This window comes from Nocardioides ungokensis, from assembly GCF_013466985.1.
GTDB lineage: Bacteria > Actinomycetota > Actinomycetes > Propionibacteriales > Nocardioidaceae > Nocardioides > Nocardioides ungokensis.
This window is the reverse complement of the sequence record NZ_CP059164.1, coordinates 1,827,506-1,885,176: the sequence shown is the minus strand read 5'-3', so window position 1 is coordinate 1,885,176 and position 57,671 is coordinate 1,827,506. Positions and strand designations below refer to the sequence as shown.

At 72.1% G+C, this 57,671-nt stretch carries 48 protein-coding genes, 1 tRNA gene and 7 pseudogenes (2 of these 56 running past the window's edge); 20 read left to right on the top strand and 36 right to left on the bottom strand.

Annotated features, from left to right (window positions below; translation table 11 throughout):
- On the top strand, positions 1-548 hold the 3' portion of the coding sequence (locus H0S67_RS09260) for a MerR family transcriptional regulator (RefSeq protein WP_180936348.1). The gene continues 295 nt to the left of window position 1, outside the view; 548 of the gene's 843 nt are visible here — the last part of the coding sequence; the start codon falls outside the window, past its left edge; it ends in the stop codon at positions 546-548.
- A 10-nt stretch (positions 549-558) separates the two neighbouring features.
- Positions 559-1,605, top strand: coding sequence for a winged helix DNA-binding domain-containing protein (locus H0S67_RS09255; protein WP_180936347.1), 1,047 nt, complete (start codon positions 559-561; stop codon positions 1,603-1,605).
- A 223-nt stretch (positions 1,606-1,828) separates the two neighbouring features.
- Here H0S67_RS09255 and H0S67_RS09250 read toward each other — a convergent pair whose 3' ends face one another.
- The 4 genes from H0S67_RS09250 to hrcA form a co-directional block, all read right to left on the bottom strand.
- The gene (locus H0S67_RS09250; protein WP_180936346.1) at positions 1,829-2,293 is read right to left on the bottom strand and encodes a hypothetical protein; all 465 of its coding nucleotides are present in this window, start codon (positions 2,291-2,293) and stop codon (positions 1,829-1,831) included.
- A gap of 304 nt (positions 2,294-2,597) precedes the next feature.
- Positions 2,598-3,338: a 16S rRNA (uracil(1498)-N(3))-methyltransferase gene (locus H0S67_RS09245; RefSeq protein ID WP_180936345.1), complete on the bottom strand. Its 741-nt coding sequence runs from the start codon at positions 3,336-3,338 to the stop codon at positions 2,598-2,600.
- Positions 3,338-4,510, bottom strand: a complete 1,173-nt coding sequence (gene dnaJ / locus H0S67_RS09240) for a molecular chaperone DnaJ (protein ID WP_180936344.1) — start codon at positions 4,508-4,510, stop codon at positions 3,338-3,340. The genes H0S67_RS09245 and dnaJ overlap by 1 nt, the downstream gene beginning before the upstream one ends.
- Before the next feature lie 48 nt (positions 4,511-4,558).
- Entirely contained in the window at positions 4,559-5,572 is a 1,014-nt protein-coding gene (gene hrcA, locus H0S67_RS09235; RefSeq protein WP_180936343.1) for a heat-inducible transcriptional repressor HrcA, read from the bottom strand.
- A gap of 84 nt (positions 5,573-5,656) precedes the next feature.
- On the opposite strand from hrcA, the gene H0S67_RS24840 reads away from it, so the two are divergent.
- The 5 genes from H0S67_RS24840 (at position 5,657) to H0S67_RS09215 (ending at position 8,312) form a co-directional block, all read left to right on the top strand.
- The gene (locus H0S67_RS24840) at positions 5,657-6,094 is read left to right on the top strand and encodes an MBL fold metallo-hydrolase (protein ID WP_246355245.1); all 438 of its coding nucleotides are present in this window, start codon (positions 5,657-5,659) and stop codon (positions 6,092-6,094) included.
- A complete protein-coding gene (locus H0S67_RS09230) occupies positions 6,078-6,521 on the top strand; it encodes an MBL fold metallo-hydrolase (RefSeq protein ID WP_246355244.1) in 444 nt (147 codons plus the stop codon). Before H0S67_RS24840 ends, H0S67_RS09230 begins: the two co-directional genes overlap by 17 nt.
- A gap of 76 nt (positions 6,522-6,597) precedes the next feature.
- A complete protein-coding gene (locus H0S67_RS09225; protein ID WP_180936341.1) occupies positions 6,598-6,795 on the top strand; it encodes a hypothetical protein in 198 nt (65 codons plus the stop codon).
- 70 nt (positions 6,796-6,865) lie between these two features.
- On the top strand, positions 6,866-7,714 hold the full coding sequence (locus H0S67_RS09220; RefSeq protein ID WP_180936340.1) for a DUF3097 domain-containing protein: 849 nt from the start codon (positions 6,866-6,868) through the stop codon (positions 7,712-7,714).
- An 88-nt stretch (positions 7,715-7,802) separates the two neighbouring features.
- Positions 7,803-8,312, top strand: coding sequence for a DUF4870 domain-containing protein (locus H0S67_RS09215; RefSeq protein WP_246355243.1), 510 nt, complete (start codon positions 7,803-7,805; stop codon positions 8,310-8,312).
- Between the two features lie 12 nt (positions 8,313-8,324).
- Here the strand turns inward: H0S67_RS09215 and hemW are convergent, their stop codons facing one another.
- From hemW to H0S67_RS24835, 10 genes and pseudogenes are all read right to left on the bottom strand, one after another.
- Complete coding sequence (hemW, locus tag H0S67_RS09210; protein ID WP_180936339.1) at positions 8,325-9,578, bottom strand: radical SAM family heme chaperone HemW; 1,254 nt, start codon at positions 9,576-9,578, stop codon at positions 8,325-8,327.
- Positions 9,579-9,639: 61 nt separating this feature from the next.
- Positions 9,640-10,404 (bottom strand): AMP-dependent synthetase/ligase, encoded by a 765-nt coding sequence (locus tag H0S67_RS27285; protein ID WP_343050423.1) that lies wholly within the window; start codon positions 10,402-10,404, stop codon positions 9,640-9,642.
- 230 nt (positions 10,405-10,634) lie between these two features.
- A pseudogene (locus H0S67_RS27280) lies at positions 10,635-11,459 on the bottom strand (AMP-binding protein); the annotation flags it as partial.
- Positions 11,460-11,623: 164 nt separating this feature from the next.
- Positions 11,624-12,286 (bottom strand): MOSC domain-containing protein, encoded by a 663-nt coding sequence (locus tag H0S67_RS09200; RefSeq protein ID WP_180936338.1) that lies wholly within the window; start codon positions 12,284-12,286, stop codon positions 11,624-11,626.
- Positions 12,287-12,341: 55 nt separating this feature from the next.
- Positions 12,342-13,265, bottom strand: a complete 924-nt coding sequence (locus H0S67_RS09195; RefSeq protein WP_180936337.1) for an aminoglycoside phosphotransferase family protein — start codon at positions 13,263-13,265, stop codon at positions 12,342-12,344.
- Positions 13,262-13,756 (bottom strand): GNAT family N-acetyltransferase, encoded by a 495-nt coding sequence (locus H0S67_RS09190; protein WP_180936336.1) that lies wholly within the window; start codon positions 13,754-13,756, stop codon positions 13,262-13,264. The genes H0S67_RS09195 and H0S67_RS09190 overlap by 4 nt, the downstream gene beginning before the upstream one ends.
- Complete coding sequence (lepA, locus tag H0S67_RS09185) at positions 13,753-15,678, bottom strand: translation elongation factor 4 (protein ID WP_180936335.1); 1,926 nt, start codon at positions 15,676-15,678, stop codon at positions 13,753-13,755. Before lepA ends, H0S67_RS09190 begins: the two co-directional genes overlap by 4 nt.
- Positions 15,679-15,707: 29 nt before the next feature.
- Positions 15,708-17,744, bottom strand: a complete 2,037-nt coding sequence (locus H0S67_RS09180) for an acyltransferase family protein (RefSeq protein ID WP_180936334.1) — start codon at positions 17,742-17,744, stop codon at positions 15,708-15,710.
- 84 nt (positions 17,745-17,828) lie between these two features.
- Positions 17,829-19,553 (bottom strand): thiamine pyrophosphate-dependent enzyme, encoded by a 1,725-nt coding sequence (locus H0S67_RS09175; protein ID WP_180936333.1) that lies wholly within the window; start codon positions 19,551-19,553, stop codon positions 17,829-17,831.
- 10 nt (positions 19,554-19,563) lie between these two features.
- Positions 19,564-20,708: pseudogene (locus tag H0S67_RS24835) on the bottom strand (glutamate synthase-related protein).
- Positions 20,709-21,429: 721 nt separating this feature from the next.
- Here H0S67_RS24835 and H0S67_RS09165 point away from each other — a divergent pair.
- From H0S67_RS09165 to rpsT, 3 genes are all read left to right on the top strand, one after another.
- The gene (locus tag H0S67_RS09165; protein WP_246355348.1) at positions 21,430-22,080 is read left to right on the top strand and encodes a phosphotransferase; all 651 of its coding nucleotides are present in this window, start codon (positions 21,430-21,432) and stop codon (positions 22,078-22,080) included.
- Complete coding sequence (locus H0S67_RS24830) at positions 22,065-22,208, top strand: hypothetical protein (protein WP_246355242.1); 144 nt, start codon at positions 22,065-22,067, stop codon at positions 22,206-22,208. Before H0S67_RS09165 ends, H0S67_RS24830 begins: the two co-directional genes overlap by 16 nt.
- A 183-nt stretch (positions 22,209-22,391) precedes the next feature.
- On the top strand, positions 22,392-22,652 hold the full coding sequence (gene rpsT / locus H0S67_RS09160) for a 30S ribosomal protein S20 (RefSeq protein ID WP_180936332.1): 261 nt from the start codon (positions 22,392-22,394) through the stop codon (positions 22,650-22,652).
- Between the two features lie 74 nt (positions 22,653-22,726).
- Here the strand turns inward: rpsT and holA are convergent, their stop codons facing one another.
- The 5 genes and pseudogenes from holA to H0S67_RS09140 form a co-directional block, all read right to left on the bottom strand.
- A complete protein-coding gene (gene holA / locus H0S67_RS09155; RefSeq protein WP_180936331.1) occupies positions 22,727-23,719 on the bottom strand; it encodes a DNA polymerase III subunit delta in 993 nt (330 codons plus the stop codon).
- Positions 23,720-23,768: 49 nt separating this feature from the next.
- Positions 23,769-25,655: a ComEC/Rec2 family competence protein gene (locus H0S67_RS09150; protein ID WP_246355241.1), complete on the bottom strand. Its 1,887-nt coding sequence runs from the start codon at positions 25,653-25,655 to the stop codon at positions 23,769-23,771.
- Positions 25,652-26,086, bottom strand: a complete 435-nt coding sequence (locus tag H0S67_RS24825; RefSeq protein WP_246355240.1) for a hypothetical protein — start codon at positions 26,084-26,086, stop codon at positions 25,652-25,654. Before H0S67_RS24825 ends, H0S67_RS09150 begins: the two co-directional genes overlap by 4 nt.
- Before the next feature lies 1 nt (position 26,087).
- Complete coding sequence (locus tag H0S67_RS26590) at positions 26,088-27,008, bottom strand: ComEA family DNA-binding protein (RefSeq protein WP_180936330.1); 921 nt, start codon at positions 27,006-27,008, stop codon at positions 26,088-26,090.
- A 127-nt stretch (positions 27,009-27,135) separates the two neighbouring features.
- A pseudogene (locus H0S67_RS09140) lies at positions 27,136-27,956 on the bottom strand (DegV family protein).
- A 122-nt stretch (positions 27,957-28,078) separates the two neighbouring features.
- Between H0S67_RS09140 and H0S67_RS09135 the strand changes: the two are divergent.
- A complete protein-coding gene (locus tag H0S67_RS09135; protein WP_180936329.1) occupies positions 28,079-29,542 on the top strand; it encodes an AAA family ATPase in 1,464 nt (487 codons plus the stop codon).
- 6 nt (positions 29,543-29,548) lie between these two features.
- Here the strand turns inward: H0S67_RS09135 and leuS are convergent.
- Positions 29,549-32,025, bottom strand: a pseudogene (leuS, locus tag H0S67_RS09130) (leucine--tRNA ligase).
- Between the two features lie 232 nt (positions 32,026-32,257).
- Between leuS and H0S67_RS24810 the strand changes: the two are divergent.
- Together H0S67_RS24810 and H0S67_RS28030 are read left to right on the top strand one after the other, a co-directional pair.
- Positions 32,258-32,964, top strand: a pseudogene (locus tag H0S67_RS24810) (SDR family NAD(P)-dependent oxidoreductase); the annotation flags it as partial.
- Between the two features lie 50 nt (positions 32,965-33,014).
- Positions 33,015-33,578, top strand: a pseudogene (locus tag H0S67_RS28030) (flavin-containing monooxygenase); the annotation flags it as partial.
- Positions 33,579-34,478: 900 nt separating this feature from the next.
- On the opposite strand, the gene H0S67_RS28025 reads toward H0S67_RS28030, so the two are convergent.
- The 6 genes from H0S67_RS28025 to H0S67_RS09090 all read right to left on the bottom strand — a co-directional run bounded on the left by H0S67_RS28025 (position 34,479) and on the right by H0S67_RS09090 (position 38,217).
- The gene (locus H0S67_RS28025; RefSeq protein ID WP_425489929.1) at positions 34,479-34,739 is read right to left on the bottom strand and encodes a metallopeptidase family protein; all 261 of its coding nucleotides are present in this window, start codon (positions 34,737-34,739) and stop codon (positions 34,479-34,481) included.
- Between the two features lie 202 nt (positions 34,740-34,941).
- Positions 34,942-35,014 (bottom strand) — tRNA-Ala (locus tag H0S67_RS09110).
- A gap of 46 nt (positions 35,015-35,060) precedes the next feature.
- The gene (locus H0S67_RS09105) at positions 35,061-35,750 is read right to left on the bottom strand and encodes a histidine phosphatase family protein (protein ID WP_180936327.1); all 690 of its coding nucleotides are present in this window, start codon (positions 35,748-35,750) and stop codon (positions 35,061-35,063) included.
- Between the two features lie 16 nt (positions 35,751-35,766).
- The gene (gene rsfS / locus H0S67_RS09100) at positions 35,767-36,153 is read right to left on the bottom strand and encodes a ribosome silencing factor (RefSeq protein ID WP_180936326.1); all 387 of its coding nucleotides are present in this window, start codon (positions 36,151-36,153) and stop codon (positions 35,767-35,769) included.
- Positions 36,150-36,776, bottom strand: a complete 627-nt coding sequence (nadD, locus tag H0S67_RS09095; RefSeq protein WP_281368987.1) for a nicotinate-nucleotide adenylyltransferase — start codon at positions 36,774-36,776, stop codon at positions 36,150-36,152. The genes rsfS and nadD overlap by 4 nt, the downstream gene beginning before the upstream one ends.
- A 175-nt stretch (positions 36,777-36,951) precedes the next feature.
- The gene (locus H0S67_RS09090) at positions 36,952-38,217 is read right to left on the bottom strand and encodes a glutamate-5-semialdehyde dehydrogenase (RefSeq protein ID WP_180936324.1); all 1,266 of its coding nucleotides are present in this window, start codon (positions 38,215-38,217) and stop codon (positions 36,952-36,954) included.
- 1,147 nt (positions 38,218-39,364) lie between these two features.
- Between H0S67_RS09090 and H0S67_RS28020 the strand changes: the two genes are divergently transcribed.
- Positions 39,365-39,841, top strand: a complete 477-nt coding sequence (locus H0S67_RS28020; RefSeq protein WP_425489928.1) for a lysyl oxidase family protein — start codon at positions 39,365-39,367, stop codon at positions 39,839-39,841.
- 385 nt (positions 39,842-40,226) lie between these two features.
- Here the strand turns inward: H0S67_RS28020 and H0S67_RS09080 are convergent, their stop codons facing one another.
- Entirely contained in the window at positions 40,227-40,430 is a 204-nt protein-coding gene (locus H0S67_RS09080) for a hypothetical protein (protein WP_180936322.1), read from the bottom strand.
- Positions 40,431-40,617: 187 nt separating this feature from the next.
- On the opposite strand from H0S67_RS09080, the gene H0S67_RS09075 reads away from it, so the two are divergent.
- Positions 40,618-41,574 carry an HNH endonuclease signature motif containing protein gene (locus H0S67_RS09075; protein ID WP_180936321.1) on the top strand — a complete coding sequence of 319 codons (957 nt, stop codon included), beginning with the start codon at positions 40,618-40,620 and terminating at the stop codon, positions 41,572-41,574.
- 70 nt (positions 41,575-41,644) lie between these two features.
- Here the strand turns inward: H0S67_RS09075 and H0S67_RS09070 are convergent, their stop codons facing one another.
- From H0S67_RS09070 to H0S67_RS09045, 6 genes are all read right to left on the bottom strand, one after another.
- Positions 41,645-42,511, bottom strand: a complete 867-nt coding sequence (locus H0S67_RS09070) for a DUF3626 domain-containing protein (protein WP_246355238.1) — start codon at positions 42,509-42,511, stop codon at positions 41,645-41,647.
- A complete protein-coding gene (locus H0S67_RS09065) occupies positions 42,508-42,732 on the bottom strand; it encodes a hypothetical protein (RefSeq protein WP_180936320.1) in 225 nt (74 codons plus the stop codon). Before H0S67_RS09065 ends, H0S67_RS09070 begins: the two co-directional genes overlap by 4 nt.
- A 130-nt stretch (positions 42,733-42,862) precedes the next feature.
- Positions 42,863-43,816 (bottom strand): electron transfer flavoprotein subunit alpha/FixB family protein, encoded by a 954-nt coding sequence (locus tag H0S67_RS09060; protein WP_180936319.1) that lies wholly within the window; start codon positions 43,814-43,816, stop codon positions 42,863-42,865.
- A 14-nt stretch (positions 43,817-43,830) separates the two neighbouring features.
- Entirely contained in the window at positions 43,831-44,601 is a 771-nt protein-coding gene (locus tag H0S67_RS09055; protein ID WP_246355237.1) for an electron transfer flavoprotein subunit beta/FixA family protein, read from the bottom strand.
- 147 nt (positions 44,602-44,748) lie between these two features.
- Positions 44,749-45,108 carry a hypothetical protein gene (locus H0S67_RS09050; protein WP_246355236.1) on the bottom strand — a complete coding sequence of 120 codons (360 nt, stop codon included), beginning with the start codon at positions 45,106-45,108 and terminating at the stop codon, positions 44,749-44,751.
- Positions 45,108-45,887: an enoyl-CoA hydratase/isomerase family protein gene (locus H0S67_RS09045; RefSeq protein WP_180936317.1), complete on the bottom strand. Its 780-nt coding sequence runs from the start codon at positions 45,885-45,887 to the stop codon at positions 45,108-45,110. The genes H0S67_RS09050 and H0S67_RS09045 overlap by 1 nt, the downstream gene beginning before the upstream one ends.
- Positions 45,888-46,011: 124 nt before the next feature.
- On the opposite strand from H0S67_RS09045, the gene glgX reads away from it, so the two are divergent.
- Positions 46,012-48,177: a glycogen debranching protein GlgX gene (gene glgX, locus H0S67_RS09040; protein ID WP_180936316.1), complete on the top strand. Its 2,166-nt coding sequence runs from the start codon at positions 46,012-46,014 to the stop codon at positions 48,175-48,177.
- Between the two features lie 11 nt (positions 48,178-48,188).
- Here glgX and H0S67_RS09035 read toward each other — a convergent pair whose 3' ends face one another.
- Entirely contained in the window at positions 48,189-48,866 is a 678-nt protein-coding gene (locus tag H0S67_RS09035) for a response regulator (RefSeq protein WP_219635588.1), read from the bottom strand.
- Positions 48,863-50,488 carry an ATP-binding protein gene (locus tag H0S67_RS09030; RefSeq protein WP_180936315.1) on the bottom strand — a complete coding sequence of 542 codons (1,626 nt, stop codon included), beginning with the start codon at positions 50,486-50,488 and terminating at the stop codon, positions 48,863-48,865. The genes H0S67_RS09035 and H0S67_RS09030 overlap by 4 nt, the downstream gene beginning before the upstream one ends.
- Before the next feature lie 123 nt (positions 50,489-50,611).
- Between H0S67_RS09030 and H0S67_RS09025 the strand changes: the two genes are divergently transcribed.
- From H0S67_RS09025 to H0S67_RS09015, 3 genes are read left to right on the top strand one after another with little or no spacing between them, the layout of a single operon-like run.
- Complete coding sequence (locus H0S67_RS09025; RefSeq protein WP_180936314.1) at positions 50,612-51,439, top strand: ABC transporter ATP-binding protein; 828 nt, start codon at positions 50,612-50,614, stop codon at positions 51,437-51,439.
- A complete protein-coding gene (locus H0S67_RS09020; protein WP_219635587.1) occupies positions 51,429-52,304 on the top strand; it encodes an ABC transporter permease in 876 nt (291 codons plus the stop codon). Before H0S67_RS09025 ends, H0S67_RS09020 begins: the two co-directional genes overlap by 11 nt.
- A gap of 55 nt (positions 52,305-52,359) precedes the next feature.
- Entirely contained in the window at positions 52,360-53,421 is a 1,062-nt protein-coding gene (locus H0S67_RS09015) for an ABC transporter substrate-binding protein (protein WP_180936313.1), read from the top strand.
- Between the two features lie 131 nt (positions 53,422-53,552).
- On the opposite strand, the pseudogene glgP reads toward H0S67_RS09015, so the two are convergent.
- Positions 53,553-56,143: pseudogene (gene glgP, locus H0S67_RS09010) on the bottom strand (alpha-glucan family phosphorylase).
- 31 nt (positions 56,144-56,174) lie between these two features.
- On the opposite strand from glgP, the gene H0S67_RS26585 reads away from it, so the two are divergent.
- Positions 56,175-57,671 carry the beginning of a maltotransferase domain-containing protein gene (locus H0S67_RS26585; RefSeq protein ID WP_281368986.1) on the top strand. The gene runs 2,271 nt beyond the window's last position, so 1,497 of the gene's 3,768 nt are visible here — the first part of the coding sequence; it begins with the start codon at positions 56,175-56,177; the stop codon falls past the right edge of the window.

Genomic DNA, 57,671 nt, shown 5'->3' with positions numbered 1-57,671 from the left:
GGATCGCCCGGCTGGCCGACGGCGACTCCCTCGCGGTCCCGGACGAGGTGGTCCAGTACCTCGACAAGCTGCGCGCCAGCGGCGCGTCGCAGGCCATGGTCGAGGGCGAGCGCGACGGCTGGATCCTCATGGCCGCCCGCTGGCCGGAGAAGATCCCCGAGCTCATGGCCGACAAGACGGCTCGGCTGGACGATCCGCGGACGGTGCGGCTCTACCGCCTGATCGACGAGCTGCTCGAGGTCGGCATGGACGAGGACCGGCTGGTCGCCCTGGCCGACCTGCTGGTCGAGATGGCCGAGGAGTCGGCCGAGCTCGGGGAGCTGGACCGGCAGAGCGAGGACCTCGGGGACGACGCGTTCGTCGCGCTCCTGGACTCGTTCGCGTCCGGCGCCCATCCCATGGTCGAGCGTCTCCAGGAGCTGATGGCCGCGCGCGGGTGGACGGGTTGGATCCGCATGGAGAGGGCTGCCGCCCCTCCGTCGCACGCCGAGCAGGTCCCGGGACGGGCACGGTCCAGTGACGCCGAGTCGGCGCTCGTCGACGGCTAGGGTCGCGCCCGTGCTGCTCTCCCGCCGCCGGCTGAACCGGACGCTGCTGCAGCGCCAGCACCTGCTGGCGCGGGTGGACGCCCCGGTCGCCACGATGGTGCGGCACCTGGTCGGCCTGCAGGCGCAGGAGCCGCTTCCGCCCTACCTCTCCCTGCACGCCCGCCTGACCTCCTTCGACCCGTACGACGTCAGCCGCGGGCTCGACGAGCGCAGCCTGGTGCGGCTGCTGACGATGCGCGGCACCATCCACCTGCTCACGCCCGAGGACGCGCTGGCGCTGCGGCCCTGGCTGCAGCCGCGGATGGAGAAGGAGATCCGCACCAACACGGCGGTGCGACCGGTGGCCGGCCTCGACCGGACGTCGTTCGCACGCGCGGTGGCGGGGGTGCTCGCCGACGGTCCGCTGCCGCAGAAGCAGCTGGCGGCCGCACTGGGGCAACGGTTCCCGGACCTGCCCGCGACCGCTCTCGGCCAGCTCGCGCGGGTCGCCGTCCCGCTGGCCCAGCTCCCGCCCCGCGGCAAGTGGCGGGAGCCCGGCGGGGTCGTCTACGACCATGTCGAGCGCTGGCTCTCGGCACCCTCGTCGGAGGCCGACCCCGCGGAGGTGGTGCGTCGCTACCTGCGCGCCTTCGGGCCGGCGACCGCCGCGGACGTCACCGCCTGGTCCGGCGTCACGGGGCTGACCGGCGTGGTGCGCAGCATGACCGACCTGGTGCGGCACGAGGACGAGACCGGGCGCGACCTGTACGACGTACCCGACGGCGAGCTCGCCGACGAGGAGACGCCGGCGCCGGTGCGCCTGCTCGGGACCTACGACAACCTGTGGCTCTCCCACGCCGGGCGCGACCGGGTCACCACGCCCGGGAACCGCCGCCGGTGGATGGGCAGCAACGGCGGCGCCGGACACACGGTCTTCGTGGACGGGATGCTCGAGGGCCTGTGGCGCGTGACGGACGGCCGCGTCGAGGTCATCGAGCTGTTCCGCGACCTCTCCCCGGCCGAGCGCCACGAGCTCGACGCCGAGAAGGCCGGGATCGAGGCGCTGCTAGCGCGCTGACCCGAACGCCACCGCCAATGTCGAGTTGGGTCGGAATCAGCGTCCAGTTGTGAGCCCGGCAAACAGTTGGGATGGCTGTGCCTGTTCCAGGCCGCGAGCGTGGCCGCTGAGACCAGCGTGGCAGCGCGGTAGCTGGAGCGCGGGGCATGGCGGCCTCTGGCGGATCGGCCGCGCGTCCTGACGGGGATCGGACGAAGTGACCAGTGCGGTTGCCCCGAGCCGATCAGGCGCGCGACTCATCCAACGGTGGAAGGTTCGACGGATGATCCCGGCCCGTGGGCGGCTGCGGGCCGGCCCAGTAGGAGGTGCCCTGGTCCCAGGCCGGGCGAACCACCACCGCGTCGGTACGGTCGCGGGCCCACGTGAGCGCGTCGCGGAGACTGGTGGTGTACGGCCCGTCTTCAACCCAGCTGTACCCGGGATCATTGGACTGCCAGGACACCGAGTAGCCAGGCTCCAGCCTGTCCTCGCCTCTGGCGTCCTCGTCGTCGAAGTCATCCCAGACCTTCCAGGAGATCCAGACGGTGCCGACGCGGCCGTCGCGGCTGCCTGGGTCGACGCTTGGGTCGGAAGGAGGCAGGGCGGCGGCGTGCGCGGCCCGCTCGCGGAGCCACGGTTCGACGCGGTCGGTGGTCGCGATCTTGAGCAGCAGGTCGTCGATGACGGCCCGGAGCGCGGCGTCGGTCACGATGTCTTGCCGTGGCACGACCTGCAGGAGGGCGGCGGCCAGGTCGTGGTAGCCCTGGTCGTCCAGGCGTAGCCCACGCCGAGGGCGGCTGCCTCGAAGGGACGGTGTTCCGCCATGCCAGGACGGTAGGGCATCAGGAGACATCGGTCGATGCCCTCGCCCTGACCACGTACGAGCAGAGCCGGAGAGCCGAAATGGGCACAGTAAATCCCAACTGTTTGCCGAACCCGTCCAGTTGCGCCGAAATCGCCAAATGAAGCCCATCTCGGCACCGAACGAGGCCCAACTCAACGAGCCACGGGGGTCAGGACCAGCGGCGGGTGCGGGCGAGGAGGGCCGAGGCGGCGGCAAGGCCGGCGGTGGAGGTGCGCAGCACCTCGGCGCCGAGACGGACGGAGGTCGCCCCGGCGGCCACGAAGGTCGCGACCTCCTCGTCGGTGAGGCCGCCCTCGGGCCCGACGACGACCACGACCGGGCCGCTGGTGGGCACCTCGAGGCCGGCGAGCGGCACCGACGCGTCCTCGTGCAGCACCACGCCCAGCGCCGCCGCGCCGAGCAGCGCCGCGACGTCCGCGGTGGTCGCGAGGTCGGTGACCTCCGGGAACCAGGACCGGCGGGCCTGCTTGGCAGCCTCGCGCGCGGTGGACCGCCAGCGGGCCAGCGACTTCACGGCCCGCTCGCCCTTCCACACCGCGACGCTGCGGGCGGCGGCCCACGGCACGATCCGCGCCGTACCGATCTCGGTGAGCACCTCCACGGCCAGCTCGCCGCGGTCGCCCTTCGGCAGCGCCTGGACCACCACGAGCTCGGGCTGGGGTCGCTCGGCGTCGTCGACCGAGGCGACGGTGACCGTGAACACCCGCTTGCCGGTGCTGGCGACCTCTCCCGTCACCGCACGGCCCGCGCCGTCGGTGAGCACGACCGGCTCCCCCACCCGCAGGCGGCGTACGGCGACGGCGTGGTGCGCCTCGTCGCCGGTCACCTCGACCGCGGAGCCGACCGCCACCCCCACCAGCGAGGGGACGACGTGGACCGGCAGCGACATCAGTGCTGGTTGAACGCGTCGCGCAGCCGGCCGAAGACCGACTTCGACCCCGGGCGCACGTGGCCCGACGGCTGCTCCTCACCACGGAGGGCGGCGAGCTCGCGCAGCAGCTCCTCCTGGCGCTCGTCGAGCCGCGTCGGCGTCTCCACCACCACGGTCACGACCAGGTCGCCCCGACCGCCACGCAGCCCGGGGACGCCCCGGCCGCGCAGCACCTGCTCGCTGCCGGACTGCGTGCCCGGCTTGATGTCGAGGTCGAACGCCGTCTCGACCCCGGAGTCGGCGCCCTGCTCGACGTCGGCCTCCAGGGTCGGCAGCGAGAGCGTCGTCCCGAGCGCCGCCGCCGACATCGGCAGGGTGACCGTGCAGTGCAGGTCGTTGCCGTGCCGGGTGAAGGTGTCATGCTTGGCGATCTGGATCTCGACGTAGAGGTCTCCGGGCGGGCCACCACCCGGGCCGACCTCGCCCTGCTCGGTGAGCTGGACGCGGGTTCCGTTGTCGACGCCCGCGGGGATCTTGACGGTGATCGTGCGGCGCGAGCGGACGCGGCCGTCGCCGGAGCACTCGCGGCACGGCTCCGGGATGATCGAGCCGAACCCGCGGCACGCCGCGCACGGGCGCAGGGTCCGGATCTCGCCGAGGAACGAGCGCTGCACGTGCGCCACCTCGCCCGCACCGCGACACGTCTCGCACGGGATCGGGTGGGTGCCCGGCGACGTGCCCTCGCCGTGGCAGGTGGCACACAGCACCGCGGTGTCCACGGTCAGGTCACGGGTCACGCCGAACGCCGCCTCGGCGAGCTCGACGTCGAGGCGGATCAGCGCGTCCTGGCCGCGGCGCGTGCGCGGGCGCGGGCCACGGCCGGCCGCCGCACCGCCACCTGCCCCGCCGAAGAAGGCGTCCATGATGTCGGTGAACGAGAACCCGGCGCCCTGCCCGAAGCCGGCGGCCCCGCCGCCGAACGGGTCGCCGCCCCTGTCGTACCCCGCCCGCTTCTGCGGGTCGGAGAGGACCTCGTAGGCGCGGGAGACCTCCTTGAACTTCTCCTGCGTCTCGGGGTCCGGGTTGACGTCGGGGTGCAGCTGCCGGGCCAAGCGCCGGTAGGCCTTCTTGATGGCGTCGGCGTCCGCGTCGCGGTCGACACCGAGGAGGTCGTACAGGTCCTGACTCAAGTCGGTTCCTTCGGGTGATCGGGGGTGGATCTGACGTGCGGTGGAGCGCTAGCCCTCGTCGAGGAAGCGCGAGACGTAGCGGGCGACCGCCCGCACCGCCGCCATCGTGCCGGGATAGTCCATGCGGGTGGGGCCGACGATGCCCAGCGTCGCAAGCGCCTCGTCCCGGGGGCCGTAGCCCGTCGCGACGACGCTGGTCGACGCCAGCTCCTGGTAGGGCCCCTCGTGACCGATGCGCACGGTGACCGCGCCGCCGGTGCTGGCCTCGCCGAGCAGCTTGAGCAGGATCACGTGCTCCTCGAGCGCCTCGAGCAGCGGGCGGACGGCGGAGTCGAAGCTGTCGCCGTACCTCGCCAGGTTGGCCGCGCCGCCCACCGCGACGCGCTCGTCGGACCGGTGGTCGGACATCGCCTCGACGAGCGAGTCGACGACCGCCGCGACGGCGTGGCCGTCGACGGGGGGCACCGCCTCGCGGAGCGCCGTGACGGCCGTGGCGATGATCTCGCCGGTGGCGGCCCGGTTGACCAGCTGCCGGAGGTCGGCCAGCTCGTCGTCGGTCAGCGCGGTCTCCAGCTCGACCAGCCGCTGCTCGACCCGGCCGGTGCTGAGGATGAGCACGACGAGCAGCTTGCTCGGGGTGAGCGCGACGAGCTCGACGTGGCGGACGGTGGAACGAGTGAGCGTGGGGTACTGCACGACGGCGACCTGGCGGGTCAGCTGCGAGAGCAGCCGCACCGACCGGCCGACGACGTCGTCGAGGTCGACTGCCCCGTCGAGGAACGTCGCGATCGCGCGCCGCTCGGCCGCGCTCATCGGCTTGACGGTGGTCAGGCGGTCGACGAAGAGGCGGTAGCCCTTGTCGGTCGGCACCCGGCCGGCGCTGGTGTGGGGCTGGGTGATGAAACCCTCCTCCTCCAGCACCGCCATGTCGTTGCGCACCGTGGCCGGCGAGACGCCGAGACCGTGCCGCTCGACCAGTGCCTTGGAGCCGACCGGCTCCTCGGTGGAGACGTAGTCCTCCACGATCGCGCGGAGCACGGCGAGCCTGCGCTCCTCCTGCATCCCGCCTCCTCTGGGCTGGTCTCCGGGCTGGTCCGGGCTTGGCACTCGAAAGTCCTGAGTGCCAAGACTACTAGGCTCGGCGTCATGACGGGATTCACGGGAGCCGGGTTCAGGGAGGTCGCCGACCGGGTGTGGGTCGCCCGGTACGAGTGGTTCGACGTCAACATCACCCTGATCGGCGGCGACCGGGGGCTGCTCGTCGTCGACACGCACGGTGCCGCGAGCGCGGCCCGCGAGGTGATCGACGACGTGCGTCGCCTCGGTGCCGGCGAGGTCACCGGCATCGTCAACACCCACTGGCACTTCGACCACACCTTCGGCAACCACACCTTCCGCGAGGAGTACGGCGCCCTGCCGATCCACGCGCACGAGAACGCCCGTGACGAGCTGGAGAAGTGGGGCGAGGAGGTCAAGCAGCGGTACGCCGACTCCCCGACGACCCCCGGCGCGAGGACGTCATGGCGACCCGGATCGTGCTCCCGGACCAGACGTTCTCCTCGGCGCGGTGCTCGACCTCGGTGACCGCGCGGTCGAGCTCGTGCACCCCGGCCGCGGGCACAGCTCCGGCGACCTCGTGGTGCGCGTGCCCGACGCCGACGTGGTGCTGGCCGGCGACCTGGTCGAGGAGTCGTCACCGCCGTACTTCAACGACGACTCGTGGCCGATGGAGTGGCCGCTCAGCCTCGACATCGTGCTGGGCCTGCTGACCCCCTCGAGCCTCGTCGTCCCCGGGCACGGCTCGCCCGTCGACCGGGAGTTCGTCGAGGAGCAGCGCAACACCGTCGGCATCGTGGCCGAGACGATCCGCGACCTCGCGTCGCGAGGAGTGCCGGTCGACCAGGCGCTCGAGACCGGCGAGTGGCCCTGGCCCCGGGAGCACCTCGCCACGGCCGTGCGACGCGGCTACGAGCACCTCCCCCGCAGCCAGAAGCGGCTGCCCCTGATCTGAGCCCGGCTCCGCTGTCGGGGGCTGTCGGGGGCTGTCGGGGGCGGTTGAGGGGTCGGCGCGTGGGTACGGTCGCCGCATGACGAACTCCAGCGACCCCACGACCGAGCAGTCGTCCGAGCCGGGCATCAGCGACGACCAGCTCCCCGAGGACCTGCAGCCGGGCGAGGACAACCCGCTCGCCGAGCCGCTCGACGACGAGGTGGACCCCGGCGACCTCGACATGGACGGCGGCAAGGGCGCCTCGGAGTGGGACGACGAGCAGCTCGAGGACTGACGCCCCGCTGTCTAAGCGCGGGCGGCGCGTCGTCCGGCGCCGGCAGGGGCCGCGCCCCTAGCGTTGTCCGGTGACTTCCCGCGACCGCTACGGATCCGACGTCCTCAACACCGACTGGCGCGCCCCGAAGCGCGGCCGCGCCGTCGAGGCCCCCGCGGAGCTGGGCTCCGTGGTCGAGGAGGTCACGACCGACTGGTGCGGCGAGGTCGTCGCGGTCGATCGCGACCTCCACACCGTGACCCTGGAGGACCGCCGCGGCAAGCGGCGCACGTTCCCGCTGGGGCCGGGCTTCCTGCTCGAGGGCAAGCCGGTCATCCTGACCGCCCCGGTGCGCACCCCGGCTCCGGCCAAGCCGACCCGCACGGCCTCGGGGTCGGTCGCCGTCCACGGCGCGAAGGCTCGGGTCGCTCGCGCCAGCCGGATCTTCGTCGAGGGCCGGCACGACGCCGAGCTGGTCGAGAAGGTCTGGGGTGACGACCTGCGGATCGAGGGCGTGGTCGTGGAGTACCTCGGCGGCGTCGACGACCTCGCCGACCACCTGCGCGACTTCAAGCCGGGCCCGCAGCGCCGCGTCGGGGTGCTCGTCGACCACCTGGTCCGCGGCTCCAAGGAGAGCCGCATCGCCGCCAACATCGCGAGGTCGCCGATCGGCAAGGACGTGCTGATCGTCGGCCACCCGTTCATCGACATCTGGCAGGCGGTCAAGCCGCAGCGGCTCGGCTTCGAGCGCTGGCCCGACGTGCCCCGCAACATCGACTGGAAGACCGGCACCTGCCAGCAGCTGGGCTGGCCGCACCGCAACCAGGCCGACATCGCCCGCGCGTGGAAGCACATCCTCGGTGGGGTGCGCTCCTTCGCCGACCTCGACCCGGCGCTGCTCGGCCGGGTCGAGGAGCTGATCGACTTCGTGACGGCCTGATGCCCGCCGGACTACCGTGGAGCCGAGCGATCGACTCCGCCACCCACCACCCAGCCGCGACCACAGCATCGACCACAGGGAGCACGCGATGAGCGATCCGACCCAGCCGCAGCCGACCGAGGGGCCCGCGGACCCGCCCCCTGGCACGCAGCCCTACGGCCAGCCCCCGTCGTACGGCCAGCAGCCGGGATGGGGGCAGCAGCCCGGCGGCCAGCCCCCGGCGTACGGCGGGCCCCCGCAGCCGCCGATGCACCCCAGCGGCCACACCTCGGAGGAGATCACCTGGGGCTGCGCCGCGCACTGGAGCGCCCTGGTGGCCTCGGTCGTCGCGCTGGCGTTCCTCGGCCCGCTGATCGTGATGCTCACCAAGGGCCACGAGTCGCCCTACGTGCGCCGGCAGGCGGTCGAGTCGCTGAACTTCCAGCTCTCGATCCTGATCTACGCGGTCGTGTCGTTCATCCTGGTCTTCGTGCTCGTCGGCCTGCTCCTGCTGCCGATCGTCGGCCTGATGTGGCTGATCTTCACGATCATCGGATCGGTCCGCGCGTCCCGGGGCGAGGAGTACCGCTACCCCGTCACGATCCGGCTGGTCAGCTGAGGCAGTCGAGGCTCAGGGCAGCAGGTCGCGCACGACGGCGTCGGCGAGCAGCCGCCCGGTGCGGGTGAGCACCAGCCGCTCCCCCGCGGTCGCGAGCAGCCCTCGCGCGACCAGGTCGGGGACCGCGGCGCGCCCGGCCGCGTCGAGCACCCCGGCCTCGAGCCCCTGGCGCAACCGCAGCTCGAGCAGCACCCGCTCGACCCGACGGCTCTCCGGGTCGAGCACCTCCCTCGCGTGCGCGGGGCTGAGGCCCGCGGCCAGCCGGTCGGCGTACGCCGCGGGGTGCTTGACGTTCCACCACCGCACCCCACCCACGTGCGAGTGCGCGCCCGGACCCACTCCCCACCAGTCGGCGCCGGTCCAGTAGAGCAGGTTGTGGCGGCAGCGCGTCGCGTCGTCGCGCGCCCAGTTGGACACCTCGTACCACCCCAGGCCCGCAGCCACGAGCCGCTCGTCGGCCAGCACGTACTTGTCCGCGAGGTCGTCGTCGTCGGGCATCGGCAGCTCGCCGCGCCGCACCTGGCGGGCCAGGGCGGTGCCGTCCTCGACGATCAGGGAGTACGCCGAGACGTGGTCGGGCTCGCAGGCCAGCGCTGTGTCGAGCGAGGTCTCCCAGTCGGCGAGCGACTCCCCCGGCGTCCCGTAGATGAGGTCCAGGCTGATGCTGCCGCCCCCGGCACGGTCGAAGCCGGCCGTCCGCGCCCAGGCGACCGCCGCCGGGACCCGGAGCGGGTCGTGGGTGCGGTCCAGGGTCCGCAGCACGTGCGGGACCGCGGACTGCATGCCGAAGGAGATGCGGTTGATCCCGCCGGCGCGCAGCGTCGCCAGGTCCGCCTCGGAGACGCTGTCAGGGTTGGACTCGGTGGTCACCTCCGCCCCGGCGACCAGCCCGAACTCCTCCTCGATCGCGGCCACCACGGCGACCAGGTCGGCCGCGGGCAGCAGGGTGGGGGTGCCCCCACCGAAGAAGACCGTCGACACCGGGACGTCGCGGTCGCCGAGCAGCGCCCGGGCCCGGCGTACCTCCGCGATCGCGGCCTCGGCGTACGTCGCGCGCGAGGCACCCCGGGCCGCGGAGGCCCCGCCCAGCTCCTCGGCGGTGTAGGTGTTGAAGTCGCAGTAGCCGCACCGCACCGAGCAGAAGGGCACGTGGACGTAGAGGCCGAACGGTCTCTCGCCCACCCCGGCGAGGGCCTCTGCCGGGAGCGAGCCGTCCTCGGGGACGGGGTCACCGGGCGGCAGGGAGGAGGGAGGCACGTGCTCCATCCTCTCAACCCGCCCGGTCCGCCCGACGACGGGCCGGAGCCGTCGTCAGGCGGGCGAGCCGTCAGGCGTAGAGCGCGTCGATCCGGTCCTGGTAGTTCGACTCCACGACGTTGCGCTTGACCTTCATCGACGGGGTCAGCTCGCCGGACTCGACGGTCAGGTCGTGGTCGAGCAGCTCCCAGCGCTTGATGGTCTCCCAGCGGTTGAGGCGCGAGTTGAGGTCGTCGACGTAGCCGGCGACGAGGTCGTGGACCTTGTCGGACTTCACCAGGTCCTCGTACGACGTGCCGGTCATGCCGTTCTCCTCCGCCCAGCCCTCCATCGCGTCGGGGTCGAGCGTGACGAGCGCGACGCAGTAGTTGCGCTCGTTGCCGAAGACCATGAACTGGCTGGCGTAGGGGCAGACCGCCTTGAACTTCGACTCGATCGCCGACGGGGCGATGTACTTGCCGCCCGAGGTCTTGAACAGGTCCTTGATCCGCCCGGTGATGGTGAGGAAGCCCTCGGCGTCGATGCTGCCCTTGTCCCCGGTCCGCAGCCAGCCGTCGTCGGTCAGCGTCTTGGCGGTCTCCTCGGGCAGGTTGTGGTAGCCGTCCATGACGTGCGGGCCACGGATCAGCACCTCGTCGCCCTCGCCCAGCTTGACCTCGCTGCCGGGCAGCGCGGGCCCGACCGTGCCCATCTTGTACTCGTCGGGGTGGTTGACGAACGCCCCGGCCGAGGTCTCGGTGAGCCCGTAGCCCTCGAGGATGAGGATGCCGGCGGCGTTGAACCACTCGGCGATGTCCTGGTTGAGCGCCGCGGCACCGGAGATGAAGAAGCGCACCCGGCCACCGAAGCGCTCGCGCACCTTGCTGAAGACCAGCTTGTCGAAGAGCCCGTGCTGCAGCCGCAGCGGCAGCGGGACGGACTTGCCGTCGCGCCGGAGTCCTCGACCTTCAGGCCGACCTTGAAGGCCTGGTTGAAGATCTTCTCCTTCGCGCCGCCCTCGGACTGCTGCATGGTGACGATCCGGCCGTGGGCCTTCTCGAAGATCCGCGGCGCCGCTCCCATGAAGGTCGGCTTCACGACCCCGAGGTTGTCGACGATCTTCTCCACGCGCCCGTCGATGGCCGTGGCGAAGCCGCAGGCCAGCTGGGTGGAGAGCAGCACCTTGCCGAACGAGTGCGCCATCGGCAGCCACAGGAACTGCAGGTCGTCCTCGTGGAGGATGTCCATGACGTCGATCGCGGCGCCCTCGTAGACCCACGACCGGTGCTGGAGCCGCACGCCCTTGGGCCGCCCGGTGGTTCCGGAGGTGTAGATCAGCGTGGCGAGCTGCTCGGGCTCGATCGAGGCGGCGACCTCGTCGATGACGTCGGGGTGCTCGGCCAGGTAGGCGTCGCCGAGCTCGCCGAGCTGCTCGAGGTCGATCACCCAGCTGTCGTCGGTGGTCCCGTCGAAGGTGACCACGCGCAGCAGGTGCGGCAGCTCGGCCTTGTGCTCCTTGACCTTCGCGATCTGCTCGTCGTCCTCGGTGAAGACGACGCGGCACTCCGAGTCACTGAGGATGTACGCCGTGTCCTCGGCGTTGGTCGACGGGTACACCGTCGTCGTCGCTGCTCCGGCGCACATCACCGCCAGGTCGGCGAGGATCCACTCGTAACGGGTGCTCGACGCGATGCCCACACGCTGCTCGCGCTCGATGCCCAGCGACAGCAGGCCGGCCGCCAGCCTCCTGACCCGGGTGCCGGTCTCCCTCCACGTGACCGACTCCCAGCCGCCGTCACGGGGGTAGCGGTAGGCCTCGTGGTCCGGCGTCCGCTCGACGCGGTCGAGGAACAGCGCGGCCACGTTGGGGGCCAGACGGTCGAGGAAGCTGGTGTCGTAGGTGACGGGCATGACACTCCTGCACTGGCGGCGGGTCGGGGCGGGGAAGACGTCGTCCGAGGAGACTTCTCTGGCCAGTAACCTAGATCACCTGGTTACGCTCCGGTAGCCGATCCCACGTGAGGATCGCCATGCGCGCGCACGGACCGGGCGGAGCCGAGCCCCGTGGACGAACCTCACACGTCGTCGATGACGCTCAGCGCGGGGGCGTAGGCCTCGGCCCTGACCCGCGCCTCGGCGACCAGGCCGTCGACCTTGAGCAGCTCCGGCAGCAGCGACCGCTCGGACGTCAGCGCCCGGAACATCGTGCTCACGGTCACCCCGTGGCCGGGGCGGTGCACGACTGTCAGGTCGTCGCCGGCGCGCAGGTGGCCCTCGGTGACCACCCGCAGGTAGGGGCCCGGGCGGTGCTGGGCGGCGAAGCGACGCACCCACGCGCGTTCGTCGTAGCCGCAGCGGCCCATCCAGCTCTTGAAGTCGTTGCAGGGGATGCGGACCGACGCGACCTCGAGCACCGCGTCGCCCACGAGCCAGCGCTCGCCCACCTCCGCCTCGTTGACGTCGATCCCACGGGTGGTGAGGTTCTCGCCGAACTGGCCGTCGGGGATCTCGACCCCGAGTTCGGCGGCCCAGTGGTCGAGGTCCTCGCGGGCGAAGGCGTAGACCGCCTGGTCGGGCCCGCCGTGGTGCTTGGTGTCGGACACCTGGTCGCCCTCGAGGCCGAGGCGCCGGGCCAGCACCGGGCCGGCCACCGGCCGCTTGTCGATGGAGGTGCGGCCGATCCCGGCCCAGGCGGCCTCGCGCGGGCGGCCGACGTTGACGGAGACGAGGGTGGGCACGTGCCGATTCTCGCGGCTGCGGCCCACCGGACCAACCGGATTGTGCGGCGCGTCCTCAGTCCTGGACGGCCTTGGCGATCGCGATGCACATCGTCAGGTAGGCATCGGTCGACGTGTGCCGTGGTACGTCGGGCTCGTCCTGGAGGCTCCACAGCGCGTTGTGCATCATCCGCACCACGACCCAGGCCCGCGCCCGGTGCTCGTCGAAGCCGGCCGCGTCGACCAGCGTGTGAAAGCGCCGGCGCAGGCCGTCGCGCAGGCTCTGCCCGGGCTGGGCCGTGAGCTCGTCGAAGCGGTTCCACAGCATCGGGGCGAGCTCGTAGTGCGGGTCGCCGCTGACCGGCTTGGGGTCGATGGCCAGCCAGGGCTGGCGATCGCCCGCCAGGACGTTCTCGTAGTGAAGGTCGGTGTGGATCATCGTGCCGGTGCCGGTGGGGTCGGCCACGAGGTCACGGGACAGGCTCAGCGCCTGCTCCACCAGCCGGCGCGGGACCGGGGCGCTGCGCGGCAGCCCTGCCAGGCCGGCCGACCAGCGCTCGACGTACGCCGTCAACGGGCGCAGCTGCGGCGGCGCCGGGACGTGGATCTGCGCGTACAGACCGGCGACCACCTCGCACGCCTCGAGGTCCCAGAGGTCGGTCAGGTCCTCGCGGTGGAGCCGCTCCAGCAGCATCGCCCGGCGGTGCGGGTCGGCCCGGAGCAGCTGCACGGCGCCGCGGCCGTGCCAGTGCTGGAGCGCGAGGTGCTCGTGCTCCGACTCGTCGTCGGGGAAGCCCACCTTGAGGACGGCGGGCGCCCCACCGGGCGTGCGCACGGGCAGCACCAGCGCGCAGTAGCCGTGGGTCGGCTCCCCGTCGGCGGTGAGCTTCCACTCATCGAGCAGCTCGTGCACCAGTCGAGGCAGCGCGTCGACGAAGGCTGCCCAGTCCGGTCCTCGGTCGGCGAAGGCCAGCACGCCCTCGGGGAGTGCGATGCTCACGTCGAGCGGATCCAGTGGTCGGGCGGGACGTGGGGCTTGTCGGGGACCGCCTCCTCGGTCTCCGTCCACGCAGCTCCCCACGCGTCGCTCGACACCACACGCCAGAAGTGCCCGGCGCCGACGTTGTCGTGCTGGAAGGGGATCTCCCAGGGTCCCGGGTGCCGTCCGATCACGGCCGCGGCGAAGCGACGGCCGAAGCCGTCCCGTCGAGCCGCCGGCACCACGAAGAACGCCTGCATGATCCGGCCGCCGGCATCCAGACCCCGCACGAGCGCGAAGGCGACGGGGGCGTCCTCACCGGTGTTGGGGTGCGGCTGCCACGCGAGGTAGCCGACCCGGTCCGGCTGCGGGTACTCGTCCAGCCACTCGTGCCGGTAGCGGCCGTCGGCGTACGGGAAGCCGTGCACCGCAGGCGCGAGGTCGTGGCGGAAGTCCTGCCACAGCCACGCGACGACCGACCACTGGTCGTCCGCAACCGGGCGGACGATCACTTCTTGCCGGACTTCTCGGTGGTCGGCGCGTTGGACAGGGCGGCGACGAAGGCCTCGGGCGGGACCTCGACCGAGCCGATGTTCTTCATCCGCTTCTTGCCCGCCTTCTGCTTCTCCAGCAGCTTGCGCTTGCGGCTGATGTCACCGCCGTAGCACTTGGCCAGCACGTCCTTGCGGATGGCGCGGATGTTCTCCCGCGCGATCACCCGGGCGCCGATCGCGGCCTGGATCGGCACCTCGAACTGCTGGCGCGGGATGAGTTCCTTGAGCTTGCCGGCCATCATCACGCCGTAGGAGTACGCCGCGTCGCGGTGCAGGATCGCGCTGAAGGCGTCGACCGGCTCGCCCTGGAGCAGGATGTCGACCTTGACCAGGTCGGCTGCCTGCTCACCGGAGCGTTCGTAGTCGAGTGAGGCGTAGCCCTTGGTGCGCGACTTCAGCTGGTCGAAGAAGTCGAAGACGATCTCGCCCATCGGGAGGGTGTAGCGCATCTCCACCCGGTCCTCGGAGAGGTAGTCCATCCCCTGCAGCTGGCCGCGCTTGAGCTGGCAGAGCTCCATGATCGTGCCGATGTAGTCGGACGGCGCGAGGATGGTCGCCTTCACGACCGGTTCCCGGACCTCGGCGATCTTGCCCTCGGGGTACTCGCTGGGGTTGGTGACGGTGTGGATGGTGCCGTCCTCCATCGAGACCTCGTAGACCACGTTGGGCGCGGTCGAGATCAGGTCGAGGTTGAACTCCCGCTCCAGCCGGTCGCGGGTGATCTCCATGTGCAGCAGGCCGAGGAAGCCGCAGCGGAAGCCGAAGCCGAGCGCGCCGGAGGTCTCCGGCTCGAAGGTCAGCGCCGCGTCGTTGAGCTGCAGCCGCTCGAGGGCGTCGCGCAGCGTCGGGTAGTCGTCGCCGTCGATCGGGTAGAGCCCGGAGTAGACCATCGGGTTGGGGTGCTTGTAGCCGCCGAGCGGGGCCGTGGCGCCGTTGTGCTGGCTGGTGACCGTGTCACCGACGCGCGACTGGCGCACGTCCTTCACCCCGGTGATCAGGTAGCCCACCTCACCGACGCCGATCTCGCCCGCCTTGACCGGCTCGGGGCTGATCACGCCGACCTCGAGCATCTCGTGGACCGCGCCCGTGGACATCATCTTGATGCGGTCGCGGTGGGTCAGCTTGCCGTCGACCACGCGGACGTAGGTGACCACGCCGCGGTAGGTGTCGTAGACCGAGTCGAAGATCAGGGCCCGCGCGGGCGCGTCGGCGTCACCGACAGGCGGCGGCGTCTGCTTGACGATCTCGTTGAGCAGCGCCTCGACGCCCAGCCCGGTCTTGGCCGAGGTCTGGAGCACCTCGGAGGGGTCGCAGCCGATCAGGCCGGCCAGCTCCGCGGCGTACTTGTCGGGGTTGGCGCTGGGCAGGTCGATCTTGTTGAGCACCGGGATGATGTGCAGGTCGGCGTTCATGGCCAGGTAGAGGTTGGCCAGGGTCTGCGCCTCGATCCCCTGCGCGGCGTCGACCAGCAGGACCGCGGCCTCGCACGCCTCGAGCGAGCGGGACACCTCGTAGGTGAAGTCGACGTGGCCGGGCGTGTCGATCATGTTGAGCACGTAGGTGCCGGGCTCGGCCCCCTGGTCGTTGCCGGAGGGGACAGTCCACGGCATCCGCACGGCCTGGCTCTTGATCGTGATGCCGCGCTCGCGCTCGATGTCCATCCGGTCGAGGTACTGCGCGCGGGCGGCCCGCTCGTCGACCACTCCGGTCAGCTGCAGCATCCGGTCGGCCAGCGTGGACTTGCCGTGGTCGATGTGAGCGATGATGCAGAAGTTGCGGATGATCGCGGGAGCGGTGCGGCCGGGCTGCGGCGCGGGCGTGGTGGGCACGGAAACGACTGCCGACTCTCGTTGGGTTGCGGGACCTGCCCATTGTTCCATCCGGGGCCCGCAATGGCTCACTCGGCGGCTCAGCCGTGCGAGCGGTCTCCCAGCAGGCCGGTGCCGAGCAGCGCGTCCCACAGCGCCTGCCGGCGCTCCATCGCCCAGCTGACGGTGTAGTGGTGGTCGTCGCGCCAGACCACCGTGTCGCCGCTCACCGGCGGGCAGACCGGCGCGGTCGGGCAGAACACCCGGGACAGCGACAGCGGGTGCACGTCCTCGTCCCGGGCGGCGATCGCCGAGACGTACCCGTCACTGGCCGACGGGTCGACCGCCGCCGACACGGCGCACTGGCCGAGCCGGTCCGCGCCGGCCAGGCAGTCCAGCGGATCGAAGGTCTCGGGCATCACCAGGCGTTGGACCACCACCGCCGGCGCCACGCGGGTGACCTGGCGCAGGGTCTGGCGCGTGGTGTCGTAGACCGCGCGACCCAGCGGCTCGCTGCGGCCGTCGCGGCGGGTCACCTCACCACCCCACTCCTCGGGGTCGTCACGGGGACGGTCCAGCAGGACGACGACGTCGGGGTCGAGCTTGCGCAGCGCACTGCGGTACCACCCCACCCGGGCGTCCGTGCACTCCTGGGTGCGACCCTCGGCGAGGCGACCGTTGGTCAGCCCCTCCTGCCAGGGGCACCCGGCGATGACGTTGACCGACAGCGTGAGGTCGTGCTCGCGGGCCAGTCGCTCGAAGACGGGGACCAGGGTCTCGGCCTGGCTGTCACCCACGAGCAGCACGTGCGGTCCGGAGCCGTGGACGACCGTGCAGGACCCGGGGTCGTCCACGCCGCACCAGTGCTCGGTGCCGTGCTCCTCCTCCCCCACGGCCTTCTCGAAGTCGATCGGTGGCACCGGTCGACGGAGCTCCTGCTCGACCTGCCTCGTCGCGGCCGCCGGCTCGGCGCCGGCGGCCGCGGCGACCAGCGCCGGCTTGCGCTCCGAGGAGAGCACCGGAGCGACGACCAGGCCGGAGACCAGTGCGCTCACGGCCACGCCCGTGACCGCGACCGGCCAGCCGCGGGTGTCCAGGCGCCGCCAGTGGCGCACCGGCATCTCGAGGACCTCGTAGGAGACGGCGGCCAGGCCGGTGGCCACGAACGCCGCGAGCAGCGCGACGGCACCGGGGCCGGCGTCGAGCAGCACCCCGAGCGCGACGATGACCGGCCAGTGCCACAGGTAGGTGCCGTAGGAGATCCGTCCGAGGTGGACCGGCACCCGCGTCGCCAGCAGCCGCGAGAGCAGGCTGCCCTCGGCGAGCGCGAGGCCGCCGAGCAGCAGCACGGACGCCACCGTCGCGCCCACGCCCCGGCCCGAGGGGTCGAGGGGGAGCAGGCCGCTGCCGAGCAGCAGGGTGCCGGCGAGGCCGAACAGCGCCATCGCGTGGGCGACCCTCGGCGAGGGACGACGCGAGGTGCCGGCCAGCCAGGTGGTCAGCAGCGCCCCGGCGAGCAGCTGGTAGAGCCGGGTGTCGGTGCCGTAGTAGGCACGGTCGGTGCTGCCGGGCGCGAGCACCAGCTGGGCGACCAGCGAGGCGACCAGCAGGGTGCCGAGCACCCCGAGGGTGACGGGGCGTCGCACCCGCCGCGGCACCCGGGAGAGCAGCAGGAGCAGCAAGGGGAAGCCCACGTAGTACTGCTCCTCGATCGCCAGCGACCAGAAGTGCAGGAACGGGCTCTTGTCGACGTCGGCGGCGAAGTAGTCGCCGGAGGAGGCCAGGAAGTGCCAGTTGGCGTAGTAGAGCAGGGCGCTGCGGGCGTCGCCGATGATCGCCAGGCGGGGCACGACCGACCACAGCAGCGTGAAGACCAGGCAGGTCGCGACCACGACGAGCACCGCGGCGGGCAGCAACCGGCGGACCCGACGCGCGTAGAAGCGGCCGATGCGCAGCCTCCCGCTCTGGTCGAGCTCGCCGAGCAGCACCCCGGTCACCAGGAAGCCGGAGAGGCAGAAGAACAGGTCGACGCCGATGAAACCGCCCGTGGCCCAACCCACCCCGGCATGGAAGAGCAGCACGAGGTAGACCGCCACGGTGCGCACGCCGTCGAGGTCGGGTCGGTAGCCGCGGATCACGCCCGACACCGTAGGGGAGGCCGGCGCGCCGACCTCAACTCTCGGAGCCGGGACGTGGCCTGGCTCACGCGTCGTCCACGCACCTCATTCGGCGCTGTCGACGAACTCCTTGCTCTTGGCGATGGCGAAGCCCCAGCCCTGCACGAGCGTCGGCTTGGGGGGAACGGCGATCTCATCGGGGTTGGTCAGCACGTCGAGGAGCACCGGTCCCTCGTGCGCCAGCGCCTCACGCACGCCCGCCTCGACGTCGTGCGGGTCCTCGACGCGGATGCCGCGCATGCCCACGGCCTCCGCGACCTTGGCGAAGTCGGGGTTGTGCAGCACCGTCCCGAACTCCGGCAGGCCGACCTGCTCCATCTCGAGCTTGACCATGCCGAGGCGCCCGTTGTCGAACACGACGAGCTTGACCGGGAGGTCGTGCGAGACCGCGGTGATCAGGTCGCCCATCAGCATCGAGAGGCCACCGTCGCCGCAGAACGCGACGACCTGGCGGCCGCGGTCCAGGCCCGCGGCGCCCAGGGCCTGCGGCATCGCGTTGGCCATGGAGCCGAGGTTGTAGGAGCCGATCAGCCGCCGGGTGCCCGTCATCCGCACGAAGCGGGAGAGCCAGACCGTCGACATGCCCGTGTCGGAGGTGAAGATCGCGTCGTCGGCGGCATGCCGGTCGATCATGGCCGCGAGCAGCTCGGGGCGCACCCGCTTCTCGGGGTTGTCGACCTTGCGGCGCAGCAGGCCGACGGGCTTGCGCTCGTAGTCGGGGTCGGCGAAGTGCTGCTGCCGCTCGAGCCAGCCGTCGTACGACGACCGGGCCTTGTCGAGGAGCTTGGTGTCCTCCTTGGGCTCCAGCAGCGGGAGCAGCGCCTCGAGCCCCAGCCGCGCGTCGCCGACCAGGCCGTGGTCCACCGGGGTGCGCCGGCCGATGTGGGCGCCGCGCAGGTCGAGCTGGACCACGGTCTTGCCCGTGGGCAGGAAGGCCTTGTAAGGGAAGTCGGTGCCGACCAGCACGAGCGCGTCGCAGCCGTCGAAGGCGATCTTGGTCGCGTGGTTGCCGATCAGCCCGGACTGCCCGACCTCGTAGGGGTTGTCCCGCTCCAGGCCCTCCTTGGCCTTGAGGGTGAGCACCATGGGGGCCGAGAGCCGCTGTGCGAGCTCCAGCACCTCGGCCCGCGCGTGCCGGGCGCCCTGGCCCACCAGCAGGGTCACGGAGCCGGCGGCGTTGATGGCCGCGGCAGCATCACGCACCGCCTCCGGGTCGGGCGCGGACCGCGGTCCCTCGTCGACGAAGCGCGGCACTGCGGTGTGCTTCGGCAGGTCGAGCCCACCGACGTCACCGGGCAGGGTCAGGACCGCCACCCCGCGCTCGTGCAGTGCGGCGTTGCCGGCCTGCTCGATCAGCAGCGGGAGCTGGTCGATGCTGGTCACGGTCTGGTTGAAGACCGCCACGTCGGCGAAGAGCGCGTCGTTGTCGACCTCCTGGAAGAAGTCGCTGCCCATGTCCTCCCGCGGCACCTGGCCGCAGATGGCGAGGACCGGGGCGTGGGACTTCTTGGCGTCGTAGAGCCCGTTGAGCAGGTGGATCGCGCCCGGGCCGACGGTGCCCATGCAGACCGCGAGACGGTCGGTCAGCTGGGCCTGGGCACTCGCCGCGAAGGCGGCAGCCTCCTCGTGGCGGACCCCCACCCACTCGACCCGGTCCTCGCGGCGGATGGCGTCGGTGACGGGGTTCAGCGCGTCGCCCACGACGCCCCACACCTGGGTCACCCCGTGCTCGGCGAGGGCCTCGATCAGCAGCTCGGCAACGGTGGTCATGACGCTCCTGTCAGGGGTGGGACGGTGGTTCGGGCCGGTGGCCGAGCCGGTGGGTCAGGGCTGGAAGCGGTCCGGGTCGGCTCGTACCCAGTCCCGCTCCCACGATGCCGGCGGTCGCGCAGGAGCTGCCCCGGCGCGAGGTGCTCGAACATCTCGGCGTAGGAGCGGATCGTGCCGTGGTCGACACGGCGGCGCAGCATGTGCGGGCGGAGCTCGTCGAAGGAGTGGAGGCCCATAGACGCGATGACCTGCATGGCCTGGTCCACGGTCGCCTGCTGGTAGCGCACCACCCGCTCGGTCTTGTCCGGGACGTCGAGCGCGCGCATCCGCTTCGGGTCCTGGGTGGCCACCCGACCGGGCAGGTGTTGGTGTGGCAGGTCTGGGCCTGGATGCAGCCCACGGCCATCATCATCGCGCGCGCGGCGTTCGTGTAGTCGGCGCCCTGGATCACTCGCTTGACCAGGTCGATGCCGGTTGCGACCTTGCCCGAGGCACCGATCTTGACCCGGTCGCGGACGCCGGCGCCGACAAGCGCGTTGTGGACGGTCATCAGGCCCTCGGTGAGCGGCATGCCGACGTGGTCCTCGTACTCCAGGGGCGCGGCGCCGGTGCCGCCCTCGGCCCCGTCCACGATCACGAAGTCGGGGGTGATGTCCTCCTCGACCATCGCCTTGCAGATGGCCAGGAAGTCGATCCGCGAGCCGAGGCAGAGCTTGACGCCGGCGGGCTTGCCCCCGGCCAGCTCACGGAAGTGGCCGATGAACTGCACGAGCTCACGCGGGGTGGAGAAGACGCGGTGTAGGGCGGCGAGATGACCGTCTGCCCCTGGGGGACGTCCCTGGTCTTCGCGATCTCCGCGGTCACCTTGGCGCCGGGGAGCACGCCCCCGATGCCGGGCTTGGCGCCCTGGCTCAGCTTGAGGCTGACCATCTTCACCTGGTCGTCGGCGGCCTTCTCGGCGAACTCCCGCTCGTCGAAGGCGCCGTCCTTGGTGCGTGCCCCGAAGTAGCCGGACCCGATCTCCCACACCAGGTCGCCGCCGTTGCGGTGGTAGGGGCTGATCGCCCCCTCCCCCGTGTCGTGCGCGAAGCCGCCCTTCGCGGCGCCCCCGTTGAGGGCCTTGATCGCGTTCGCCGAGAGCGAGCCGAAGCTCATCGCCGAGACGTTGAGCAGCGCCATGTCGTAGGGCTTCGTGCACGCCGGCCCGCCGATGCGCACCCGCGGTGGCTCCTTCATCTTGTCCACCGGGACGGTGGAGTGCACGAGGTACTCGTAGCCCACGGCGTACAGGTCGCGCTCGGTGCCGAAGGGCTGCTCCTCCTTGATGCCCTTGGCCCGCTGGTAGATCGAGGAGCGGGTGTCGCGGTCGAAGGGGCGCCCGTCGAAGTTGCGCTCGATGAAGTACTGCTGCAGCTCGGGGCGGATGCCCTCCAGCAGGAAGCGCATGTGACCCAGGACGGGGTAGTTGCGCAGGATCGAGTGCTTCTTCTGCACCAGGTCGTGCACCGCGACCACCAGCAGGAGCGCGAGCACGACCAGCAGTGCCCACCACCCGGCCCGCCGAGCGTGGCGGCGAGCGTGGTCAGCGCCCCGAGGACGAGGATGAGTCCGATGACGAAGAAGCGCAGCACGGGGACAGTCCTACCACCGGGTACCGCGAGCGGGCCCTGAATCGGTTCGCGACGCTCCGGACCGGTGGGCGAGGATGGCGCGGTGATCCCGACGACGATCCCCCACGGCAGCACCGCACGACGGCTGGAGTGGGCACACCTGCCCCCGCACATCCGCACCGTGATCGAGCGACGCACCGGCTCCCCCGTCACGACCGCCGAGTCCCAGACCTCGGCTTCACGCCCGGGTTCGCCTCGGTCCTCACCTGCCGGACGGCAGCCGTCACTTCGTCAAGGCGGCCTCGCTCAAGGCCCAGCGCCCCTTCGCCGAGTCCTACCGCGAGGAGGCGCGCAAGCTGGCCGGGCTCCCGGTCACGACGCCGGCGCCGCGGCTGCTGTGGAAGCACGACAGCGACGACTGGGTGGTCCTCGGCCTGGAGTACGTCGAGGCCCGGCGTCCGCACCGCCCCTGGCAGCCGGCCGACCTCGAGGCCGCGCTCGGCCTGGTGACCGACGTGGCCGAGGCCCTGACGCCGGCCCCCGACCGGCTCGCCCTCGACGACTTCGCCACCGAGTTCGCCGACTGGCCGTCCTTCTGGGACCACCTGCGCACCAGCCGGCCGGACCTGACCCACCTCGAGGAGGCCGCGGCCCTCGCCGCCCGGTTCGCCGAGGTGACCGCCGGCTCGACGGTGGTCCACACCGACATCCGCGACGACAACATCCTGCTGGCGAGCGACGGCCGGGTGCTGATGTGCGACTGGAACTGGCCGGTCGTGGGCGCTCCGTGGCTCGACAGCGTGCTGCTGATGATCGGGCCGCGCGGCGACGGCCTCGACGTGGACGCCGTGCTCGCCTCGCACCCGCTCACCGCGACGTGCCGGCCGAGCACGTCGACATCGTGCTGGCCCTGGTGACGGGCTACTTCCTCAAGTCCGCCGGCGACCCGGTGCCGCCGACCTCGCCGTACGTCCGCGAGGCGCAGCGCTGGCAGGGCGAGGTCGTGTGGGAGTGGCTGTGCGAGCGCCGGGGCTGGCTGTCCTAGGGTTGGGGTCGGCTCCCCGGAGCCGGGCGCGAGAGCGCCGGAACCACCGCCCACACGATTTGGGCCGCCCCGAGGCACGCTGCTAGTCTTTCTCGTCGCGTGTCTGGCGCCAGCAGACTGGCTGGAGCGCCGACAGCACCACGTTTTCAGCATCATCCCCACACCTACGACGAAGGCGCAGTAGTGGCGAACATCAAGTCCCAGATCAAGCGGAACAAGCAGAACGAGAAGGCTCACGAGCGCAACAAGGCGGTCAAGACCGCCCTGAAGTCCGCCGTGCGCAAGTTCCGCGAGGCCGCCGAGGCCGGTGACAAGGAGGTCGCAGTGGCGGCCGGCCGCGACGCCGCCCGCAAGCTCGACAAGGCCGCCTCCAAGGGCGTCATCCACAAGAACCAGGCCGCGAACCGCAAGTCCGCGATCGCCAAGAAGGCCGCCTCTCTCTGAGGCCACCCGCTCACAGGCGCCGTCCCCTCGGGGGCGGCGCCTTTGTGCGTTGCACCGCGTGCTCGAGCCGCGGCCTACCGCTGCTCGCGCAGGCCGGTGATCGTGAGCACCAGCCGCTCCAGGGTGTACGACGCGTCGCTGGCGGCGCCCTTGATGTCGGCGTCGGCCCGGGCCACGGCCCGGATCGCCCGGGCGATGCCACCGTCGGACCAGCCCCGTGACTGGTCGCGCAGGGTGCGCAGCTTCCACGGTGGGACCCCGACCTCGCGGGCCAGGTCTGCCTCCCGCATCCCGCGCGGCGCCGACCGGTAGCGCGCCACTCCCCGCGCTCCCCCGGCGAACGCCGAGGTCACCAGGACCGGGGCCGTGCCGGCGTCCAGGGCCCAGCGCAGCTCCTCCAGCGCCACCTCGCGCCGGCCGGAGAAGGCGGCGTCGGCGACGGCGAAGGACTTCGCCTCGGCCCGGCCGCCGAAGTACTGCTTGACCTTCTCGATGCTCAGGGACTGGCCCGGGAAGTCGTTGGTGAGCTGGTCGGCCGCGGCCGCCAACGAGCGCAGGTCCTGACCCACGGCCTGCACCAGCGCCACCGCCGCCTCGTTGTCGATCGTCGATCCGTGGCTGCGCACCTCGGCCGCCACGAACGACGGGTACTCCGAGGCCCTCAGGTCACCGGACTTCGACTCCGTGACGGGGCCGAGCTTGCGCAGCTTGTTGAGCACGCCGCTGCCCTTCGGTCCCCCGCCGTGCACCAGCACGAGCGCGACGTCCTCGACCGGCGCCGCGGCGTAGGCCAGCAGCCCGTCGACGGACTCGTCGGGGAGGTTCTCCAGCCCGCGGACCACGACGCAGCGGATCGTGGAGAAGAGCGACGGCGCAGCCATCTCCCCCAGCGTCGCGAGGCTGAGCTCGGAGGCCATCGTCTCGGCCAGCTCGGCGTCGGCGTCGTGGCCGCGCACGGCCTGCCGGACGGCACTGACGGTCCGCTCGTTGAGGAACTCCTCCTTGCCGGTCACGAGGGTGACCCGGCCGAGGACGTCTGCTGCGCGCACGTGAGAGGGGCCTGCCATGGTGGCGACAGCCTTTCACAGCTCGCCGACGCTCCGCGGAGGTGCTCGCTCACCCGCGCGTGACCGCGGACAGTCGGCCGTCGCGCTCGACGACGACGAGGTCTCCGTCGAGGTCGGTGCGCAGCACCCGGGCCCCGGTCGCGGCCAGCGGAGCCAGCGTGGAGGTGGCCGGGTGCCCGTAGTCGTTGTCGGCGCCGACCGACACGAGCGCGAGCCGAGCGCCGAGCGAGAGCAGGAAGTCGAGGTCCTGGTAGCGACTCCCGTGGTGCGGCACCTTGAGCACGTCGACGTGCAGCCCGGGCAACAGCCGGGCCAGCGCCGCCTGCCCCTCGGGCTCCACGTCCCCGGCGAGCAGCAGCCGGACCCCGCGCACCTCGACGAGCATCACCACGCTGGCCTCGTTGGCGGTGCTGCCGTCCCCCGGGCCGACCGTCGGCGAGTCGGGAGGTGGCCAGAGCACCTGCATCGTGACGTCCCCGACGGTGCGGGTCACGCCGTACGGCGCGGGGCGCGGCGTGAGCCCCTGCTCACCGGCGGCCCCGTCGACGAGCTCCACCCCGCCCGGCGGGTCCTGCAGCCTGGTGGTCTCGACCTCGCCGACGCTCCGCCCGTCCAGCACCCCCTCGATCCCGTCGACGTGGTCGGCGTGGAAGTGCGTCAGCACCAGCAGTGGCACCGCGGTGACGTCGAGGCGACTCAGGCAGGCATCAACCGGCGCCGGGTCGGGACCGGCGTCGACGACCACGCCACTGTGGGGACCGGCGTTGAGGACCAGGGCGTCGCCCTGGCCCACGTCGCAGGCGGCCATCACCCAGCCCTCGGGGGGCCAGCCCGGTGTCGGCGGCCGGACCAGGACGCAGGCGACGAGCACACCGCAGCACACCAGGCCGGTGCTGCGGCGGCGCAGCAGGTGCGGTGCGGCGAGCACCACGCCGACCGTGAGGAGGGTGAGCACGAGCAGCGGCAGCACCCCGGTGCCCCAGTCGACGGCCGCCGCCGGCAGCGCCGCGCCCCGCCGGGCTACCAGCACCACCCACGCCACGCACCAGGACGCCAGGGTGCCGGCCACGCGACCCAGCGGCGCCCACACCAGGCCGGCCAGTCCGCCCGTGAGCCCGAGCACCGTCGCCGGCCCCACGACCGGGGAGACGACGAGGTTGGCCCCGACCGCGACCAGGCTGACCTGCCCCGAGATCGCCGCCACCAGCGGCGTGCAGGCGAGCTGTGCCGCGGCGGGGACGGCGATCGCCTCGGCCATCCACCGCGGCAGCCACCGGACGAGCGCATCGCGCCAGCCGGGCGCGAGCAGGAGGATCCCACCGGTCGCCAACGCCGAGAGGGCGAAGCCGACCGACGTCGCGAGCGCGGGGTCGACCAGCAGCAGAACGACCAGCGCGACGCCCAGGGCGCGGCTGCCGCGCTGACGGCCGTTGGAACCCATCGCCAGCAGGCCGACCGTGCCCATCGCGGCCGCCCTCAGCACGCTCGGCTCGGTGCGCGCCAGCAGCACGAACCCGGCGATGCCGAGGGCACCCACGGCGTGGAGCCAGCGCCCGCGCACGCCACCCCAGCGGGCCAGCACGAGCAGGAAGCCGACCACCAACGTCAGGTTCGTCCCCGAGACGGCCAGCAGGTGCGTGAGCCCGGTGGCGCGGAAGTCGTCGGCGAGGGCCGGGTCGAGGCCGGTGTCGTCGCCGTCGACCAGCGCCGGCACCAGCGCCCGCTCCTCGGCCGGGCGCCCGGACACCGACTCCCTCAGCGAGGCTCGCACCGCCCCCGACGCGCGCCACCACACGTCCGGCCCGTCGACCTGCGTCGGCGGGCCGGACGCCAGCAGCACCGCGGCCACGTCCGGGCCGCGCGACGTCCCGAGTCGTCCGGAGGCCTGCACCCTCGACCCGAGCCGGGCCCCCCTCCAGTCGGAGTCGGCGATCACCAGCACCGGCGTCGCCAGGTCGTAGGTCGCCCCGCGCCCGGTGACCCCCTCACCTCGAGCCGCACGAGCACCTGGTCGCCGAACGGACCGGTCGTCACCGTCACCCGCGGGTCCCCGGTGACGACGCCCTCGACGCTCGAGAACGCCTGGTCGGCGGCCAGGGCGGCCACCGGGTTGTGCGTGACCTGCTGCTGGCGTACGCCCGCGACCCAGGCGACCGACGCCAGGACCAGCACCACCGCGAGGGCGGTCAGCGCCCGCCGGGGTCCGAGCCGGCGCCGCGTCGCGAGCAGGACCAGCAGGAGCACCGGCCCCAGACCGGCAACCACGGGGAGCGGGGCCCAGCGGGCGAGCAGGCCGCCGAGCCACGCGGCTGCGCCGAGCGCCGGCATCCGCAGGTCGGGCACCTCCCGCGAGGTGTCGTCCCCCACGTCAGACCGTGACCAGGGGCGCCAGCTTGGCCAGGGTCGCGTCGCCGATCCCGTCCACCTCGAGCAGCTCGTCGACCGAGGAGAAGCCACCGTGCTCGTCGCGCCACGCCAGGATCGCCTGGGCCGTCACCGGGCCGACCTCGGGCAGCGCGTCGAGCTCGGCCTCCGTCGCGGTGTTGAGGTTGACCAGCGGGCCACCGGGTGCACCCGCCGAGGGGGCGGCGGACGCCGCCAGCCCCACCGGGGCCGGCACACCCACCAGGATCTGCTCCCCGTCGACGAGGACGCGGGCGAGGTTGAGCCCCGAGAGGTCGACCCCGGGACGCGCTCCCCCGGCGGCCTTCAAGGCGTCGACCACGCGGGCGCCCGCGTCGAGGACCGCGATCCCGGGCCGGCGCACCTTGCCGGCCACGTCGACGGTCACGGACCCGGCTGCCTGGTCCTTCGTGGCCTCCGCCGTGGCGCCCGAGGCGCCACCCTCGGCCGGACCGGCCGCCGGGACCGGGGGCGAGACCGACACCAGGGCGGCGGCGGGGCTCGGGACCACCGGCGCCACCACCTCGTGGGCCCCCCCGCGCACGACCCACCAGCAGGTCACCGCGAGGGCCAGCGCCACCAGCACCGCCAGCACCGCGACCTGGGAGGGCCCGATCGAGACCCGCCCGCGCAGCGTCTCGGGCACGGCCGCGGCGAGCAGGCGCCGGGACCGGCGCGACGCGTGCCGGCCGGGCACGGGCACCGGCGGGGGCGGGGGCTGCGGCACAGTCTCGTCGAGCTCCGGTGGCTCGTCGGCGGCCAGGACGGGCACCGGCTGGAGCGCCCGCTCCCCCGCCGGGGGACGCACCGACGCCAGCTCGGCGCTCAGCAGCGCCAGCCGGCGGGAGACGGCTTCCTGGTGCTCAGGGGTGGGGCGACTACGCATGCCGGGGACGCTAGGCAGCGGAGCCGACCGTCGTCGGCAGACCGGCCACGGCCTGTGGACGGCCGCGCTCGCGCGGGGAGGTGTGGACGAGGAACGGCCCGGCGAGTGCACCGGACGAGGACCGACCTCAGGAGCGCGGGGCCACGCAGACCGCCAGCATGCCCGGACCCACGTGGGCTCCGAGCACGGCACCGAGCTCGCCGCACCAGACCTCGCGGCCCGACAGGTTGACGGCCAGCCGGGACGTCAGGTGCTCGGCGAGCTGGCCGGCACGGTCGGGGCTGGCGAGGTGGGCCACGCAGACGTCGACGGGGCGCTCCCCCGCCGCCTGCACGGCGAGTTCCTCGAGCCGGCCCAGAGCGCGCGCTGCCGTCCGCACCTTCTCCAGGGTGGCCACGACGCCGTTCTCGATCTGCAGCAGCGGCTTGACCGACAGCGCGCCGCCGAACAGCGCGGCCGCCGCGCCGATGCGTCCCCCGCGCCGGAGGTACTCCAGCGTGTCGACGTAGAAGAGCGACGCCGACGCCGCGGCACGGCACCGTGCGGCCTCCGCCGCCTCGGCCGCGGACCCGCCCGCGTCCAGCGCATCGGCGGCGGCGAGCACGGCGAACCCGGTCGCCACGCCCACCTGCCGGCTGTCGAGGGCGAGCACCGGCACCGAGGCCTCCCGGGCGGCCAGCTGGGCGGACTCGAAGGTGCCGCTCATCTCCCGGAGAGGTGGATCGAGAGCACCTCGGTCGCGCCGTTGCGAGCGGCTGCCTCATAGGCCTCCAGCAGCACGGCCGGCGAGGGCCGGGACGTGCTGACCGGCTTGAAGGCACGCAGCGCCTCGGCCACCACCTCGGGGGTCGCGCCGTCGGCGCCCTCGTCGAGCACCTGGGCCCCGATCACCACCTGCAGCGGCACAACCGTGATCCCGCGCTCGGCCGCCAGGCTCGCGGGGAGCATGGCGGTCGAGTCGGTGACGATCGCGGCCGGCATGCCCGGAAGGCTACCCGGGCTTTCCGGGGACCGGAGCGGTCACCGCGTCGTAGGCTGCGCCCACCCAGGACGGACGGAGGACCGGCGCGGTGGCGTACCGATCGTTCATCAGCACGAGCCCCGATTCCACGAGCGCCGGCGAAGAGCCGCGTCCCGAGCTCTCGGACATCAGGCGCTACGGGCGGATGCTCGTGCGCCGCTTCGTGAGCCAGGCCCGAGCCGCGGAGCGACCGACCTTCCGCTCCGTCATCGCCGAGCACCTCGGCGTACCACTCGCGGACCTGCCCGTCGTCGACGAGCACTGGCCCGCCTACGAGCACGTCAACGTCCAGGCCGCCCTCGACGCCTGGCTCGAGGCACCGGGCCGCCGTCACCGGCTCGTCGGGATGGCGGACTACCGCCACCGCGGCCCCTTCGGCCTCGCCGACCTGCTCGGGCAGGACGGCTCGATGCACCACCACGGTCCGCGGCCCGGCAACGTCACCCGGACCAGCATGCCCAGCGGGCCGGCGGGCAGGACCCGCGAGTGCCTGCGGGCCGCACTCGTCCTTGTCGAGGAGGGCCCGGACCGGATCGCACTGCTCCTCCGCGGCGCGGACCCCGAGAGCGAGATGCGCGGGGTCTCGGTGGAGGCGGTCGCCAACCGGGACGGCCTCGCGACGGCGGTGACCGCAGCGTTGCGTCAGCTTGCCCTGGACCTGAACGTCTACCGCGGGCAGGTCGTGTCCTTCGGCCACAGCACCTTCGGCGAGCGGTCCTCCTTGCTGCGCTTCCACGAGCGGCCGGCCATGACCGCCGACGACCTGATCCTCCCTGCGGACACCTTCGCCGACGTACGCCGCCAGGTGGTCGGCGTCGCGCGCAACAGCGACCGGCTCCGCGCCGCCGGCCAGCACCTCAAGCGCGGTCTGCTGCTGTACGGCCCGCCGGGCGTGGGCAAGACGCACACGGTCCGCTACCTCGTGAGCCAGCTCGTCGGCACGACGATCGTCGAGCTGACCGGGGAGACCCTCGGCGCGATCCGGGACGCATGTTCGATCGCCCGCAGCCTGCAGCCGTCGATGATCGTGGTCGAGGACGTCGACCTCATCGCCCAGGAGCGCGACCACTACAGCGGGCAGACGCCGTTGCTGTTCACCCTGCTCAACGAGATGGACGGGCTCGACGAGGACGCCGACGTCGTCTTCCTGCTCACCACCAACCGGGCCGACCTGCTCGAGCCGGCGCTGGCGTCCCGACCGGGGCGGGTCGACCAGGCGGTCCACGTGGACCTCCCCGACCGGGAGTCGCGCCGGCGGCTCGTCGAGCTGTATCGCGGCCGCCTCGACGTCGACCTCGGAGGCCTCGACGACGTGCTGGATCGCACCGACGGTGTCACGGCGTCGTTCCTCAAGGAGCTGCTGCGTCGTGCGGCTGTGGTGGCGGCGGACCGCGAGCCGTCGGCCGACGCGGCTCTCACCGTGTCGGCCGACGACCTCACCACCGCTCTCGACGAGCTGCTCGACACGCGCAACCAGATGACCCGGGCGGTGCTCGGCTTCCGCGAGGCGTGAGGCCCCTCAGACGACGACGTTGACCAGCTTCGGCGCGCGCACGATGACCTTGCGCACCGGCCGGCCGTCGACGGCCTTGACGACGGCGGGGTCCGCCATCGCCAGCGCCTCCAGGTCGGCCTCGCTGATGTCGGGCGAGACCTCCAGGCGGGCCTTGACCTTGCCCTGGATCTGCACGACGGCGGTCACCGCGTCCTCGACCAGCAGCGCGGGGTCGATCGTGGGCCAGCCGACGCGGGCGACGGTGGGCTCGTGGCCCAGCCGCTCCCACATCTCCTCGGCGGTGTACGGCGCCACCAGCGACAGCAGGATCGCGACCGCCTCGACGGCCTCGCGCACCGCCGGGTCGGACCCTCCGGCACCGGAGTCGATCGCCTTGCGGGTGGCGTTCACCAGCTCCATCGTGCGGGCGACCATGACGTTGAACCGGTGGCTCTCCACCAGCACCTCGGCGTCGCGCAGCGTCTTGTGGGTGACCTTGCGCAGCGCCAGGTCCCCACCGGCCGGGTCGACCCCGGGCTCGCTGGTGACGTCCCCGCTCAGCCGCCAGGCGCGCTGCAGGAAGCGCGCCGAGCCTCCGGGCGAGACGTCCGCCCAGTCGATGTTGTCCTCCGGCGGGCTGGCGAAGACCAGCGTCAGGCGGACGGCGTCGACACCGAACTCCGCAAGTTGGTCCCCCAGACTGACGCCGTTGCCCAGCGACTTGCTCATCTTGCGACCGTTGTTGATGACCTTGCCCTGGGACAGGTACGCCGAGAACGGCTCGTCCCAGCTGACCAGGCCCATGTCACGCAGCGCCTTGGTGAAGAAGCGGGCGTACAGCAGGTGCAGCACGGCGTGCTCGTCGCCGCCGACGTACAGGTCGACCGGGCCCCACGCGTCGGCCAGGGCGCTGTCGAACGCCTGGGTGTCGTCGTGCGGCGAGACGTAGCGGAAGAAGTACCAGGACGAGTCCACGAAGGTGTCCATGGTCGGTGTCCCGGGTGGCCGGGCCGCCACAGGTGGGACAGGTGACGTTGACCCACTCCGTGGCCGCGCCCAGGGGCGAGGTGCCCTTGGGCTTCAGGTCGGCGCCGCGCAGCTCGGGCAGCTCGACGGGCAACTGGTCCTCGGGGACCGGACCTCGCCGTCGACCGGGCAGTGGATGATCGGGATCGGCGCACCCCAGTAGCGCTGGCGCGACAGCAGCCAGTCGCGCAGCCGGAAGTTGACCGTGCCGCGGCCCAGCCCCCGGCCCTCCAGGAACGCGATGGTCGTGGACTTGGCCTCGGCCACACCCATGCCGGACAGGTCGATCTCGTCGTTGGCCGAGTTGATCGCCGGGCCGTCACCGGTGAAGGCCTCGCCCTCCCAGTCGTCCGGCGGCTGCACGGTGCGCACGATCGGCAGGTCGAACGCCGTCGCGAACTCCCAGTCGCGCTGGTCCTGTCCGGGCACCGCCATGATCGCGCCGGTGCCGTAGTCGGCCAGCACGTAGTCCGCGGCGTACACGGGGATCCGGGTGCCGGTCAGCGGGTTGACGGCGTGGACGCCCAGGAAGACGCCGGTCTTGGGCCGGTCGGTCGACAGGCGGTTGATCTCGGTCTCCTTGCGGACCTCGACCAGGTAGTCGTCCAGGGCCTGGCGCTGCTCGTCGGTCACCAGCTCGGAGGCCAGGGCCGCGTCGGCCGCTACGACCATGAACGTCGCCCCGAACAGCGTGTCGGGACGGGTCGTGTAGACCGTCAGCGGCTCCTCGCGGCCCTCCACGACGAAGTCGACGTGGGCGCCCTCGGAGCGCCCGATCCAGTTGCGCTGCGCGTTGACGACCTTGTCCGACCAGGTGGGCTGCAGGTCGTCCAGGCACTCCAGCAGCTCCTGGGCGTAGGCCGTCGTGCGGAAGTACCACTGGGTCAGCTCGCGCTTGGTGACCTCGGCGCCGCAGCGCTCGCACGCGCCGTCGACGACCTGCTCGTTGGCCAGCACGGTCTGGTCGTTCGGGCACCAGTTGACCGGGCTGTTCTTGCGGTAGGCCAGGCCCTTCTCGTGGAACTTCAGGAACAACCACTGGGTCCACCGGTAGTACGACGGGTCCGAGGTGTTGAACCTGCGCGACCAGTCGAAGCTCACGCCGTACCGCTGGAAGGACTCCAGCTGGGTGGCGATGTTGCCGTAGGTGTAGTCGGCAGGGTGGGCGTCGTTGCGGATCGCGGCGTTCTCGGCGGGCAGGCCGAACGAGTCCCAGCCCATCGGGTTCAGGACCTCGTAGCCCTTCTGCCACCAGTAGCGGGCGATCACGTCGTGCAGCGCCGTGACCTCCGCGTGGCCCATGTGCAGGTCACCGCTGGGTAGGGGAACATCGTGAGCGCGTACTTCTTCTCGCGCGGGCTGTCGTCCTCGGCCCGGAACGGCTGCAGCTCGTCCCACACCGCCCGCCACTTGGCCTCGGCGGCCGCGGTGTCGTACGTCGCACGCTCGTCGGCGGTGCCTGCCTGCTCGCTCATCTCTTCTCTCCCACGTTGGTCGGTGATCTGGCTCCGGGCACAAAAAAGCCCCTCGGGCACGAGGGGCAGCCGCGTCGATGTGTGCGTCTCGACGCGGCTAGATAAGGAGCAGGATCCTCCGCATGTGACCCATCGTACCGAACCACGCCCGGGTGGCTACAGTCGCGGCATGGCCGAGAAGACCGTCACCGACATGTTCCGACTCGACGGCAGGGTCGCCGTCGTCACCGGCGCCTCCAGCGGGCTGGGCGTCGCGTTCGCCCAGGGCCTCGCCGAAGCCGGCGCCGACGTGGCCCTCGGGGCCCGACGCGCCGACCGGCTCGAGGACACCGCGAAGCTGGTGAACGCCGCGGGGCGCCGCGCCCTGACCGTCGCCACGGACGTGGCCGACCCGGACTCCTGCACCAACCTCGTGGCCCTGGCCATGGAGGAGTTCGGCCGCGTCGACATCCTGGTCAACAACGCCGGCATCGGCACGGCGGTCCCGGCGACCCGCGAGACGCCGAGCAGTTCCGCCAGGTCATCGACGTCAACCTCAACGGCTGCTACTGGATGGCCCAGGCGTGCGGCCGGGTGATGCAGCCGGGCTCGAGCATCATCAACATCAGCTCGGTGCTCGGCCTCACCACCGCCGGGCTGCCGCAGGCGGCGTACGCCGCGTCCAAGGCGGGCCTGATCGGGCTCACCCGCGACCTGGCCCAGCAGTGGACCGGCCGCAAGGGCATCCGGGTCAACGCGATCGCACCCGGCTTCTTCGAGTCCGAGATGACCGAGCAGTACCCGCCCGGCTATCTGGAGTCCCAGGGACCGCGGATCCCCGTGGGCCGCAAGGGCGACCCGGCCGAGCTGGCCGCCGCCGTGGTCTTCCTCGCCTCTGACGCGGCCGGCTACGTCACCGGGCAGACGCTGGCGGTCGACGGCGGGATGACCATCACCTGAGCGCCGGACACACCCTCCCGCCGAGCCGGAACCTGTTCTAACGTCGGACCATGAGCTCTCCGCGCGTGGTCGTGATCGGTGCCGGCTTCGGGGGGCTGGGGGTCGCGCAGGCCCTGCGCCGCGCCGGCGTCGGGGACATCACGATCCTCGAGCGCGCCGACGACGTCGGCGGGGTCTGGCGCGACAACACCTACCCGGGCGCCGCCTGCGACGTGCCCACGCCGCTCTACTCCTGGTCGTGGGCGCCCAACCCGGAGTGGGGCCGCCGCTACGGTCCCCAGCAGGAGATCCTCGACTACCTGCGCCGTGCGGCCCGCGAGGCCGGGCTGCTCGACCTCGTGCGCACCGGCGTCGAGGTCAAGGCCGCGGAGTACGACGAGACGCGCGGCCGCTGGCGCGTGACGACCGGTGACGGGGAGACCCTCGAGGCCGATGTCGTCATCTCGGCGGTGGGCCAGCTGTCCAACCCTGCGGTCCCGGCCATCCCGGGCGCCGACACCTTCGCCGGCCCCGCCTTCCACTCGGCCCGGTGGCGCCACGACGTCGACCTGACCGGCAAGCGCGTGGCGGTGGTGGGCACCGGCGCCAGCGCGATCCAGTTCGTGCCGGGCATCGTCGACCGGGTGGGGTCGATGACGGTCTTCCAGCGCTCCGCGCCGTACGTCGTGCCCAAGCCGGACCAGGCCTACGGACCGCGCCACCACGCGCTCTTCCGGCGGCGTCCGTGGACGCAGCTCGCGGAGCGCCGCTCGGTCTTCTGGGTGACCGAGAAGCTCAACGCCGCCCTCGGTGGCGACTCGTGGCTGTCCACTCCCCTGCCCGCGCTGCTGCGGGCGACGTTCCGGCTGCAGCTCCGCACCCAGGTGCGCGACCCCGCGCTGCGCCGCAAGCTGGTGCCGGACTACCCGATCGGCTGCAAGCGGCTGCTCTTCTCCAACGACTGGTACCCCGCCCTGTCCCGCGACCACGTCGACGTGGTCACCGAGGGCATCAGCCGGATCGAGCCCGAGGGGGTCCGCACCACCGACGGCCGGCTGCACGAGGCGGACGTGCTGGTCTGGGGCACGGGCTTCGCCGCCACGCACTTCCTCGACGGGATCGAGGTCCGCGGTGCGGGCGGCGCCGACCTGCACGAGCTGTGGTCCGACGGCGCCCGCGCGCACCTCGGGCTCTCCGTGCCCGGCTTCCCGAACCTGTTCTGCATCTACGGCCCCAACACCAACCTCGGCGGCAGCTCGATCATCGCGATGATGGAGGCCCAGGCCGGGTGGATCGCCCAGGTCGTGGGCCGGATCGCCGACGGCGGCGCGCACCGGTCGCCGTACGCCCCGCCGTGGCCGAGGCCTACGACCGGGAGATGCAGGACCGGCTCTCGCGCAGCGCCTGGGCGGGCTGCAACAGCTGGTACCGCGACGGGGCGCGGATCACCACCAACTGGCCCGGACGGGTGCAGGAGTACGTCGACCGCACCGCGACCGTGGACTGGTCGGAGCTCGAAGAGGTCTCCTAGCGCCTCAGAACCAGCCGTACGCGCGCAGCTGCGCCTCGCTCAGCCCGAACGCGTGGCCGACCTCGTGCCCCAGCACCTTGAGCACCCGGGGCGCGACCTCGTCGGCGGTCCGGCAGACCGCGAGGATGGGCCGCCGGTAGAGCGTGATGACGTCGGGCAGGCTGCCGGGGACGCGACCACCGGCCCGCGTGTGCTCGATGCCCCGGAACATGCCCAGCAGCAGCTGCCCCGGACGGACCTCGTCGGGCTCCGGCTCCTCGCGCACGACCACGGCGATCTCGGCGACCAGCTCCAGCGCCTCGTCCGGCAACCGGTCCAGCGCCTCACGGACGAGGTCGTCGAACGCTTCCGGTCCGATCTCGTCAGGGTCCACTCCACCATCCTGTCCGGCTCGACCAACGGCCGGGCCCGGTCCTGACCCGGAGACGACAGAAGGCCGGCACCCTCGGGTGCCGGCCTTCTCGTTGTGGAGCTGAGGGGACTCGAACCCCTGACCCCCTGCATGCCATGCAGGTGCGCTACCAGCTGCGCCACAGCCCCATCGCTTCCCTTGGCGTCTCCGCCGCGGTGAGCAACGCGTGGAATATTAGCCACTCGGTGCATCGGTTGCGAAATCGGGGGTCCCCGGAACCGTCAGGACGCCGGGATGCGCGGTCTCGTTGTAGGAGCTGAGGCGCAACCGGCCGCTCCGGTGCTCCGTCACGCTGGCCCAGCCGCAGTTGTCCATGACGAAGATCGACTCGTCGACCTCCACCGGCAGGCCGAGCAGCGCCACCAGCGAGACCTTCAGGCAGGCACCGTGGGTCACCACGACGCCGGTCTCCCCCGGCGCCAGGGCCGCCACCATGTCCCGCAGCGCCGGCACCATGCGACCGGTCACGTCCTCGATGGTCTCCGCGCCGGGCACCCCACCGGTGATGTGGCCGGAGGCCCAGCGCGCGTGCGCCTCGGGGTACTTCGCGGCGAACTCCGCCACGGTCAGCCCGGCCCGCTCCCCCACGTCGAACTCGCGCACCCGGGGGTCGAGGGTCGCCACCAGGCCGGTGGCCGCCTCGACGTACGACGCGGTCTCGCGGGCGCGGGCGAGGTCACTGCTCCACAGCAGCGTGGGCCGCAGCAGCGCGAGGTACGGCGCCGCCGCGGCCGCCTGGGCCCGGCCGGTGTCGTCGAGGGGGACGTCGGTGTGGCCCTGGGCCCGGCCCTCGAGGTTCCAGGCCGTGCGTCCGTGCCGGAGCAGCACCAGCCGGCGGCCACCGGCCGTCTCGGCGGCCTCCACCGCTGAGCGCTGGCGCTCAGCGCTCAACAGCGCCGCCCGAGGTGACGTCGGCGGGCAGCTCGATCACGGGGCAGTCGCGCCACAGCCGCTCGAGGGCGTAGAACTGCCGCTCCTCCTCGTGCTGGACGTGGACCACGATCTCGCCGTAGTCGATGAGGACCCACCGTCCGTCGCGCTCGCCCTCGCGGCGGATCGGCTTCGAGCCGATCTCGCGCAGCTTGTCCTCGACCTCGTCCACGATCGCCTTGACCTGGCGGTCGTTGGCGGCGGAGGCGAGCAGGAAGGCGTCGGTGATGGCGAGCTGCTCGCTGACGTCGAAGGCCACGATGTTCGTGGCGAGCTTGTCGGACGCGGCTCGCGCGGCGGCGCGGACGAGCTCGAGGGCGTGGTCAGTGGCGGTCACAGAAGGTCCTTGTCCATGGTGGTCTCGACGGGCTCGACCACCGACGGTGGGTAGAGGTGGTGCTTGGCGATGTACTGCACGACGCCGTCGGGCACGAGGTACCACACGGGCTCCCCGCGGCGCTTGCGGTCGCGGCAGTCACTGGAGGAGATGGCCAGCGCGGGGATCTCGACCATGGTCACCCGGTCTGCCGGGATCGCGTCGAGCGTGGCGGCGTCCATCGTGTAGCCGGGCCGGGTGCAGCCGACGAACTTCGCGAGCGCGAAGAGCTCCTCGGCGTTGCGCCAGGTGAAGATCTCGGCGAGCGCGTCGGCACCGGTGATGAAGTAGAGCTCGGCGTCCGGCATCGTTGCGCGCAGGTCGCGCAGCGTGTCGATGGTGTACGTCGGGCCCGTGCGGTCGATGTCGACCCGGGACACGTTGAAGCGGGGGTTCGCAGCGGTCGCGATCACCGTCATCAGGTAGCGGTGCTCGGCCGGCGAGACCTCACGGTCGGACTTCTGCCAGGGGTCCCCGGTGGGCACGAACACGACCTCGTCGAGGTCGAACCACGCCTGCACCTCCGACGCGGCCACCAGGTGGCCGTGGTGGATGGGGTCGAACGTCCCGCCCATGACCCCCACCCGTCGGGGGCCGGGCGTGCGCGACGCTCCCGCCGTGGGGCGTGAGGTGCTCAGCTGTGCTCGCGTCCCGCGCCGAACATCAGGAGCCCGGCCATCATGAAGAGGAGGATGCCCAGTGCGATTCCGCCCACAACCCAGTGATTCATGCCGGACAGCCTACCCGGGGGCACGGGTCTCAGCGCACGTGGCCGTCCCCGGTGACGACGTACTTGGTCGACGTCATCTCCGGCAGCCCCATCGGGCCTCGCGCGTGGAGCTTCTGGGTGCTGATCCCGATCTCGGCCCCGAAGCCGAACTCACCACCGTCGGTGAACCGGGTCGAGGCGTTGACCAGCACCGCCGCGGAGTCCACCTCGGCGACGAACCGGCGCGCGGCGCCCTGGTGCTCGGTCACGATCGCGTCGGAGTGCTGGCTGGAGAAACGGCGGATGTGGGCGATCGCCTCGTCGAGGTCCGGCACCACCCGCGCCGAGATGTCGAGGGAGAGGTACTCCTCCGCGTAGTCCTCCTCGGTCGCCGCCACCACCCCGTCGTACGCCGCGAACACCTCGTCGCCGTGCACCGTGACCCCGGCCTCCTGCAGCGCCGGGACCACCCGCGGCAGGAACGCCTCCGCCACGTCGGCGTGGACCAGCAGCGACTCGGCGGCGTTGCACACGCTGGTGCGGTGGGTCTTGGCGTTCACCACGATGGCGAGCGCCTTGTCGAGGTCCGCCGCGGCGTCGACGTAGACGTGGCAGTTGCCGACACCGGTCTCGATGACGGGCACCGTGGACTCCTCCACGACGCTGCGGATCAGGCCCGCTCCGCCGCGCGGGATGAGCACGTCGACCAGGCCGCGAGCGCGCATCAGCACCTTCACGGACTCGTGCGAGTCCCCCGGCACCAGCTGGACCACGTCGGCGTCCAGGCCTTCCGCCACCGCGGCCTCGCGCAGGACGGAGACGATCGCGGCATTGCTGGACCGGGCGCTCGAGCTGCCGCGCAGCAGCACCGCGTTGCCGGACTTCAGGCAGATGCCGGCCGCGTCGGCGGTCACGTTGGGGCGGGCCTCGTAGATCATCCCGACGACGCCGAAGGGCACCCGCACCTGCCGAAGCTCGAGGCCGTTGGCCAGCGTGCCACCGCGCACGACCTCGCCGACGGGGTCGGGCAGCCCGGCGACGTCCCGCAGCCCCTGGACCATTCCGGCCAGCCGGTCGTCGGTCAGGCGCAGGCGGTCGACGATGTTGGGCGGGGTGCCGCCCGCCTCGGCCCGCTGCACGTCCTCGGCGTTCGCCGCGAGCACCTCGGCGCGCGCGGCCAGCAGGCCGTCCGCCATCGACCGCAGGGCGCGGTCCTTCTGCTCGCGGGTCGCGAGCGCGAGCCCGTGGCTGGCCGTGCGGGCGCGCCGGGCAGCGACGAGCACCTCGTGGTCCTGCGGGATGTCTGCTCCTGCCATGCCTCGAGCGTAGAGCGCTGGTGGGCCCCCTCCCGGACTCGTCCTCACGGCCGGACAACCCAGGGCCGACGCAAATGCCGGCCAGGGCAACCAAACGTGTCGCCGCGGCGTCTTAGTTCCGCAGAGCTCTCATCCGTCACTCCAGAAGGACAACGCCGTGCTTCGTCATTCCTGGCGCTCGGGCGCCCGGGCCCTCGGGCTCGCCGCTGCGGTCGCACTGACCCTCCCAGCCCTCCACGCCCCGGCCGAGGCGACCGCGCCCACGGCTGCTGCGACCACCTCACCTCTCGCCCTGTGGGCGCCCGCCCAGGTCAACGCCTACACCTACCGCGGCCACGCGTGGACCGACCTGGGGATCCGGCTGATCGCCCAGGGCGCACCCCTGGAGCTGTGGTCGAACCGTCCGTCGTACGACGACCAGATCCAGACCGTCTGGCGCGCCCCCGGCGGCGACGTGACCCTGCCCGAGGGGTCGATGAAGGACTTCACGGGGCTGAGCCGGTTCCTGAAGCTGGAGATGGTCCCCCGCAACGGCGGGGACACGATCACCATGACGAAGGCCGGATGCCTCAACGGGTGGTCCGAGCGGGTCCGCCCGGACGCGCCGGCCACCTCGCCGTACCCGCGCGGCTGCTGGTACAACCCGTACACCCTGGGCTCGGTCCAGGGGGTCCAGCAGGGCTGGGCCACGGCGCTGCTCGGCCAGGGCGGGCCGATGCGCCTGCCCCTCGGCACCTACGACGTGACGGCGAGCATCGCGCCCAAGTACGCCGAGGTGTTCGGCATGACGGCGGCCGAGAGCTCGCGCACCTTCAAGCTCGTGGTCCAGAAGGAGAACGCGAACGCCCGCGCCCACTCGCCCGCCACCGCTGCCTCGGAGACGGCGCAACCCGCCGCGCACGAGCCGCAGCAGTCCTCGGCCGGCGTCGTGCCGAGCACGCAGCCCGACCTGCGGGCACTGCCCGCGTGGGGCATCCAGGTGTCGCGCAACGGCAACTACCTGCAGTTCGCCGCCACCGTCTGGAACGCCGGGGACAGCCCGCTCGTGGTCGACGGCTTCCGTCGGGACGGCGAGGACGAGATGGACGCCTACCAGTACTTCTTCGACGGCGACGGCAACCAGACCGGCTACCAGCAGGTCGGCAGCATGCACTGGGACCCGCGCCCCACGCACCAGCACTGGCACTTCGAGGACTTCGCCCGCTACGTCCTGCTCAAGAAGGACAAGACCGAGGCCGTGACCTCGAAGAAGGAGGCGTTCTGCCTCGCCAACACCGACGCGGTGGACCAGACGGTCCCGAACGCCGCCTGGAACCCGGAGAACACCGACCTCGCCACCTCCTGCGGTGACCTGACCGCGCTGTCGATCCGCGAGGTGCTGGCGTCGGGCTGGGGCGACACCTACGCCCAGTTCCGCGCCGGGCAGTCCTTCGACCTCAAGGGCCTCCCGAACGGCACTTACTACATCGCCGTGATCGCCAACCCCTCCGACCGCCTCGTCGAGTCCTCGACCGACAACAACGAGTCGCTGCGCAAGGTGATCATCAAGGGCACCGAGGGCCACCGCACCGTGACGGTCCCCCAGGTCGGCATCATCGACGAGACGGGCCGCTTCGGCAGGTGACCCCCAGGGCAGCCGGCCGCGGCAGACGCTCACGCGTCCGCCGCGGCCGGCTCGCTGTGCGACTGCGTCGAGGCGGAGGCACGCCCCGTCCGCCGGTGAGCGTGTCGACAACACCGCCGTCGGCGGCCCACGGCTCGTGGGTGGTTGCGGTGATGGCAGCTATGGGGAGCGGTACGCCGCGGTCGCTGCTGCCTCCCGGCTCGCGGTGCGCCGGTGGTCGAGGTGCGCCGGTGGTTGAGGTGCGAGCGTCAGCGAGCCTCGAAACCCCCGCAGCCAAGGCAGGGCGACACCCGTCGAGCCGGCAACCCGGAAGTTTACCTTCGCTTGTCCCCAGAACCCCCGGACCGGGCCGATTCTGGCGCCTGACTGTCGGTGGTCGATGCGATCATGGACACATGTTCGAAACCGATGCAGCGGAGAGCCCGTCGAGGTCGCCGACCTCGACGCCGCCGGCCTGCTCGAGGTGCTCGAGCAGCGCAAGCTGGACGCCCGAGCCGCCGAACGCGGCAAGCTCCGCATCGCCGCGCAGTGGTGCGTGGTCCACCCCGCCACCGCCGACACCGGGATCGCGACGTGGGGCGGCGCTCACTCTGGACGGCGACCTGGACGGGGACGAGTCCCTCGGGGGGACGGCACCCCGGCGGTCTCCGCGTTCGCCCCCGAACCCTGGCCGCCACCCTCGGGGTGGCCACTGAGACGGGGATGAAGCTGATCGCCGACGCCCTGGACCTGCAGCACCGGCTGCCCCGCATCTGGCGCTCGTCGAATCGCTCGCGGTGGAGCCGTACAAGGCCCGGCACGTCGCCCAGGCCACCCACCGCCTCTCCCGCGACGCCGCCGCCTACGTCGACGAACAGCTCGCCCCAGGCTCGCCTCGTGCAGCTGGAAGGCGATCGAGACCGCCGTCGCCCACGCGATCGCCAAGTACCACCCCGAGCTCGAGGAGCGGAGAAGCCGGGAAGCAGTCCTGGCACGTCACGCTGCGCCACCCCGCCCCGAGCGAGTACGCCGGCACCTCCTGGCTCGACATCACCGGCGACACCCTCGACCTCACCGCCTTCCACGACCTCGTCTGCGACCACGCCGCCGCCTTGAAGGCACTCGGCGACACGACGAGCTGGAGGTCCGCAAGGCCAAGGCCTGGGCGTCATCGCGCCCAGCAGGCCCAGCTCGACCTCACCACGCTCTGGCTCCGACACCGAGGTGACGCCGCGGCCCGCGCCGCGACGCCGAAGACCCGGTTCTACCTCCACCTGAACCTGGCCGACCTCGCCACCCACGGCGCGGCACCCGGGGACCTGGCCGCGGGCACGGTCGAGCGGCTCGGCGCCGCCACCATCACCCATCAAGGAGTGGGTCGGCCACTCCCAGGTCACCGTCCAGCCGGTCCTCGACCTCGGCCGCACCGACGCGTCGACGGCACGAACCCCGCGTGGATGCGCGAGCTGGTCATCCTCCGCGACGGCCACTGCGTGTTCCCCTGGTGCCCACACGACGCCCGCTCAGCCGACCTCGACCACATCGACCCCTACGTCCCCATCGACGAGGGCGGACCACCCGGCCAAACCCATCCGGGCAACCTCGCCCCCTTGTGCCGGCGACATCACCGCGCCAAGACCAGCCGACGATGGCGCTACCGACGCCGACCCGACAGCACCTACGAATGGCACGGACCCCACGGCCGCGCCTACCTGGTCACACCCCACGGCACCATCCAGCTCACCAGCAACTGAGCTCCACCCGTGACGGGCCGGACCCGGCAGTCCCATGGACTGCCGGGCCACCGGCATGCCACCGGTGCGCTCATCCCTCGACCGGCGACCCGAACCTCGCGACGTGGTGCCACAGCTTCTTCAGGTCCTGCGGGTCTTCGCGCCCGCCGAGCGCGACCTCGCCGAGGATCGCGGCGTCCAGCACACCGTTGCGGGCGACGCGTCGACCGACCTCGACGATGCGTGGACCGCGGAACTCCGGGTGCGCGGCGAGGGTCTCCACGCGCAGCCGCCGGCCCTCGTGCCACTCGACTGGAGCTCCGAGCGACCCGGCCTGCTCCTCGATGGCCGTGCTGCGGAAACAGGGGTCGAGGACCAGGCACTCGACGTCCGTGGTGAGGTCGACCGTGCCGTGGACGTGTGCCTCGATGTAGTCGTCCAGGAGGCCGCCCTCGGTGGCCTCGACCTCGTCGGTGAGCTCGCGCGCGTCGAAGCACTCGACGAGCGGGAAGAGGTCGAAACGCGCCGCGGTGCCCATGGCGGTGGGCTCGAAGACGGAGTCGGGGAAGCAGAACGTGGTGCGGTCGAGGACGTGCTCGGCAAGCCGCAGGTGCGCCGAGCCGAATCGTGGGGCTCCCCCCACACAGCGGCGGCGATGGTTGAGGGCGCCGTACTTCGGTCGCTCCGAGGCCGGTGCGTCGTCGTAGGCGTTCCCGAACATGCGCTGCTCCCAGCGCCACCGTGCGCCGCCACGGTGCGCGGTGAGACCACCGTTGCTGGTGCCGGTCTCGAACTGTGACCGGTAGACGCCGTCCCGCGCGAGCCACTCCAGGACCGTGGCGCCCTCCCGAAGACGATCGGGGTGGAAGTTCAGCGTCACCCGCAGCGAGCGGTCGAGCTCACCGCCCGACGCCGCGCGCGTCACGTGCTGGGTCGCCCGCGCCGCCCAACCGCTCACCTCGACCGGCGGCGGCCGAAGGCGAAGTAGGCCAGCGGCACGACGCCGGCCGAGTTCACCACCGAGACCAGGACCTCCCAGGTCCGCTTCGAGCCCCGGACCTCGTCGGGCGTGCGACGGCGCAGGTCGAACAACGCGGCGATCCGCAGCGTCGCGTCGAACAGGCCTCCGAACACGATCAGCCTGCGGTTGCGTTCACTCAGGTCGCTCCATCGTGTCATCGTCACTTGACCTCCCTCGGGACCGAGCGCACGTCGACGCACGCCGACCACAAGTGTGGCCCGAGGACGCAGGACGCCCCGTCACCGGTGCGGTGGCGGGGCGTCCCGGAGGGTCGGCCGACGGGTCGGCTCAGCCCTTGCGCTTGTTGATCTCCTCGGTGGCGGCGGGGAGGACCGTGTGCAGGTCACCCACGACACCGAAGTCGACGAGCTCGAAGATCGGGGCCTCTTCGTCCTTGTTGACGGCCACGATGGTCTTCGAGGTCTGCATGCCGGCACGGTGCTGGATCGCACCGGAGATGCCGTTCGCGACGTAGAGCTGCGGCGACACGGTCTTGCCGGTCTGGCCGACCTGGAAGCTGTGCGGCATCCAGCCCGAGTCGACAGCGGCACGCGAGGCGCCGACGGCAGCGCCGAGCGCGTCCGCCAGGCCCTCGATCGGCTCGAAGTTGCCGCCCGTGCCCCGGCCACCGGAGACCACGATCGCGGCCTCGGTCAGCTCGGGACGACCCGTCGCCTTCCGCGGCTGCGAGGCCACGATCTGCGCCGTCTTGGCCGCGTCCGAGATGGTCGCCGCGAACTCCTCGACCGTGCCCGCACCCGCGGACTCCTCCGGTGTGGCGGAGTTCGGCTTCACCGTGATGATCGGGGTGCCCTTGGTGACCTTGCCGGTGAGCGTGTAGTTGCCGGCGAAGACGCTCTGCGTCGCCACGCCGCCCTCCTGCACGTCGACGGCGTCGGTGATCAGGCCCGACTCGAGCTTGATCGCGAGGCGGGCGCCGATCTCCTTGCCCTCCGCCGAGGAGGGGATCAGGATCGCCGCGGGCGACACCTTCTCGGCCACCTGCTGCAGCGCTTCGGCCTTGGGGGCCACCAGGTAGCCCTTGATCTGCGCGTCGTCGACGACGTAGACCTTCTCCGCGCCGTAGGCCTTGACCTTCTCGGCGACGTCGGCGGCCTTGCCGGCCTCGCCGATGAAGACCGCCGAGGGCTCACCGAGACGCTTGGCGATGGTCAGGAGCTCGTACGTCGGCTTGCGGACCGCGCCGTCGACGTGGTCGACGAGAACGAGAACTTCAGACATGTCTGATCAGCTCCTCAGATGAACTTCTTGGAGGCGAGGAACTCGGTCAGCGCCGTGGCGCCGGAGCCGTCCTCGTCCGTGACGATCTCGCCGGCCGTGCGCGGCGGGCGGGCGGTGGTCTCCTCGACCGCGGTCCACGCGGCGTCGAGGCCGACCTCGCTCGCGTCGACCCCGATGTCACTCAGCGACCAGGTCTCCATCGGCTTCTTCTTCGCCGCCATGATGCCCTTGAACGACGGATAGCGAGCCTCGCCCGACTGGTCGGTGACCGACAGGACCAGCGGCAGCGTGCCCCCGATGACCTCGGTCGCGGTGTCGCCGTCGCGCTTGATGCGGACCTGGTCCCCCTGCGCCTCGACCACGGAGGCCAGCGTGACCTGCGGCAGGCCCAGGCGCTCGGCCAGCATCGCCGGGACGACGCCGCCGGAGGCGTCGGTCGAGGCCATGCCGCACATGACGACGTCCGGCGACCCGGCCTTCTCGATCGCCTTCGCGAGCACCAGCGAGGTCGCGACGTAGTCGGAGCCCGCGATCGCCTCGTCGCTGACGTGGATGCCCTTGTCGGCGCCCATCTGCAGCGCCTTGCGCACCGCGTCCACGGCCTTCTCCGGACCGATGGTCAGCGCGGTGACCTCGGTGTCCTCGCCGAGCTTCTCCTTCAGCTGCAGCGCCTGCTCCACGGCGTACTCGTCCAGCTCGGAGAGCAGGCCGTCGACGCCGACACGATCGACGGTGTTGTCCGACTCGAACTGCCGGTCGGCAGTGGCGTCGGGTACGTACTTCACACAGACAACAATGTTCATGGTGGTGTGGCCGTTACGGCCCCTCCTGTGCACTCGGTGTGTGTGGCGAGGTTACTAGCGAGTCACCCACCGCGGAACGGGATGTCCCGGTGGGGTCAGTCACAGCGTCGACTGGGTCACATCGGGTGATCAGGGACGCACGATGCGGTCGAGGATCCGACCCACGACGAGCCACGCGATCGCCCCGATGCCCCAGTTGAACAACGCGTTCTTGGTCTCGGCGTTCTTGCCCGTGAACTCCTTGATGCCGTTCTGCCGGGAGAAGATCCCCAAGTCCAGCTTGTCGGCCATGTCGAGGACGAACTTCACCAGGCTGTTGCTCTGGTTGGCGTCGAGCGCGACGAGCAGCGCCCCCACGGCGAGGAACAGCGCGGCCAGCGCGCAGACAAGCCACAACGCACGGGCCACCTGGACGCGGATCTTCGTGGACGCCGCCTTCGCGGTCGCCATCTTCGTGGACGTGGTCTCCACCTCGGCTCTGCGCTTCATCAACGCCCCTCGAACTCTGCCTTGCCGGGACCGTTCTCGACGAAGGATCGCATACCCGCCGCCCCGTCGGCGGTGCCGAACAGCGCCGCGAACTGCTGGCGCTCCAGCTCGAGGCCGGCGGTGAGGTCGCCCTCGAGGCCGCGGTCGACGCACTCCTTGGCCGCCCGCAGCGCGAGCGCCGCCGCGCCGGCGAACTGGCGCGCCCAGGCGACGGCCTCGTCGTAGACCGACCCGGCGGGGAACAACCGGTCGACCAGCCCGATGGCCAGCGCCTCGTCGGCCTGCACGAACCGGCCGGTGAAGATGATGTCCTTAGCCCGGGCCGGACCGACCAGCCGGGCCAGCCGCTGGGTGCCACCGGCCCCGGGGATGATCCCGAGCAGCACCTCCGGCTGCCCGAGCACCGCGTTGTCCGCCGCGAACCGCACGTCGGCGGCCAGCGCGAGCTCGCACCCGCCGCCGAGGGCGTAGCCGGTCACGGCTGCGACCACCGGCTTGGGGATCCGGGCGACGGCGGTCACCGACGACTGCAGGGGTCCCGAGCGCTTGACCATGTCGACGTACGACATGTCGGCCATCTCCTTGACGTCGTTGCCGGCCGCGAAGACCCGCTCGCCGCCATACAGCACGACCGCCTTCACGTCGTCGCGCTCGGTCGCCTCAGCGGCCGCGGCCCGGATCTCCTCCTGGACCTGGACGCTGATCGCGTTCATCTTCGGCCGGTCCAGCCGGATGGTTCCCACACCCTCGGCGACCTCGAGCCGCACGTACTCACCCATCGGGCGTTTCACCTCTCGTCGGTTCGAGGTCGCGCTCGGTCGCGACCCCACGGGCATTATTCACAGGAAGTCATTCCCGGGTTGACCCGCGGGTAACCCAACTGCATCGTGGACAATGGCGCAGGTGACACCGGGAATGTGGAGCCACCTCGGCCAGCGGGCGAGGGTGTGGCCAGGGCGCAACTATCCGCTCGGGTCCTCCTGGACCCAGGAGTCGACGAACTTCGCGGTGTACGCGCCCGCCGGCACGCAGGCGTGGGTCTGCCTCTTCGACGAGGACGGCGTGGAGACGCGGCACGCGCTGACGGAGTTCTCCCTCGGCATCTGGCACGGCGCGCTCCCGGGGGTCTCCCCCGGCACCCGCTACGGCTACCGGGTCGCCGGGCCGTGGCGGCCCGAGGAGGGGCTGCGGTTCAACCCGCACAAGCTCCTGCTCGACCCCTACGGGCAGGCCGTGTCCGGCACCTTCACGCCCAGCCCGGCGGTGTTCGGCTACGTCCAGGGCAGCCCGTCGGAGCGCAACCTGGAGGACTCCGCGCCGTACGTCCCCCGCAGCGTGGTGGTCAACGACGCCTTCGACTGGGGCGACGACCCGCCGATGCGACGCCGCTGGCGCGACACCGTGATCTACGAGATGCACGTCAAGGGCATGACCGCCCTCCACGACCGCGTGCCCGAGCACCTGCGCGGGACGTACGCCGGCCTCGCGACCCCCGCGGTCACCGACTACCTGCGCGACCTCGGCGTGACCGCGGTCGAGCTGCTGCCCGTCCACCAGTTCGTCTCCGAGACGGCCCTGGTCGCGCGCGGCACCTCGAACTACTGGGGCTACAACTCGATCGGCTACTTCGCCCCGCACAACGGCTACTCCTCCTCCGGTGACCGCGGTGGCCAGGTCACGGAGTTCAAGCAGATGGTCAAGGCGTTCCACGAGGCCGGGCTCGAGGTGCTGCTCGACGTCGTCTACAACCACACCGCCGAGGCCGGCGCCGAGGGCCCGACGCTCTCCTTCCGTGGGCTCGACGACCGCGGCTTCTACCGGCGGGTGCACCCCACCCGTGACGCGCTGACCTCGGTGCTGGCCTTCGACGACACCTACTGGGACGTCACCGGTTGCGGCAACACCGTCGACTCCACCAACCCGCTGGCGCTGCGGATGATCCTGGACTCGCTGCGCTACTGGGTCACCGAGATGCACGTGGACGGGTTCCGCTTCGACCTGATGTCGGCGCTGACCCGCACCGGCTACGACATCGACATGCACTCCGCGCTCCTGGTCGCCATCGGCCAGGACCCGATCCTGCGGCACGTGAAGCTCGTCGCCGAGGCCTGGGACGCCTCGATGGACGGCTACCTCGTCGGGCGGATGCCACCTCCGTGGGTGGAGTGGAACGACCAGTACCGCGACACCATCCGCGACTTCTGGCGCGGCCACTCCTCGGGGATCCGGACGGTCGCCACCAGGCTGGCCGGCTCGTCGGACCTGTACGCCGACGACGGGCGCTCGGCGTACAACTCGGTCAACTTCGTGACCGCGCACGACGGCTTCACGCTGCGCGACCTGGTGTCCTACGACCGCAAGCACAACGAGGCCAACGGCGAGGACAACCGCGACGGCACCGACAACAACCGGTCCTGGAACCACGGCGTCGAGGGCGAGACCGACGACGAGGGTGTCGCCGCGCTGCGCCGCCGCCAGGCCGCGAACCTGATGGCGACCCTGTGCCTGTCCAACGGCGTCCCGATGATCACCGCGGGCGACGAGCGCGGGCGCACCCAGCGCGGCAACAACAACGCCTACAGCCAGGACAACGAGGTCTCCTGGATCGACTGGAGCCCCGACGACGCGTGGCTGGACGTCTACGACGTGACCAAGACCGCGCTCCGGCTCCGCCGCGAGCACCCGGCCCTGCGCCAGCGACACTGGTTCGAGGGGCGGCCGGCGATCCGCGGCGGCCCGAAGGACCTCGCCTGGCTGCACCCGTCCGGCCGCGAGATGACCGGCGACGACTGGCACGACGAGAGCCTCGCGGTGGTCGCGATGTTCGTGTCCGGAGCGCCGCTGCGCTCCCCCGGCCCGCACGGCGAGCAGCAGGTGGACAAGTCGTTCCTGATCTACCTCAACTCCGGCGCCCGGCCCGCGACGATCGAGATCCCCGAGCAGAGCTGGGTGCAGGCGGGTGAGGTCGTCCTCTCGACCGACTTCAAGCTGCCCGTCGGCACTCCGGTCAAGGTCGGCGACCGGTTCTCGCTCGGCTCACGAAGCGTGCTGGTGCTGCGCCAGACCTGACGGGGCCCGAGCTAGCCTCCCAGCCACTCGAAGCAGTGCTCGGGCCGTCCGGTGGTCCCGTAGCGCAGGGTCAGCCGCACGTGGCCGTCGCGGGCGAGGTCGGAGAGGTAGCGCTGCGCCGTGGCGCGCGAGACCCCGGTCGCCTCGGCGACGTCCACCGCGGTGACGGCGTCGGGGGCCGCACGCAGCACCTCGACGATCGCCTCCGACGTGACCGGTGAGCGCCCCTTGCGTGCGGTGGCCACCGGGGAGTCGGCCATCCGCAGCGCCTGCAGGGCGCGGTCGACGCCGGTCTGGTCGAGGTGGGCGCCCGCGCCCAGCAGGTTCCAGAAGCGGGCGAACGCGACCAGGCGCTCGATCAGCACGGACGGCGGGAACGGCTTGAGCACGTAGTTCACCGCGCCTGCCGCCAGGGCCTGGCGTACGACCTGGGAGTCCTCGGCGGCGCTGACCATCAGCACGGCCGAGCCCAGGCTGCGCAGGATCTCCGAGCCGTTGGTGTCGGGGAGGTACTCGTCGAGCAGCACCAGGTCCGGGCCCAGGTCGGCGGCCATCCGCAGCGCGTCCGCGGCGGTGTGCGCCGTCCCCACCACCGCGAAGCCGTCGGTGGCCTCGACGTACGACGCGTGCAGGCGCGCCACCCGGAAGTCGTCGTCGACGACCAGCACCCGGATCGGCTCTGTGGTCACGTCAGGTTCCTCTCTCGAGCGGTCAGGGCCGCGGCCAGCCGGGCCTCGAAGGCCGCGCCGTGCCCGGCGGACCCCGGGTCGACCAGCCGGACGTCACCCCCGTGCGCGCGGGCCGTGTGGCGGGCCAGCGCCAGCCCGATCCCGTGCCCGGGGACGTCGGCGTCCCGGGTGGTGAAGCCGTGGTCGAAGACCTGCCCGACGTGGTCCGCCGGCACCCCGTCGCCGCTGTCGACGACGTGCACCACGAGGTCCGCGCCGTCACCGAGCAGGGTCACCTCGACCGTGCGCGGCTCACGGGCCCCCTCGGCCGCCGCGCGGATCCCGTTGTCGAGCAGGTTCGCCACCACGGTCACCGAGTCGAGCGGGTGGGCCAGCCGGTCCTCCAGCCAGGTCGTCTCGGAGACCACGAGGGACACCCCTGCCTCGGAGGCGGCAGCCGCCTTGGCCGCGAGCAGTCCGGCCAGGTAGGGGTCGTCCACCCCCGAGACCCAGGTGCTGGACTCGCTGAGGCCCGAGAGGTACTCCTCGGCCTCGGCGACGTCCCCGTGGTGGAGCAGGCCGGTGAGCGTGTGCAGCCGGTTGCTGTGCTCGTGGGCCTGAGCGCGCAGCGCGTCGGTCAGCGCCCGGGTGGCCTCCAGCTCGCGGGCGAGGTCGTCGAGGTCGGTGCGGTCACGCAGCGTGAGCACGGTGCCGAGATCGCGGCTGCCGCGGCGTACGGCGAGCCGGGTGACGAGGACGACCCGGCCGCCCAGCACCCGCAGGGCACCGGCCGGTGCCGGGTCCTCGGCGAAGAGCGCCAGCGCGTCGGGACCGACGCCGGTCTCCTCGAGCGGGACGCCGCGCGGCAGGTCGCTGCCCAGCAGCCGGGCGGCCTCGGCATTGCTCACCGTGACCCGGCCGCGTGGGTCCACCGCGACCAGCCCGTCGCGCACCCCGCCCAGCACGGCCGCGTGCTCGCGGACCAGGTCGGCCATCTCCTCGGGCTCCAGGCCCAGGGTCGTGCGTCGCAGCCGGCGCGCCAGCCACACGGCGCCGGCCAGCCCGACGGCGAGCGGCCCCAGGGCGACCAGGCCGAGCAGCACCACCAGCTTGTGCGTCTCGCGCTCCAGCTGCGAGATCGCGATGCCGACGCTGACCTCCCCCACGACCCGGCCGTCGGCGTCACGCAGCGGGACCTTCCCACGCGCGGAGTAGCCCAGCGTGCCCCGCTCGATGGTGACCACGTCGTGGCCCGCGAGCGCCTCGTCAGGGCTGGTGCTCACCGGTTGTCCGACGTTGGCCGCCGTGGGGTGGCTGTAGCGGATCCCCCGGTCGTCGGTCACCACGACGTACAGCGCGCCGGTCTCGCGGCGCACCCGCTCGGCCGCCTGCTGCACCGGCCCCCGCGGGTCCGGACGGCCGGAGACGACGTCGGCGGCCAGCGTCGGGGACGAGGCCACGCTGCGGGCGATCGCGAGCGCCCGCTGCTCGTACTGCTTCTCGAGGTCGTTGCGCAGCACCGCCGTCGACGCGATCAGCGAGCCGAGGACGACCAGCACCAGCAGCAGGGCGAGCGCGACCACCGCCTGGGTGCTGAGCGCGAGCCTCGGCAGGCGAAGCGGCGCTCGGAGGGGGGTGCGCACCCCGTCACCCTAGGGCCCGCGACGGCTCATGAGCACAACGCACACAACGCCACTTGTGCGGGGATCGACGACAACTCTCGCAAGGCTGGTGACGGTCGTCACGCGCTCCTACGGTCCTGCCCCATGACCCAGATCACATCCGGCGCCGGCCCCACAGCGATATCGCTGCGCGGGGCCACCAAGCGCTTCCCGACCCGCAGCGGCGAGCCGTTCACGGCGCTCCGCGACGTGGACCTCGACGTGGCCCCGGGCGAGTTCGTCTCGATCGTCGGCCCCACCGGCTGCGGCAAGTCCACCACCCTCTCCCTGGTCTCCGGCCTCGAGCCCGCCTCCGCCGGGACCGTCGCGGTGCACGGCGCCCCGGTCACCGCCATCCCGGACGGCGTCGGCTACATGTTCCAGGCCGACGCCGTGCTGCCCTGGAAGAACGTGCTCGACAACGTCGCGCTCGGACTGCGCTACCGGGGCGCCGGCAAGGCCGAGGCCCACGCCCGGGCTCGCGACTGGATCACCCGCGTCGGGCTGGCGGGCTTCGAGGACCGCTACCCCCACCAGCTCTCCGGCGGCATGCGCAAGCGGGTGGCGATGGCGCAGACGCTGATCACCGAGCCCTCGCTGCTCCTGCTCGACGAGCCGTTCGGCGCGCTGGACGTGCAGACGCGCGAGCTGATGCAGGACGAGCTGCTCCGGCTCTGGTCCGGCACCGGCGCGGCCTGCGTCTTCGTCACCCACGACCTCACCGAGGCGATCACGCTCGCCGACCGCGTCGTCGTGATGACCGCCGGCCCGGCCACGGTCAAGGACGTGGTCGACATCGACCTGCCGCGTCCGCGCCGCGTCGAGGAGATCCGGCTGACCCCCGAGTTCATCGACCTCTACAAGCGGGTGTGGGACAGCCTCCGCGAGGAAGTCGAGATCACCAGGACGAGAGGAGCCTCCCGTGTCGCTTGACATCCAGGTCGAGACCAAGGCGGACACCCGCCCGACCGCACCCACCCCGCGCTCGCCGCGCCGCCGTCGTACGTCGCGCCGCACGCTGCTCACCCACGCCGTCCGGGTCGCCCTGATCGTGGCGTGGCTCGGCTCGTGGGAGCTCGCCGCGCGCACGGTGATCGACCCCTTCTACTACTCGATGCCCAGCCAGATCTGGGACAAGCTCGTCATCTGGTTCACCGAGGGCAGCTCGCAGGGCTCCATCTGGGGCACCATCGCGGTCACCCTCGAGGAGGCGGTGCTCGGCTTCGCGCTCGGCACGCTGGCCGGCGTCCTCCTCGGCGTCGTGCTCGGGCGCGCCCGCTTCGTCGCCGACGTGCTGGCGCCCTTCATCAAGGGTGCCAACGCGATCCCGCGCATCGTGCTGGCCTCGCTGTTCGTCATCTGGTTCGGCCTCGGGATGTCCTCCAAGGTCGCCACGGCGTTCGTGCTCGTCTTCTTCGCGGTCTTCTTCAACGCCTTCCAGGGCGCCCGCGAGGTCGACAAGGTGCTCGTCGACAACGCCCGCATCCTCGGGGCGGGCCGCTGGGCCCTGATGCGCTCGGTGATCCTGCCCAGCGCGACCTCGTGGATCCTCGCGAGCATGCACGTGGCGTTCGGCTTCGCGCTGATCGGCGCGATCGTCGGTGAGTACACCGGCGCCGACAAGGGCCTCGGGCTGCTCATCAACCACTCGCAGGGAAACTTCGACGCCGCCGGCATCTACGCCGGGATGCTCATCACCACCGTCCTCGCCCTCGTCGCGGAGTGGCTCATCACCCAGCTCGAGGTGCGGCTCACCTCGTGGCGGCCGCCCGCCAGCGGCCAGGCCTCCGGCCTCTAGACCCCTCTCTCACCCACCCATCCACCGGGCCCTGCCCGGGAAGGAGCACTGCAGCATGCCCATTCCCACCCGCAACCGCCGACGGATCGTCGTCGCCCTCACGGCCGTCCTCGCGGTGGCCCCGCTCGCCGGCTGCCGCAGCAGCGACGCCAGCGCCGAGAACGGCGACGCCGCCAGCGGCCGCCCGCAGGTCACGATCATGGTCGGTGGCATCGACAAGGTGATCTACCTGCCCGCCATGCTCACCCAGCAGCTCGGCTACTTCGACGACGAGGGCGTGGACGTCAAGCTGCTCACCGAGCCGTCGGGCGCCAGCGCCGAGAACGTCCTCGTCGCCGGCCAGGTCCAGGGCGTGGTCGGGTTCTACGACCACACCATCACCCTCCAGGCCCAGGGCAAGTGCATCGAGAGCGTCGTACAGCTGGCGAAGGTGCCCGGCGAGGCCGAGGTCGTCTCGACCGCGGCCGCGAAGTCGATCACCGGCGCCGGCGACTTCTCGGGCAAGAAGCTCGGGGTCACCTCCCCCGGCTCGTCGACCGACTACCTCACGCAGTACCTCTCGGCCAAGAACGGCATCGACACCTCCGACTACACCACCGTGACCGCCGGCGCCGGCTCGACGTTCCTCGCGGCCCTGGACAACGGCGGCATCGACGCCGGGATGACCACCGACCCGACGATCGCCACCGTGGTCTCCAAGGGCCTGGGCAAGGTGCTCATCGACATGCGCACCGAGGAGGGGACCAAGAAGGCGCTCGGCGGCCTCTACCCGGCCGCATCGATGTACATGGACTGCGCGTACGTCGACCAGAACCCCGAGACGGTGCAGAAGCTGGTCAACGCGTTCGCCCACACGATGCAGTGGATCAGCCAGCACGACGCGGCCGACATCGCCGCCAAGATGCCGACCGACTACAACGGCGGCGACCCCGCACTCTACGAGCAGTCCATCAAGGACTCCTCGCCGATGTTCACCACCGACGGCCGGATGCCCGAGGGCGGGCCCGAGACCGTGCTCGACGTGCTGGGGACGTTCAGCGACACGGTGAAGGCCAAGAAGGACGACATCGACCTGTCGAAGACCTACACCACGACGTTCGTGGACAACGTGAGCTGACGCCTCGCAGACAGAGGAAGAGGCCGGCGACCCCGAGGGGTCGCCGGCCTCTTCCGTTGCTCGCCGCCACGATCACGGCAGGGCGATCACACCCAGCTCGGCGGGCGAGGTGAGCAGGTCGTTGCGCGGGATCACGCGGACCGTGTAGCCGAAGGAGCCGCTGTGATCGAGGACGACGTCGCCGTCGAACCGGTGCCGGCCACCCTCGTAGCTCTCGGCCAGGTGCAGCGAGTCGACGATGCTCTCGGTGAGCTCGTCCTCGCTGTTGGTCCGGCCGTGGACCAGCTGCACGTCGACGTCCTGGGGCGAGAGGTCGCCCAGGGCCACGAACGCGCGGCGCTCATGACGTCGCCGACCTCGGGAGCGTCGGTGACGCCGCTGCTCTCGACGTGCTCGACGTGGACGCCGGACCAGCCCGTGCGGACCTTCTTCTTCCAGGCGGCCAGCTCGGCGGCGCCCTGGTAGTCGGAGTTCAGCCGGCGGGCGTTGCCCGCGGACGGGGTGTAGAGCTGGCGCACGTAGTCACGCACCATGCGGGTCGCGAGGACCTTCGGGCCCAGCGACTTCAGCGTGTGGCGGACCATCTCCAGCCAGCGGGTCGGCACGCCCTCGGCGTCGACGTCGTAGAACCGCGGCGCGATCTCGTTCTCGATGAGGTCGTAGAGCGCGTTGGACTCGAGGTCGTCACGGTGGTCGGGGTCGTCGACACCGTCGGCGGACGGGATCGCCCAGCCGTTGTTGCCGTCGTACCACTCGTCCCACCAGCCGTCGAGGATGGAGAGGTTCAGGCCGCCGTTGAGCGCGGCCTTCATGCCCGACGTGCCGCAGGCCTCGTACGGGCGCAGCGGGTTGTTGAGCCACACGTCGCAGCCGGGGTAGAGCGGCTGCGCCATCGCGATGTCGTAGTTGGGCAGGAAGACGATGCGGTGCCGGACCTCCGGGTCGTCGGCGAAGCGCACCATCTCCTGGATCAGCTTCTTGCCGCCGTCGTCGGCCGGGTGGGACTTGCCGGCGATCACCAGCTGCACGGGCGCTCGGGGTCGAGCAGCAGCTTCTTGAGGCGGTCGGGGTGGCGCAGCATCAGCGTGAGCCGCTTGTACGACGGCACCCGGCGCGCGAACCCGATCGTCAGCACGTCGGGGTCGAGGGCGGAGTCGATCCACTTGAGCTCGGCCCTGGCGGCGCCGCGCTTCTCCCACGACCGGGCCAGGCGCCGGCGGGCGTCCTCGACCAGCCGCTCACGCAGCTGGCGCTTGACCGACCAGATGTCGGCGCCCGGGATCTTGTCGACCGTGGCCAGGAAGCCGTCGGGGTCGTCGCTCTCGCGGTCCGCGCCGTGCGCGACGGCGAGGTCGATGACCTCACGCGCCACCCAGGTCGGGGCGTGCACGCCGTTGGTGATCGACCCGATCGGCACCTCGGCCTCGTCGAAGGCCGGCCACAGGCCGTTGAACATGCCCCGGCTGACGTGGCCGTGCAGCAGGGAGACGCCGTTGGCGCGCTGGGAGAGCCGGAAGCCCATGACCGCCATGTTGAACACCGAGCCGTCGCCACCGTGGTAGTCCTCGGTGCCGAGGGAGAGGATCCGCTCGACCGGGACGCCCGGCGTGGCGCCGGCCTCGCTGAAGTACTGCTCCACCAGCGTGCGCGGGAAGCGGTCGATGCCGGCGGGCACCGGGGTGTGGGTGGTGAAGACGGTGGACGCGCGGCTGACCTCGAGCGCGGTGTCGAAGTCGAGCTTCGGGCCACCCTCCTCGACGGTGAGCTCGCGGATCCGCTCGAGGCCGAGGAACCCGGCGTGGCCCTCGTTGGTGTGGAAGACCTCCGGCGCGGGGGCACCGGTGATGCGGGCGTGGACACGCAGCGCGCGCACGCCGCCGACGCCGAGCAGCAGCTCCTGGCGCAGGCGGTGCTCGCTGTTGCCGCCGTAGAGGCGGTCGGTCACGTCGCGGTAGTGCTCGGGGTTGCCCTCGACGTCGGAGTCGAGCAGCAGCAGCGGCACCCGGCCGACGCTGGCGACCCAGATCCGCGCCACCAGGTCGGGGCCCTCGGGGAGCGAGATCGAGATCTGCGCCGGGGACCCGTCCTGCTCGCGCAGCAGCGAGATGGGCAGGCCGTCGGGGTCGAGGACGGGGTAGGTCTCGAGCTGCCAGCCCTCGCGGGACAGGGCCTGCTCGAAGTAGCCGTGGCGGTAGAGGAGGCCGACGCCGGTGATCGGCACGCCCAGGTCGCTGGCGGCCTTGAGGTGGTCGCCGGCGAGGATGCCCAGGCCGCCGGAGTACTGCGGGAGGACGGCGGTGATGCCGAACTCCGGGGAGAAGTAGGCGATCGCCCGCGGCCCCTCCGCCGCCTCACGGCGCTGGAACCAGCGCTCACCGGTGAGGTAGCGCTCGAGGTCGGCCCGGGCCTCGGCGAGCCTCTCGAGGAAGCCCGCGTCGGCGGCCAGCTCCTCGAGCCTGGCCCGGCCGACGGCGCCCAGGAGGGTCACCGGGTCGCGACCCGTGGACTCCCAGAGGACAGGGTCGACGGCAGCGAAGACGTCCTGCGTCTCCGGGTGCCAGGACCACCTGAGGTTGCCGGCCAGGTCCCCCAGGGCGGCCAGGGCCGGAGGGAGGACGGGACGGACCGTGAATCGTCGAATCGCACGCACGAGAGGACGGTAGCGCGAATGCTTGGAACGATCCAAGCCTTGACAGAACCGTGACCTGCGGCGGTCACGCATAACCAACGCTCAGACGTGGCGTTGTCAGCGCATGACACCCACCCCCACGCGTCGCGGCCGCCGGACGGCGCTGGCCCTCGCCCTGCTGGGCGCTCTCCTGGTCCCGGGGCTCGCGCAGCTGCCCGCCGTCGCGACCGGGTTCGCTGTCCCGGCCGCGGTCCCCGGCGGCTCCGTCGTCACCCCCGGCGACTCGGTCCCGGGCCTCGACGACCTCGACGCCCGCGGCACGGCGCTGCCCTCGCCCGGGCAGCGGGAGGCGGTGTCGCAGCTCGGGGCCGTCGACGTGCGCTGGAACCAGTTCGGCACCCCGTCCTCCCTCCTCCCCGCGGACGGCTCGCTCGGCCGGGCGACCTCCAGCGACCCCGTCGCCGCGGCTCGGGCCTGGCTCGCGCAGCACGCTGCCGTCTTCGGCCTGAGCGCCGCACAGGCGCAGGCCCTGACGCTGGTGCGCGACCAGCACTTCGCCCAGAGCCCGGCGCGGGCGGTGCTCTTCCGCCAGAGCTTCGACGGCCTCGTGCCCGCCCTGGACAGCATGGTGACGGTGGGCGTCGCCGGCGGGCAGATCGCCTACGTCTCCTCCTCCCTCACCCGGACGACCGGGACACCTGCGGCCGCGACCCTCGGTCCGGTCCAGGCCTGGGCCGCGGCGGCGCGGAACGTCGGCCGCGGCGTCGGCGCCAGCGTCCTGGACGGCGTCCACGCCACGACCTCCGACGGGTGGACGACGTTCAGCGTGCCGGGATTCGCGCAGCCGCAGCAGGCGCGCCTGCGGGCCCTGGCGATGGCCGACGGCACCGTCCGCCCCGTCTTCGAGACCAACGTCGTGGACAGCGAGAAGGGTTCGGCGTTCGCCTACACGCTGATGGTGGACGCGACCGACGGCACGATCCTGCACCGCCAGAACCAGGTGGAGAACAACAACGACGCCTACCCGTTCCAGGGTGAGGTCACCGCCACCGACTGTGGCCCCAAGCACGAGTTCGAGCTGACCGACGGCCAGACCAGGCGCATCGACGCGGTGGCGGCGATGGCCAACTCCGCCGACGACATCGTCGTGAAGATCTTCGACCCCCAGGGCGGCCTGCTCGTCTCGGGCGACCTCGGCACCAGCCCCGAGACCGCGTCGTACACCGCGGACTCGATCCCGGCCGGGATCTACAGCCTCCAGGTCTGCCCGTACGGCGACCCGACCGTGCCGTTCACACCGCCCGGCAGCTACGCCGCGGCCGTGACCACCAGCGACACGACGACCCCGGGCACGGACGCGTCGCTGCCGGTCCCGCAGTGGCGCCACTTCACCGCCAACCCGAGCCTGGACTGGTCCGCGAAGGCCACTCCCCGCAACAGCGTCATCGGCTGCTGGACCGCCGTGAAGGGGTGCTCCTCGCCGACCGGTCCGTTCCGCAACGTCGCCGCGCCGGGCCCGTGGGACACCGTCGTCAAGACCGGTGAGCCGACGCTGACCACGGTGGGCAACAACGCCGACACCCACGAGGCCTGGCTGAGCCCGGACAGCCCCGGCGGCACC

Coding starts and splice junctions, on each gene's coding strand:
- H0S67_RS09245 (WP_180936345.1), bottom strand. CDS start 3,338: ATGTCGCTGCCGGTCCACGTCGTCCCCTCGCTGGTGGGGGTGGCGGTC.
- hrcA (WP_180936343.1), bottom strand. CDS start 5,572: ATGCAGGAGGAGCGCAGGCTCGCCGTGCTCCGCGCGATCGTGGAGGAC.
- H0S67_RS24840 (WP_246355245.1), top strand. CDS start 5,657: ATGACGGGATTCACGGGAGCCGGGTTCAGGGAGGTCGCCGACCGGGTG.
- H0S67_RS09225 (WP_180936341.1), top strand. CDS start 6,598: ATGACGAACTCCAGCGACCCCACGACCGAGCAGTCGTCCGAGCCGGGC.
- H0S67_RS09215 (WP_246355243.1), top strand. CDS start 7,803: ATGAGCGATCCGACCCAGCCGCAGCCGACCGAGGGGCCCGCGGACCCG.
- hemW (WP_180936339.1), bottom strand. CDS start 9,578: ATGGAGCACGTGCCTCCCTCCTCCCTGCCGCCCGGTGACCCCGTCCCC.
- lepA (WP_180936335.1), bottom strand. CDS start 15,678: ATGGAACAATGGGCAGGTCCCGCAACCCAACGAGAGTCGGCAGTCGTT.
- H0S67_RS09175 (WP_180936333.1), bottom strand. CDS start 19,553: ATGACCACCGTTGCCGAGCTGCTGATCGAGGCCCTCGCCGAGCACGGG.
- holA (WP_180936331.1), bottom strand. CDS start 23,719: ATGGCAGGCCCCTCTCACGTGCGCGCAGCAGACGTCCTCGGCCGGGTC.
- H0S67_RS26590 (WP_180936330.1), bottom strand. CDS start 27,008: ATGCGTAGTCGCCCCACCCCTGAGCACCAGGAAGCCGTCTCCCGCCGG.
- H0S67_RS09090 (WP_180936324.1), bottom strand. CDS start 38,217: ATGGCAGGAGCAGACATCCCGCAGGACCACGAGGTGCTCGTCGCTGCC.
- H0S67_RS28020 (WP_425489928.1), top strand. CDS start 39,365: ATGCACTGGGACCCGCGCCCCACGCACCAGCACTGGCACTTCGAGGAC.
- H0S67_RS09065 (WP_180936320.1), bottom strand. CDS start 42,732: ATGACACGATGGAGCGACCTGAGTGAACGCAACCGCAGGCTGATCGTG.
- H0S67_RS09060 (WP_180936319.1), bottom strand. CDS start 43,816: ATGTCTGAAGTTCTCGTTCTCGTCGACCACGTCGACGGCGCGGTCCGC.
- H0S67_RS09050 (WP_246355236.1), bottom strand. CDS start 45,108: ATGAAGCGCAGAGCCGAGGTGGAGACCACGTCCACGAAGATGGCGACC.
- H0S67_RS09045 (WP_180936317.1), bottom strand. CDS start 45,887: ATGGGTGAGTACGTGCGGCTCGAGGTCGCCGAGGGTGTGGGAACCATC.
- H0S67_RS09025 (WP_180936314.1), top strand. CDS start 50,612: ATGACCCAGATCACATCCGGCGCCGGCCCCACAGCGATATCGCTGCGC.
- H0S67_RS09015 (WP_180936313.1), top strand. CDS start 52,360: ATGCCCATTCCCACCCGCAACCGCCGACGGATCGTCGTCGCCCTCACG.